The sequence below is a fragment of the Paenibacillus sp. KS-LC4 genome, from assembly GCF_036894955.1.
In the GTDB taxonomy this organism is placed as follows: Bacteria; Bacillota; Bacilli; order Paenibacillales; family Paenibacillaceae; genus Pristimantibacillus.
The window spans coordinates 4,886,071-4,943,741 of the sequence record NZ_CP145905.1; the positions used below are offsets into that span (position 1 = coordinate 4,886,071).

Annotated in this window: 45 protein-coding genes (2 of these 45 only partly in view); 8 read left to right on the forward strand and 37 right to left on the reverse strand. The window is 49.3% G+C overall.

Annotated features, from left to right (window positions below; all coding sequences use genetic code 11):
• The 6 genes from V5J77_RS20700 to V5J77_RS20725 all read right to left on the reverse strand — a co-directional run.
• Positions 1 to 905, reverse strand: the 5' portion of a protein-coding gene (locus V5J77_RS20700) for a Gfo/Idh/MocA family oxidoreductase (protein ID WP_338552727.1). 265 nt of this gene lie to the left of the window's left edge; the window shows 905 of its 1,170 coding nt (coding positions 1-905); it begins with the start codon at positions 903 to 905; its stop codon lies beyond the left edge, outside the window.
• Between the two features lie 21 nt (positions 906 to 926).
• Entirely contained in the window at positions 927 to 1,955 is a 1,029-nt protein-coding gene (locus V5J77_RS20705; protein ID WP_338552728.1) for a LacI family DNA-binding transcriptional regulator, read from the reverse strand.
• A 250-nt stretch (positions 1,956 to 2,205) separates the two neighbouring features.
• On the reverse strand, positions 2,206 to 2,538 hold the full coding sequence (locus tag V5J77_RS20710; RefSeq protein ID WP_338552729.1) for a hypothetical protein: 333 nt from the start codon (positions 2,536 to 2,538) through the stop codon (positions 2,206 to 2,208).
• A gap of 269 nt (positions 2,539 to 2,807) precedes the next feature.
• Positions 2,808 to 4,394 carry a peptide chain release factor 3 gene (locus V5J77_RS20715; protein ID WP_338552730.1) on the reverse strand — a complete coding sequence of 529 codons (1,587 nt, stop codon included), beginning with the start codon at positions 4,392 to 4,394 and terminating at the stop codon, positions 2,808 to 2,810.
• Between the two features lie 103 nt (positions 4,395 to 4,497).
• Complete coding sequence (zwf, locus tag V5J77_RS20720; protein WP_338552731.1) at positions 4,498 to 6,054, reverse strand: glucose-6-phosphate dehydrogenase; 1,557 nt, start codon at positions 6,052 to 6,054, stop codon at positions 4,498 to 4,500.
• 143 nt (positions 6,055 to 6,197) lie between these two features.
• Positions 6,198 to 6,968: a YwmB family TATA-box binding protein gene (locus tag V5J77_RS20725; protein ID WP_338552732.1), complete on the reverse strand. Its 771-nt coding sequence runs from the start codon at positions 6,966 to 6,968 to the stop codon at positions 6,198 to 6,200.
• A gap of 309 nt (positions 6,969 to 7,277) precedes the next feature.
• Between V5J77_RS20725 and V5J77_RS20730 the strand changes: the two genes are divergently transcribed.
• Together V5J77_RS20730 and V5J77_RS20735 are read left to right on the forward strand one after the other, a co-directional pair.
• A complete protein-coding gene (locus V5J77_RS20730; protein ID WP_338552733.1) occupies positions 7,278 to 7,652 on the forward strand; it encodes a hypothetical protein in 375 nt (124 codons plus the stop codon).
• Between the two features lie 90 nt (positions 7,653 to 7,742).
• Positions 7,743 to 8,426, forward strand: a complete 684-nt coding sequence (locus tag V5J77_RS20735) for a hypothetical protein (protein ID WP_338552734.1) — start codon at positions 7,743 to 7,745, stop codon at positions 8,424 to 8,426.
• Positions 8,427 to 8,490: 64 nt separating this feature from the next.
• Here V5J77_RS20735 and V5J77_RS20740 read toward each other — a convergent pair whose 3' ends face one another.
• The 11 genes from V5J77_RS20740 to V5J77_RS20790 form a co-directional block, all read right to left on the reverse strand.
• Positions 8,491 to 9,150, reverse strand: a complete 660-nt coding sequence (locus tag V5J77_RS20740; RefSeq protein WP_338556963.1) for a response regulator transcription factor — start codon at positions 9,148 to 9,150, stop codon at positions 8,491 to 8,493.
• Positions 9,151 to 9,189: 39 nt separating this feature from the next.
• Positions 9,190 to 10,266: a sensor histidine kinase gene (locus tag V5J77_RS20745; RefSeq protein ID WP_338552735.1), complete on the reverse strand. Its 1,077-nt coding sequence runs from the start codon at positions 10,264 to 10,266 to the stop codon at positions 9,190 to 9,192.
• A gap of 80 nt (positions 10,267 to 10,346) precedes the next feature.
• Positions 10,347 to 11,039, reverse strand: coding sequence for a PspA/IM30 family protein (locus V5J77_RS20750; RefSeq protein ID WP_338552736.1), 693 nt, complete (start codon positions 11,037 to 11,039; stop codon positions 10,347 to 10,349).
• 2 nt (positions 11,040 to 11,041) lie between these two features.
• Positions 11,042 to 11,536 (reverse strand): PspC domain-containing protein, encoded by a 495-nt coding sequence (locus V5J77_RS20755; protein WP_338552737.1) that lies wholly within the window; start codon positions 11,534 to 11,536, stop codon positions 11,042 to 11,044.
• A gap of 5 nt (positions 11,537 to 11,541) precedes the next feature.
• Complete coding sequence (locus V5J77_RS20760) at positions 11,542 to 12,216, reverse strand: PspA/IM30 family protein (protein WP_338552738.1); 675 nt, start codon at positions 12,214 to 12,216, stop codon at positions 11,542 to 11,544.
• A gap of 33 nt (positions 12,217 to 12,249) precedes the next feature.
• Positions 12,250 to 12,546 carry a hypothetical protein gene (locus tag V5J77_RS20765; RefSeq protein ID WP_338552739.1) on the reverse strand — a complete coding sequence of 99 codons (297 nt, stop codon included), beginning with the start codon at positions 12,544 to 12,546 and terminating at the stop codon, positions 12,250 to 12,252.
• 402 nt (positions 12,547 to 12,948) lie between these two features.
• On the reverse strand, positions 12,949 to 14,529 hold the full coding sequence (locus V5J77_RS20770) for an ABC transporter substrate-binding protein (protein WP_338552740.1): 1,581 nt from the start codon (positions 14,527 to 14,529) through the stop codon (positions 12,949 to 12,951).
• Positions 14,530 to 14,617: 88 nt separating this feature from the next.
• Positions 14,618 to 15,547 (reverse strand): carbohydrate ABC transporter permease, encoded by a 930-nt coding sequence (locus tag V5J77_RS20775; RefSeq protein ID WP_338552741.1) that lies wholly within the window; start codon positions 15,545 to 15,547, stop codon positions 14,618 to 14,620.
• Between the two features lie 32 nt (positions 15,548 to 15,579).
• Entirely contained in the window at positions 15,580 to 16,494 is a 915-nt protein-coding gene (locus V5J77_RS20780; RefSeq protein ID WP_338552742.1) for an ABC transporter permease subunit, read from the reverse strand.
• 102 nt (positions 16,495 to 16,596) lie between these two features.
• Positions 16,597 to 18,204, reverse strand: a complete 1,608-nt coding sequence (locus tag V5J77_RS20785) for a helix-turn-helix domain-containing protein (RefSeq protein ID WP_338552743.1) — start codon at positions 18,202 to 18,204, stop codon at positions 16,597 to 16,599.
• Complete coding sequence (locus V5J77_RS20790) at positions 18,197 to 19,960, reverse strand: histidine kinase (RefSeq protein WP_338552744.1); 1,764 nt, start codon at positions 19,958 to 19,960, stop codon at positions 18,197 to 18,199. Before V5J77_RS20790 ends, V5J77_RS20785 begins: the two co-directional genes overlap by 8 nt.
• A 278-nt stretch (positions 19,961 to 20,238) precedes the next feature.
• Here V5J77_RS20790 and V5J77_RS20795 point away from each other — a divergent pair, with 278 nt between their 5' ends.
• Positions 20,239 to 21,750, forward strand: a complete 1,512-nt coding sequence (locus V5J77_RS20795; protein WP_338552745.1) for a PAS domain-containing protein — start codon at positions 20,239 to 20,241, stop codon at positions 21,748 to 21,750.
• A gap of 136 nt (positions 21,751 to 21,886) precedes the next feature.
• On the opposite strand, the gene V5J77_RS20800 is transcribed toward V5J77_RS20795, so the two are convergent.
• The gene (locus V5J77_RS20800; RefSeq protein WP_338552746.1) at positions 21,887 to 22,375 is read right to left on the reverse strand and encodes a SitI3 family protein; all 489 of its coding nucleotides are present in this window, start codon (positions 22,373 to 22,375) and stop codon (positions 21,887 to 21,889) included.
• A 198-nt stretch (positions 22,376 to 22,573) separates the two neighbouring features.
• On the opposite strand from V5J77_RS20800, the gene V5J77_RS20805 reads away from it, so the two are divergent.
• Entirely contained in the window at positions 22,574 to 23,611 is a 1,038-nt protein-coding gene (locus V5J77_RS20805) for an NAD(P)/FAD-dependent oxidoreductase (RefSeq protein WP_338552747.1), read from the forward strand.
• A 127-nt stretch (positions 23,612 to 23,738) separates the two neighbouring features.
• On the opposite strand, the gene V5J77_RS20810 is transcribed toward V5J77_RS20805, so the two are convergent.
• The gene (locus V5J77_RS20810) at positions 23,739 to 24,116 is read right to left on the reverse strand and encodes a VOC family protein (RefSeq protein WP_338552748.1); all 378 of its coding nucleotides are present in this window, start codon (positions 24,114 to 24,116) and stop codon (positions 23,739 to 23,741) included.
• Between the two features lie 177 nt (positions 24,117 to 24,293).
• Positions 24,294 to 25,688 carry a cohesin domain-containing protein gene (locus V5J77_RS20815; RefSeq protein WP_338552749.1) on the reverse strand — a complete coding sequence of 465 codons (1,395 nt, stop codon included), beginning with the start codon at positions 25,686 to 25,688 and terminating at the stop codon, positions 24,294 to 24,296.
• A 355-nt stretch (positions 25,689 to 26,043) separates the two neighbouring features.
• Between V5J77_RS20815 and V5J77_RS20820 the strand changes: the two genes are divergently transcribed.
• Both V5J77_RS20820 and V5J77_RS20825 read left to right on the forward strand, forming a co-directional pair.
• Positions 26,044 to 26,529 (forward strand): sigma-70 family RNA polymerase sigma factor, encoded by a 486-nt coding sequence (locus V5J77_RS20820; RefSeq protein ID WP_338552750.1) that lies wholly within the window; start codon positions 26,044 to 26,046, stop codon positions 26,527 to 26,529.
• Entirely contained in the window at positions 26,529 to 27,200 is a 672-nt protein-coding gene (locus tag V5J77_RS20825) for a zf-HC2 domain-containing protein (RefSeq protein WP_338552751.1), read from the forward strand. Before V5J77_RS20820 ends, V5J77_RS20825 begins: the two co-directional genes overlap by 1 nt.
• Positions 27,201 to 27,268: 68 nt before the next feature.
• Here V5J77_RS20825 and V5J77_RS20830 read toward each other — a convergent pair whose 3' ends face one another.
• The 15 genes from V5J77_RS20830 to V5J77_RS20900 all read right to left on the reverse strand — a co-directional run bounded on the left by V5J77_RS20830 (position 27,269) and on the right by V5J77_RS20900 (position 47,911).
• Positions 27,269 to 28,249: a cell wall hydrolase gene (locus V5J77_RS20830; protein ID WP_338552752.1), complete on the reverse strand. Its 981-nt coding sequence runs from the start codon at positions 28,247 to 28,249 to the stop codon at positions 27,269 to 27,271.
• A 194-nt stretch (positions 28,250 to 28,443) separates the two neighbouring features.
• Positions 28,444 to 31,800: an ATP-binding protein gene (locus V5J77_RS20835; RefSeq protein WP_338552753.1), complete on the reverse strand. Its 3,357-nt coding sequence runs from the start codon at positions 31,798 to 31,800 to the stop codon at positions 28,444 to 28,446.
• 98 nt (positions 31,801 to 31,898) lie between these two features.
• Positions 31,899 to 32,891: an ABC transporter substrate-binding protein gene (locus V5J77_RS20840; RefSeq protein ID WP_338552754.1), complete on the reverse strand. Its 993-nt coding sequence runs from the start codon at positions 32,889 to 32,891 to the stop codon at positions 31,899 to 31,901.
• The gene (locus V5J77_RS20845; protein WP_338552755.1) at positions 32,888 to 33,109 is read right to left on the reverse strand and encodes a hypothetical protein; all 222 of its coding nucleotides are present in this window, start codon (positions 33,107 to 33,109) and stop codon (positions 32,888 to 32,890) included. The genes V5J77_RS20840 and V5J77_RS20845 overlap by 4 nt, the downstream gene beginning before the upstream one ends.
• A 56-nt stretch (positions 33,110 to 33,165) precedes the next feature.
• Complete coding sequence (locus V5J77_RS20850; RefSeq protein ID WP_338552756.1) at positions 33,166 to 33,897, reverse strand: SDR family NAD(P)-dependent oxidoreductase; 732 nt, start codon at positions 33,895 to 33,897, stop codon at positions 33,166 to 33,168.
• 31 nt (positions 33,898 to 33,928) lie between these two features.
• The gene (locus V5J77_RS20855) at positions 33,929 to 34,672 is read right to left on the reverse strand and encodes an SDR family oxidoreductase (RefSeq protein WP_338552757.1); all 744 of its coding nucleotides are present in this window, start codon (positions 34,670 to 34,672) and stop codon (positions 33,929 to 33,931) included.
• On the reverse strand, positions 34,669 to 34,974 hold the full coding sequence (locus V5J77_RS20860) for a phosphopantetheine-binding protein (RefSeq protein ID WP_338552758.1): 306 nt from the start codon (positions 34,972 to 34,974) through the stop codon (positions 34,669 to 34,671). Before V5J77_RS20860 ends, V5J77_RS20855 begins: the two co-directional genes overlap by 4 nt.
• Before the next feature lie 66 nt (positions 34,975 to 35,040).
• The gene (locus V5J77_RS20865; protein WP_338552759.1) at positions 35,041 to 37,500 is read right to left on the reverse strand and encodes a beta-ketoacyl-[acyl-carrier-protein] synthase family protein; all 2,460 of its coding nucleotides are present in this window, start codon (positions 37,498 to 37,500) and stop codon (positions 35,041 to 35,043) included.
• Positions 37,501 to 37,518: 18 nt separating this feature from the next.
• A complete protein-coding gene (locus tag V5J77_RS20870; RefSeq protein ID WP_338552760.1) occupies positions 37,519 to 38,409 on the reverse strand; it encodes a GNAT family N-acetyltransferase in 891 nt (296 codons plus the stop codon).
• Positions 38,381 to 39,664 carry a cation:dicarboxylase symporter family transporter gene (locus V5J77_RS20875; RefSeq protein ID WP_338552761.1) on the reverse strand — a complete coding sequence of 428 codons (1,284 nt, stop codon included), beginning with the start codon at positions 39,662 to 39,664 and terminating at the stop codon, positions 38,381 to 38,383. The genes V5J77_RS20870 and V5J77_RS20875 overlap by 29 nt, the downstream gene beginning before the upstream one ends.
• 270 nt (positions 39,665 to 39,934) lie before the next feature.
• Positions 39,935 to 40,318, reverse strand: coding sequence for a hypothetical protein (locus V5J77_RS20880; protein ID WP_338552762.1), 384 nt, complete (start codon positions 40,316 to 40,318; stop codon positions 39,935 to 39,937).
• Between the two features lie 101 nt (positions 40,319 to 40,419).
• Positions 40,420 to 43,338: an NHLP bacteriocin export ABC transporter permease/ATPase subunit gene (locus V5J77_RS20885; protein WP_338552763.1), complete on the reverse strand. Its 2,919-nt coding sequence runs from the start codon at positions 43,336 to 43,338 to the stop codon at positions 40,420 to 40,422.
• A gap of 26 nt (positions 43,339 to 43,364) precedes the next feature.
• Positions 43,365 to 45,521 carry an NHLP family bacteriocin export ABC transporter peptidase/permease/ATPase subunit gene (locus V5J77_RS20890; protein WP_338552764.1) on the reverse strand — a complete coding sequence of 719 codons (2,157 nt, stop codon included), beginning with the start codon at positions 45,519 to 45,521 and terminating at the stop codon, positions 43,365 to 43,367.
• 198 nt (positions 45,522 to 45,719) lie between these two features.
• A complete protein-coding gene (locus tag V5J77_RS20895) occupies positions 45,720 to 46,679 on the reverse strand; it encodes an NHLP bacteriocin system secretion protein (RefSeq protein WP_338552765.1) in 960 nt (319 codons plus the stop codon).
• Positions 46,680 to 46,720: 41 nt separating this feature from the next.
• Complete coding sequence (locus V5J77_RS20900; protein WP_338552766.1) at positions 46,721 to 47,911, reverse strand: ABC transporter substrate-binding protein; 1,191 nt, start codon at positions 47,909 to 47,911, stop codon at positions 46,721 to 46,723.
• Between the two features lie 304 nt (positions 47,912 to 48,215).
• On the opposite strand from V5J77_RS20900, the gene V5J77_RS20905 reads away from it, so the two are divergent.
• Positions 48,216 to 48,935, forward strand: a complete 720-nt coding sequence (locus tag V5J77_RS20905; protein WP_338552767.1) for a response regulator transcription factor — start codon at positions 48,216 to 48,218, stop codon at positions 48,933 to 48,935.
• Between the two features lie 229 nt (positions 48,936 to 49,164).
• Here the strand turns inward: V5J77_RS20905 and V5J77_RS20910 are convergent, their stop codons facing one another.
• Together V5J77_RS20910 and V5J77_RS20915 are read right to left on the reverse strand one after the other, a co-directional pair.
• Complete coding sequence (locus V5J77_RS20910; RefSeq protein WP_338552768.1) at positions 49,165 to 53,661, reverse strand: invasin domain 3-containing protein; 4,497 nt, start codon at positions 53,659 to 53,661, stop codon at positions 49,165 to 49,167.
• A 67-nt stretch (positions 53,662 to 53,728) separates the two neighbouring features.
• Positions 53,729 to 53,902 (reverse strand): hypothetical protein, encoded by a 174-nt coding sequence (locus V5J77_RS20915; protein WP_338552769.1) that lies wholly within the window; start codon positions 53,900 to 53,902, stop codon positions 53,729 to 53,731.
• Positions 53,903 to 54,076: 174 nt separating this feature from the next.
• On the opposite strand from V5J77_RS20915, the gene V5J77_RS20920 reads away from it, so the two are divergent.
• A protein-coding gene (locus V5J77_RS20920; protein WP_338552771.1) for an AAA family ATPase crosses the window boundary here: on the forward strand, positions 54,077 to 57,671 show its 5' portion. It continues 905 nt past the right edge of the window; the window shows 3,595 of its 4,500 coding nt (coding positions 1-3,595); its start codon is at positions 54,077 to 54,079; the stop codon falls past the right edge of the window.

Below are 57,671 nucleotides of genomic sequence, written 5' to 3' on the forward strand. Positions count from 1 at the left end.
TCGGTAAAATAAACCTCCAGCTCATTCAGACGCTCAAAATCGAATTTGACACTGCCCTTGCTGCCGTTAATTTCGAAAGCGTTCGTCGAGCGATGTCCTGCCGCGAAGCGCGTCGCTTCGAAGCTGCCGAGCGCTCCATTTTCAAAACGAGTCATAAACAGCGTCGCATCATCCACCGTTACTTTGCCGCGAGCACCGGAAGCGTCCCCTTTGGCGCTAAGCCCCGTCATTTCCGATGGCAGCGGGCGCTCCTTGATGAACGTCTCGCTCATGCCGATGACCTCGTCAAACTCGCCAACAAGGAAGCGTGCCAGGTCAATCAGATGGGCGCCAAGGTCGCCATGCGAGCCAGAACCCGCAACCTCCTTCTGCAAGCGCCAAACGAGCGGGAACGTTGGGTCAATGATCCAATCCTGAAGAAACACCGCACGGAAATGATAGATTTCGCCCAAGCGGCCATCGCTGACAAGCTTCTTCGCTAGCTGCACCGCTGGTGCGAAGCGATAGTTAAAGCCAACCATATGCTTGATTCCGGTCTTCTCTGCCGCCTCCAGCATTTCCTTTGCATCCGCTACATTGAGCGCCAGCGGCTTTTCGCAGAACAAATGCTTGCCAGCCGCGGCAGCCGCCAGCGCAATCTCCTTATGCGCATCGCTTGGCGCATTAATGTCGATCACATCAATGTCGCTGCGCTCAATCAGCTTGCGCCAATCCGTCTCCGCGCTTTCCCAGCCGAACTGGCTTCTAGCTTGCTCCAGCGCCTCGGCGTTGCGTCCACAGATCGCTTTCATCTCTGGCAGTGCTGGCGTCTTTGGAAAAAACATCGGCAAAGCCCGATAAGCATTGCTATGTGCCTTACCCATAAACTTATAGCCGACCATTCCCACGCGTACTTTCTTCCCCATATTCAATCTCCGCCTCCCGATTTATGAAGATGTTTCCCGCTTAACTAAATGCACAGGCAGCAGCCCTTCGTTCACCTGCTGAGGCCCGTCCTTCTCAGGAGCGAGCAGCCGCTGTGCCGCCCTTCTTCCCATTTCGTAGAAAGGCACTGCTACCGTCGTCAGCTTCGGGCTCACAATAACCGAGCCCTCTGAATCATCGTAGCCGACGAGCTTTACATCCACTCCAGCCTCGATTCCATGTGCGCGCAAGCCATCCATCAAACCAATAGCCATCCGGTCATTTGCGGCAAATACGGCATCCACCTTCCCGCTGCGGATGAGCGCTGCAACAGCTTCCGCTGCTTCAACCCCACTCTTGCGGCTGTAGTTGCCCAGCAGTGTCAAGGACGGATCGTAGGCAAGCCCGGCACTCGTAAGCGCCTGCTTGTAGCCCGCCATCCGGTCCATACTGCTTGAGAACACATCCGGTCCATTTAGAAAAGCAATTTTGCGGCTCCCGCCGTCAATGAGATGCTTAACTGCCTCATAGCTCCCCGCATGATGATCCGCATCGACGGATAAATATCCTTCCTCCGCAAACCGCTGGTTAACGAGGCAAAATGGATAACCCTTCTCTTGAAGCTCCGCAAGCGCTTTCTTCTCTTCCGGCACATTTTGTGCGCCTAACACAATACAGGCATCAATCTTCTGTGCCAGAAACAGTCTGGCATAATCTCGCGAGCCGCTCGGCTCGCGAAATATTAACAGCACATCATACCCATATAGCTTAGCCGCCTCGCCAATGCCGCTCAAAATTTCTGCAAAATAATACGTGGAAAACAAATGAACCTTAGGAACAAATGGCAGGATTACGCCCAAATTCCCGCTCCGGCTTCTCGCGAACTGCTGTGCCAGCGCACTTGGCACATAACCAAGCTGCTGCGCCGCTTCCTCTACCCGAAGCCGAGTTTCTTCCCTAATGGGTCCTACCTTATTAAGCACTCTGGATACTGTGGCTTCGGATACGCCCGCAAGTGACGCAACTTCTTTTCTACTGACCAAAGCAAGCATCCTCCTGATTCACAAGCAAATTCAATTAATGTACACGCGTACATTATTTCATGAAAGTGGAAACCCGTCAATAGCAAAAATCAGACTATCCTTTTTCTCCGCATGCCGCAAAATAAAAAAGAACAGTGCAGTCCTCTAAAGGTCTGCACTGCTCTCTAACGCTTGCTTCTTTAATACTTGCTTCTTTGATACTTGCTTCTTTGATGCTTGCTTCTTTGCCGTTCCCTACCGCTGCTTATAAGCGATTCCTTTAGAAGCTTGACGGCGGTGGCGGCGGCGAATATGACGACTGGTTGCTGTCTGCCTTAGACGCACTCACAAGCAGCAAAACTCCTGTAATTAAATGCATGATCATGCCTACAATCGGAATAATCGCAATGACAGACGTAATGATACCTAGAATACTGCCATGCTTATCTGCATTATGCTGTGAAGCCAGCACCAAAGTGACAATGTGCAGAGCCAGCATGACAACCAGCGGAATATAAGAAAGACCCATTACAATCAGGCCGCCCATAACTGGAACCCCAATAATAATTTCAAAAATTCCTGTAATTAATAACAATGTTTTGACATTGCTCATTTCCCTTCAACCCCCCACTTCGATGTAATTGTCATCACGCAAGGAAAACAAATACAAGCTTCCTCTTCATATACTCTCCTATTGTATTCCAATTGCACTAGGTCTGACAATGCTTATCTTCAAGCAAAAACGACTTCGTCGTCCTTCCATGGCGATGAAGCGCTTTACCTTAGAAATATAAGCCCATTTATAAGTGTGAAACTTATACTTCCTTATATTTTCAAAAAAAACGCCAGAGCAGCTTGCCTGCCCTGACGTTCCCAGCGCGATTAAGGCGCCGTTTCGAGAAATTTCGAGGTCGGATTTTTGTCCATCGCCGTTCTCATTGCATATTCATTCTCAAATAAGACGACATAATTGCCCTTCTTGTCTTGAACGAGCGTCGAGTTAATTCGGAATTTCGCCGGGTCGATCTTATCGTCTACAATCCAGCGTGCAAACTGGAACGTCATGCGGTGCAATTGAATTTCGACGCCATATTCCGCGCGCATCCGATATTCGAACACCTCGAATTGCAGATGTCCAACCACGCCCAAAATCGTCTCATCAAAGCCGCCAACCGAGTGGAACACTTGAATCGTGCCTTCCTCCGTCAACTGGTCAACGCCCTTCTGGTACTGCTTATGCTTGAGCGCGTTCTTAACCGTTACTTTGGCAAAAATCTCTGGCGAGAACGTCGGCAGCTCGTCAAATACGACTTCCGAGTTTTGCGACAGCGAATCGCCAATACGGAAAATACCCGGATCGAACAAGCCGATAATATCGCCCGGATAAGCTGTCTCTACAATGTCGCGATCCTGTGCCAAAAACTGCTGCGGCTGCGCCAGCTTAATATCTTTGCCCGCACGGACATGGCGAACGCTCATTCCACGCTCAAAGCGCCCGGAGCAAATACGCAAAAAAGCAATCCGGTCGCGGTGAGCCGGGTTCATATTCGCTTGAATTTTAAAGACATAGCCCGTGAACTTCTCATTCGTCGGTTCTACAGGGCCGTCGGTGCTCATGCGCTCCGCCGGTTTTGGCGCAAGCTCAAGGAAGTTATCCAAAAACGTTTGCACGCCAAAATTGTTAACCGCACTGCCGAAGAAAATTGGTGTCAGCTCGCCAGCACGTACTTTCTCGATATCGAATGGGTCGCCTGCAACATCAAGCAGCTCAAGATCCTGCACGAGCTGATCATGCAAGTATTCTCCTGCCATCTCGCGAATAATCGGATCGTTGTAATCATCCGTCTTGCGCACTTCAATGGTGCTGTGATCATTGCCTTGGAATAGCTCGACTTGATTTTTCATCCGGTCATAAACCCCGCAAAGCTCGCGGCCCATGCCAATCGGCCAGTTCATAGGAACCGAACGGATGCCAAGCACGCGCTCCAGCTCCTCCATCAGCTCAAACGGACTTTGACCTTCACGGTCCAGCTTGTTGATGAATGTAAAAATCGGAATACCGCGTTTACGGCAAACTTGGAACAGCTTGATCGTCTGTGCCTCGACGCCTTTGGCAACGTCAATCAGCATGACCGCGCTATCGGCTGCTGTCAGCGTCCGATACGTATCCTCACTGAAATCCTGGTGACCAGGCGTATCCAAAATATTTACCCGATGGCCGTCGTAATCGAATTGCATAACGGAGGAAGTAACGGAAATTCCCCGCTGCTTCTCAATTTCCATCCAGTCGGAGGTCGCGTGTCGGCTTGCTTTCCTCGCCTTAACGGAGCCAGCCAGACGAATAGCTCCTCCGAACAGGAGGAGCTTCTCGGTTAGCGTCGTTTTTCCCGCATCCGGGTGAGAGATAATCGCAAACGTGCGGCGCTTATCGACTTCCAGCTGCAATTCATTGCTTAACGTTTTGCTCATTGCTTGCCTTCCCTTCATTCATACAGCGCACGGCCTAAAGGCGGTGCGCTGCTGTGGAATATCTTCATTTGAAATTATGCGAAATTGACGTCCAGCCTGCTGCTTACTTGCTGCTGTTCGTAATCCAAATCACATTGTCCTCGTCCTGTCCATTTACCGGCCACCAGTGGAAGCCATCCTCTGCAAGCAGCTTATCCGCCGCTTCTGGTCCCCATGAGCCAGCAGGATAAGACTGAAGATCCTTCTTGTCCTCGCCCCATGCTTGAGCGATTTTGTCAACAAACTCCCATGCCTGAGCGACTTCATCCCAACGAGTGAAATACGTAGAATCGCCGCGCACCGCATCGTGGATCAGACGCTCATACGCTTCAGGCGTATTCAGGCCGATCTGGCAGCTTTGACAAAACTCCATAGCCACGGGCTGTACCGAATTATCAGCACCCGGCGTCTTGGCATTGACTTTAATGTAGATGCCTTCCATCGGGTTAACCCGAATAACGAGCAAATTCGGCGCAAGATCATGACGCTGCGCGAACAAGACGTTTTGCGGCATCGACTTGAATTCAATAACAACCTCAGTCGTCTTCACCGGCAGGCGTTTGCCTGTACGAATGTAGAACGGTACGCCAGCCCAACGGAAATTGTCTACCGCTACTTTAGCAGCGAAATACGTTTCCGTGGTAGATTCCGGATTAACAGAATCCTCTTGACGATAGCCCGTCAGCTCCTTGCCGCGAGCCGTGCCTTCGCTGTATTGAGCGCGAACGACGTTCTCGCGAACCTCATCGCTTGATTTGTAGTTGCGCAGCGAGCGCAGCACTTTAACCTTCTCATCGCGAATATCTTCGCCATGCAGACGGCTAGGCGGCTCCATTGCAATCATTGTGAGCATTTGCAGCATATGGTTTTGACCCATGTCTCTTAATGCACCGGATTTGTCATAATAACCGCCGCGATCCTCTACGCCAACCGTTTCCGACAGCGTGATTTGCACATTAGCGATATGATTATTATTCCACAATGGCTCGAAAAATGCATTAGCAAAACGAATAACCTGAATATTTTGCACCATTTCTTTACCCAAATAGTGATCAATGCGGAAAATTTCCTCTTCCTTGAACACTTGGCTCAACTGGTCGTTCAGCTTTTGTGCGGATGGAAGATCGTAGCCGAATGGCTTCTCGATTACAACGCGGCTCCAGCCCTTGCAATCCAGCAGACCGCCGTCCCGCAGGTTGAAGGACACCGGCCCGAACAACGCAGGCGCTAGAGCTAAATAGAACAAGCGGTTGCCTGGAATATCAAATTTCGCTTCCAGTTGCTCCGAAAGCTTGTTCAGCTCGCGAAAGCCATCCACCGTATTAATATCGAGCGACATATATTCGAAATGCTCGGCAAAGCGATTCCAAAGCTCCGCATCATCTGCCTTGTAGCGGCAAAATTCTACGATAGAATCATAAACATCCGAACGGAACTGCTCGTTCGTGCGAGGTCTGCGGGCAAGGCCGACGACCGCAAATTTTTCAGACAATTTTCCTTCTTTATATAAGCTGAACAGGGCAGGGAACAATTTGCGCTTAGCTAGATCGCCTGTTGCTCCAAACAAGTAATATACAGCGCCTTGCGGCGGTAGCGTTTCGGGATTCGTATTTTGCTCCATATTCCTCATTCTTTCCTATGAATTTTTATACGTCTTTACATGGTATGTAGTTTAACATATTAATCCTGAAACTGCTACGCAATCCACCATAAAAAAAACTAATACCGATCGTTATTTATCCTGATTTCATCACAATATTTCATCTATTGCGAGGCGCTGTAATCGCCTGAAATCAGCGGGATTCCAATTACGACCGCAAGCTCTCCCGTATCCGTTCCTTTATGCACCGCAACCTGCATATTCGCCTCCTTGCCGCCAGTATTTACAGAAGCTTTAAGTCCTCCAGTGAAAAAGCTTTCGCTTACCGTCCCGGCATCATCGTACCGATCCACCGCTTGAGCAGCCGCAAGCTGCGCAAGCCGCTCCGCTACATTATTATATTCTGTCAAGCCTCTGATGGTTATTCCTCCATCATAAGAAATATTTGTCCTTCTCATAGCGGACTCAATATGATCAATAGCTGAAAGCAGCTTACGCTGATCCGCTTGTTTGCTTGATTCTGGGGAAAAAAGCACGAGCATCTGCTGCTGCCCTTCCCCCGCAGACGCCGTAACGCTCAAGGACAGCTTGCCGCCAAATTCCGGCAGCAGGATGCTAAGCTCCCCTTCCGCATCGCCTTCATAGCGTGGAAATAGCTGCTCCCGCAGCTTAGAAGCCTCTCCGCTCGCGTACCAGCGCAGCGTCCAGCCTGCACCAGATGCCCCGGACTCCAGCAGCCCATCGCTCCAGCTCCAAATTTGCTTCATGTCATGCTGAAGCAGGCTGCCCTCCGCTTGTCCTTCCGTCGTCAGCTTATCCTGATTAACGAGTGCCCATATCGCGCCAAAAATAAGTACCATTGCGGCTGCCAGCACGCCGATCCGGCTGCGCCGTTTTATTTTTTCCTGTTCCGTGTACCTGCTCAGCTTTGTCATCGCTCACATCAGCCTCCTTGGCCTGCATAACCTGCCAAATGATGGGTAACGCTTCCATTTTACATGAAATTCCAGAAAAGAACAGGAACGATATATTTATTTTTGCCTGCCTTTCCTTGAGACTCTAGCCTTACGCCTCCAACTGCCGTTCGTAAAAAATCGCGATTGCTGTTTGATTTAGGCAGAAAAAGGGGAATTTATAGTAGATAGGCTGTTTTCTTCTCAACTGGGTAAACATCCATACACATCCGCCTTTAGGTGAATATACTGCTTGCAAAAGCATAAAGCCTAATAGGAGGGAATTCATACATGGAACAGATTTATCCCCTTGAAGAAAGCGTCATATCACGTTTTTGCGGAATGCCCGTCTGCATAGTAACCCACGATGGCGCAAAGCATTTCGGCATATTAAGCCACTGCCGGGGCGGTAAGCTTACGCTGAATGAAGAGCCTGGCGCGCAGACGCTGGCCGAAGCTGAATCACCTAAAGCCGGTAAGGCCAAAGGCAAGCCCAAGGGCAAAGCAAGCAAAAAATCCCCTGAGGCAAAAGATAAAGTCGCACAAACCCAAGCCTATCCTTATGATCCCTACTATTATAATTATAACCCAGGGTATTATTCGCCGTTTGGCGGTGCGTTCGCCATCGACCTCGCCCTGATCGCCTTTTTGTTCCTGCTCATTTAATAAACCAATATTCGACAGCGATTTTCAGCAGTATTTGCAGCTATCATCCCTTATGCTAGCTAAAGAATCCGATTTAAGGAGGTTATTGAAATGTCCATCCGCCCTATCGAACGCACAAACCGGAGAGCTGTCTTCGAGCCTATACAGCGCATATCGCCTTACGCCAGTTATCCTTACAGGGATATGGAATTTCAACGGCCTCCCGAGCACGATTTTGACTGGAATGATCCTTATCGCGAAGCTGCCGGCCATGCGGCCGTCTGGCTCGAGCAATATAGACAAGCCCACAAAGAGGTGCAGGTCATTGCTCTCAAAATCCTCAATGATTTCAACGAGCGCTGCCTTGTCGAGCAGTTGACGAAGCTGACGGGCGTCATAAATCGCCTGCAACAGGCATTCGTCCAGGTAGCCCGCTACATTAAGCCATCGCTATGGGATCGTGCGCAGCAGGCCATGAACCATCATGCTTCGGCGCTAGTTGGCTTCATCCGCGATGACGTCACAAGCCGCTGGATGCTGCGTCCAGCCATTACTGCCTCCATCTACCGCGAGTACCCGTTGTCGGGCCAGCATTTGTATCGCCAGCTTCTAGGCCCCTATGGGCTAATGACGACGCTGCTGCAAGCCTTGTCGCTCAGCGGCGACGAAATCCGGACAACCGATCTGTTGAAAAATAATACCGAGCGCACACAGCCATACGCCACCTACTATAGCTCGATGAAAATGCATTATCCGCTACCTCGAAGCGGATTGCTATTGAACAATGAAGGCTAATCCATAAATTGCATCCGTTCATTTTCAACCTATAATTCCTCAAAAAATAAGCAAGGAATTGCCGCTAATCGGCAATTCCTTGCTTATGTGCGTATATGGCAGCCTGTGTCCGGTCATCAACGTTAAGCTTATTGAAAATGTTCGTAATATGAAACTTCACGGTTTTCACCCCAATGAACAGCTCATCCGCGATTTCCTGATTTGACATCCCCTGTGCGACACGCTTAAGCACATCCATCTCGCGGTCGGTCAAATCATCATGCAGCGGGGCTGCGACAGGCTGCTTAGGCTGGCGCATACGACTCATCATCTTGGCAGCTACTTGCGATTCCAGCACCGATTGCCCGCGTGCAGCCGCACGGATCGCATCCGCAATTTCATTAGCGCGAGATGTTTTCAGAAGATAGCTGAACGCACCCGCTTCAATGACCGGATACAGCTTGCTGTCATCAAGATAGCTCGTAAGAACGATGACCTTGCAATCCGGGTACAATTCCAGCAGCTTCGCTGTCGTCTCCACGCCATCCATGCCATCCATCACCAAATCCATCAGCACAACGTCCGGCTTATAGGATTGTGCCATCCGTATACCGTCATACCCATTGCTTGCTTCACCGACTACTTCAATACCATCCTCGGTGTCCAATACGGCAGCAAGCCCGATTCTCACCATCTCGTGATCATCTACCAGCAGCACTTTAACAGGTACAGCTAATTGCTCCATCGACTCCACATGTCTCCCCACTTTCATCCTGCTCACTCTTTACCCATTTATGTCCAGCGGCACCGTAATATGAATCAGCGTACCTTCCCCTTGCCTTGATGACATATGCAGCTTGCCGCGAATCTCATTAACCCGCTCCTCCATCGTCAGCAGCCCGTAGGAAGTCTTCTTCTTCTGCTCCAAATCAAAGCCTATGCCGCTATCCTGTAGCAGCATGCAGACAGCTCCCTCTTCCCGATAAAGCCTTATATCCATTGTATCCGCTTTGGCATGTCTCAGTGTATTGGACAATGCCTCCTGAGCAATGCGGAACAAATGATCCTCCGCAGCCGGCTTCAACGCTATGGAATCATCGAGGGACAATTCAATGGTCATCGGCACTTTTTCCTTAAGCTCTCCAACGAGCAGCGTAAGGGCTTGCGCAAGATTTTTCCCATCAAGATGTACAGGCCGCAAATGCAGCAGCAGCGCTCTCATCTCCGACTGCGCCACGGCAGCCATCTCTTCAATCAGCTGCACCTGACGACGCGCCCGTTCCCAATCCCGCTCGATCGTGCGGCTAACAGCCGTTGCTGTCATCGAAATGGCAAACAGCTGCTGGCTAACTGCATCATGCAGCTCACGCGCAAGTCGCTGCCGCTCTTCAATGACCGCAGAAAATTTTACCTTCTCCGTCCATGCGTCGTCCTGATCCTCACGCTTTAAGCTTTCCGAATGCTCATCATGTTCAGCTGAATCAATGGTCACCGGATAGTTTCGCCTAAGCTGCTGCTCGGTAAGTCGCTTAATGACCTCGCGCAGCTTCGAATTTTGCAAATAATTGTTTAAAGCTACAATCGCCATGGCCACCCCCGTAACAGCGAGCCCAATAACCGCCCATTTCGCCTGCAGCGTATATAAGTTCACATAACCGATGCCCTGCAGCATAATAACGGCGAGGCTAAGTATAATCAGCAGCCAGAGGAAGGATTCCGTTAGGTTTTTGCGCCGATTGGCTGCTTCCCTTCCATTATGCTGTCCGCTCTGCTTCTGCTGCTGATTCATCGGCCGAAACCGTTGATCCTGCTGCTGCTGCGTAGTAGGCTGCTGTCCTTGCAAGGGCTTCTCTTCGGCCAACCTGCTCACTCCTTAAACGACAAGCAAGAAGGAGCAGACCGGGTTGCCCGGTCCGCTCTCTTCTCATCCTGCGAATTCTATTATTCCTGCGGTGCTTTATCCAGCTTCAGCTTGTTTTTGAGCGCATCCAGCTGCTCATCCACTTTAAGCTGTTTTTCAGCTTCTACTGCATTAAAAGGTGCAGCCGTGCCGCTGTAGGAATACGGTGAGCGCAATACGTCCGCTTCCGCTTCCATTTGCAAAATTTTCTCTTCCATACGGTTAAAACCTCTGGAAGCTGTACCTTTATCAATGGTATTCGTAGTCGTCATTTGAGCAATATGCTTTTGCGCTTTCGCGACTTGAGCACGGGACGCAAGCTCGTTGCGTTTGTTGCGAAGCTGGTAGAACTCATCTTTCAAAGCATGCAGCTGCTGAGTCAGCTCTTCTGCTTGCGATTTGGATTGAGCATACAGATCCGTGTACTCGATTACTTTTTGATCGAAGAACAATTTCTCTTCCAGCAATTTGCGAGCAAGCTGCTCCTGATCATTGCGAATAGCTGCTTCTGCTTTAGACTCACGGTCAGCTGTGCTGCGAACCGCCTCCTCCAAACGCTGCTTCATACGGCGCTCGTTGGCGATTTGCTTCGCTACTGTTACCTCTGCTGAATGAATTTCCGCTTCCATGTCACGCAGGTACTGATTGAGCATTACAACCGGATCCTCCATTTTGTCCAATACCTCATTCACCGATGCCTTCGTCATGTCTTTCATTCTTTTAAAGATTCCCATAATTATAACTCTCCCTTCTCGTATTTGGCTAGTTTTGTACGTAACTCTTCGATTTCTTTGCGAAGTGCCTTTTTCTCCAAATCCTCAAACATGCTGTCAAATTGTGACGAGGATGGGCTTGGTGCTGTCGGTGCATTTTGACCGTTCCATTGCTGCTGTGGGCCCTTCGTGAACGAGCCTTGGAATTGCGAGCCGAAGCTTTGGTTGCCACCAGCACCGCCGCTTCCATAACCGTAGCCATTGCCTTGTGATCCTGGTCCACCATTTCCATAGCCGTTTCCATAGCCGTTTCCGAAGCCGCCATTATAATAAGGAGGCTCTTTAGGTACGACTAGACCAGCCAATAAGTAGATGAAAATGACGATTCCGCTCGAGAAGATGGTCACTACGATGAGTAAAATTCTGAGCAGTGTTGCATCTATATTGTAGGCTTCGGCAATCCCGCCGCATAAGCCGAATAATTTGCTGTCTCGCGAAGAACGGTATAGTTTCTTCATATCACTCAGGACTCCTTCTGCAGCTTCCTTTTGAGCTGCTCCAACTCTTGCTCGATTGCCGATTGAATCGAATGGCCTGCCTCAACAGCAAACTCTCTGCCCATTCGGCGCAAATCGTGCAGGCTCTTTGCTTCCAGCTCCATGTTGCTGATGCTGTCTTCAAGCCTTCTAAACATACTGCCAGGCTGCGCGCCTTGCTCGCCAATCCCGCTAAACCGTGCATTCATTCGCTGCTGCAATCTCAGCGATTCCATTCTTGCTGCATAATATTCACGTCTATCATAAACCGATTGGTATTCACTGCGCATTTCACGAAGCTGTTCTTCAAGCCCAAGCGTATTCGATCTGCTTTGCTCATACAGCTCGCGATATTGCGCTGCACGCTCCTCGCTGCTTGCCTTCTCGTGAAGCGCCAGTCTTGCCAGATGCTCCTCGCCTGCCTTTAGGGCAGTCATCGCTTGCTGCTCACGCTTTTCCTTCTGCTGCTCAGCTTGCAGCCATTGAATCTTCAGGTGGTTAGTATGACCTGTATATTGCTCATACAAGCGTTCCGCCTGCAATATATCTTCCCTTGTTGACCAGAGGAACTGATCAATCAACTTGACGGGATCCTCTGCTTTCTCCAAACGTTCATTTAGTGTAGCAACCGTAATATCGCGAACTCTACGCATAATGCTCATTGGCTTCCCTCCTCAGTATCCATCTATTTTTAATTAGTAACCGCGGTAGCTGCTTTTTCTCAGAAGCGAAATGCCGTAAACGACGAGTCCAACAGCGAGAACAAGCAAGATCAAGCCTGAAAACTTTGCAAAAACGGCGAGTGAGCCGATCGTTATGAGAATGCCGCCGATCCATTTCTTATTGTTGCTCCAGCCAAGAACACCAAAGCCGATTAGAATGAAAGGGAACAGGAAGCCGATTAATCCACCAAGATGTACGCCGAGAAATTTCAGTACGATGAAGCCTCCGACTAACGCTAGGATAACACCTAGTAGCTTTTGATTTGCCATTTGTTTGTCACCGCCTTTCATATAGGGAGATGTAAAATGCTGCCGTGCCCAATCGTTTGTTTCCTGCATTTATGTGTTTCGTTTGTTGCTGTGCTGCTTATGTACTTATTGTAGGTTGTTTTGCATGTTTCTAAAATGGACTTGCGGCTGTTTTTACACTAGACCTTGGTCGGGGAGCTATGCCGTACCGCAGTCTTAGTGCGGTTTTCATGCAAAAACAAGCGGACAGCCCCCTCGACCTGAGGAGGCTGCCCGCTTGCTTGAATTACGTTGTGTGCCGGCATTTTTTAATAGAAGAATTTATAAGCTTCGTCCTTATATCCGCTTATAATTCTCCGTCAAAGCTTTTCATTCGTCCTAGAAGGACGACGAAATCATTTTTGCTTGAATGCTTGATCCACCTTATTTGCTGGCTAAAAACTTGTCAAACTGGCTTTGCTTCTCAGCAATGATTTTTTCGATGCCTGCGGATTTCAGCTTCGCTGCATATTCCGGCAATACTTTATCGACGTCCACCGAGCCTGTTTCAAGCGCCGTCAAATACTGCTTGTCGACGTTGACAACTGCGCCGATTTCCGCTTTCAGAGACTCACCGTCGAAGACGAAGCCAAGTCCAGGGGAAACCTTGGCATTTTGGTTAAACTCTTTGAATTTCTCCCATTTGTTCGGGTCCTCTGTATCCCATACATAGTTCAGGAACTGGCTACCGAACATCCAAGCTGCGCCTGGGTTGTAGTTTTTCGTATTATCAGTGGACTTAATCACTTCATCGCTTACCTTCGTATAGTGATCATTCTCGATACCAAAGTTAAGCAGATTGTTGACATATTTGTCCGAGTGAAGCAAATTGATGAACATCATAGCGCGGGCAGGATCTTCCGAAGTGGAGGAAATGCCGAGCATGGAACCCGCTGTTTCCGAAGTAGCAATCGTCTTCGTATTCAGCTCCAGCTGTGCAAGCTTGCCTGTCATACCCGTTTGGTTCTCAAGCTCTTTATCCTTGCCTGGCTTCAGCGACGAAGTCATCGAGAACACATTGCCTGCTTTCATAGCATCGTAGTTCATCGTTTGGTTCGTTGCTGCGTCGCTGTTGATGTAGCCTTTTTTGAAAAAGTCACGAGTCAGCTTGAGCGTATCCACATAACGGGCTAAATCATAATTAGCTTTAACCGTCGTGCCCTCTTCGTCTTTCAAAATAATACCCGGGATCGACGTATCGCCCAGTGCGTCATAATTGCCGAAATAATGCGAGTTGAACGTCTCGCCGTCTTTCAAATAAAGCGGTGTCAACTCCGGGTGCTTCTCTTTTACAACCTTGTATACGTTGTCAAGATCAGCGATCGTTTTTACTGCGGTCATATCAATGCCCAGTTCATCGGCAATGTCTTTGCGGTAAATGATGCCGCCTTGCGCCGCAAGCTCTTTATTCGTTGGAACGCCGTAGTTTTTGCCGTTGATTTTCGCGCCTTCAAGGAATACAGGATCAAGCGTTTTCAAAATATCTTGGCCATCTGATTTGAGCAAATCGCCTAGCTCTATGAATGCGCCCTTCGCAACGTTAACAGCATGCTTATTCCATTGGGCTGTGAAAATAATATCAACCTTTTGACGCGAAGCGATCATTAGATTGATTTTGTCATCCCACGGACCCCAATCGATCGGCATTAAATCAATAGAAGCATTGATCTTATCCTTTAAATATTCGTTCAGCTTCGCTTCTACCTTTGCTTCATCCGCCTGTGGCGCTCCTGTATACACGAGTTTAATCGTATATGGCTCCAAGGCCGCAGCTCCATTATCTGCTGGTGTTGATTCTGGGCTCGCTGCTGCTTCGGATGTTGCCGGGCTTGCTGCTTCCCCTGCATTGCTTGGTGAAGCATTTCCATTCGTCGCACCACTGCCGCTGGAGCAAGCATTCAGCAATAAAGCAAAAGTGAGCATCGTGGTGGTAACGCCAAGCACTCCCTTATTTGTTCTACTCATATTCCCATTGACCTCCCCAAAAAAATGATAAATCTATGCTTGCACCGGCATTCGTCCGGTTACAGCCCTTAGCAGGCAGAGCCTGCCGTCAGCCTTTTACAGCACCGACGGTCAAACCCTTTACAAAATACTTCTGGAAAAAAGGATAAGCGAATACGATTGGTCCAATACCCATAATCGCCATAGCCATACGCACCGTTTCATTCGGGAAGGAGACGGTGCCCCCTGCCGCAGCAATCGCTGATGCCGCGTTGCTGTTGCTCGCCAAAAACTGAATGTTGAGCAGCATTTTGTACATGAGATATTGAATACTCAGCGTCTTGTCATCGGTTATGAAGACGAGGCTGAGGAACCAATCATTCCAGTAGTTGACGGTGCTGAAGAGCGCAACAGTTGCCAGCACAGGCAGCGAAAGCGGCGTGACGATACGGAAAAATATGAGCATCTCGCTCGCTCCGTCGATTTTGGCCGCTTCGAGAATCGCTACAGGAATCGTCGACTGAAAAAACGTGCGAATGACGAGCACGAAAAACGCAGAGACGAGCAGCGGCAGCACAAGTGCCCAAATGTTATCCCTCAAATTCAGCATGTTCACGTAAACGAGATACCAAGGTACAAGCCCGCCGTTGAACAGCATCGTGAAGAAAATGAAGAAGGTGAAAAACTTGCGATGCGGAAAGTCCGTCCGCGAAATCGGATACGCATACAGCGCCATAATAATGAGGCTGAGAATGGTACCGGCAATCGTTACGAAGATCGTCACGCCGTAAGAGCGCAAAATTTGCTGCCAATCCGTAAACAGAAACTTATAGGCTGTAAAATCGATTTGATTCGGAATGAAGCTGTAGCCTTTCGTCAGCACATCCTGCTCATTCGATAGTGATACCATAACAATTAGAAGAATAGGCAGCAGACAAGCGATCGTATACAGCATAAACCCAATGTTGATAATCGTGTTCGCTGTAGGCGAAATCGCGTTGAACGGGTTCGAACCCGATTTGCTCATTTCAGTTTGCATAATGTTTGTTTCCTCCCGTTTTTATCCATACTCTAAAACAATGCGCTGTCCTTATCGACTCTTCGAACGAACCAATTCGACAGGAATACGAGTATGAAGCCAACCAACGATTGGTATAGCCCCGCTGCTGACGATAAGCCAATATCGCCCATTGCAATAAAGGTTCGGTAAACGTACGTATCAATAACGTTCGTTACCGGGAACAAAGGACCCGACTCGCGCGGCACTTGGAAGAACAAACCGAAATCCGCATAGAATACCCGGCCAATTTGCAGCAGCGTAAGTACGATAATCGTTGGCATAAGCAGCGGAATCGTCACACTTTTAATTTGCTGCCACTTGCTTGCGCCGTCTATCGTTGCCGCTTCGTAATATTCGTCGTCGATGCCGATAATAGCCGCCAAATAAAGCACGGTGTAATAACCGACATTTTTCCACGTATTAATAATCGGCAGCAGGAACGGCCATATTTTTGTCTCGAAATACCATTGCAGCGGCTCAAGTCCAAGCCATTTCATAATAGAAGTGTTAATGAAGCCATGCGTATCATGCAGGAATCCGTACACCAAGTAGCTGACTACAACCATGGATAAAAAATAAGCGAGGAAAATGACCGCTTGATGAAACTTCGCCATCAGCTTGTTTTTCATCTCATTGAGCATAATCGCAAATGCAACTGGCACAATCATGTTCAAAATAATAAACGAAATGTTGTAAAGCAGCGTATTTCTCGTAATAATCCAGGCGTCTGATGTTTTAAACAAATACTTGAAATTGTCGAACCAGACCCAAGGACTATTAATAATCCCATCAGAGTAATTGACATTTTTGAATGCGATGACGGTTCCTAGCATTGGAATATAGTTGTTGAAAATCAAAAACAATACTCCGGGAGCCATCATGACATAGAAGATCCAATATCTTCTCATGTTAGTAGCGAGCGTCATATTTTCATCCTTTCTCCATCCCTCTCTATGTTTAAATTGTAATGAAAAACGGAGCCTCTCATCTATCGGCTCCGTGACTGTATTAACGCTATAATGACTTATTTAAATATGCTGAACCTTTTTACGATATTCCTGCGGGGTGAGGCCCGTCTCTTTTTTGAACAGCTTGGAAAAATGGGAAAAGTTCGAATAGCCGATCATAACCGCAATATCGCTAATTTTCGTATTCGTCTTCTCCAGCTCTTCCCGGGCGCGGGCGATTCGCATTTTGACGAGATAATCCGTCAGCGAATGCCCCGTCTCCCGGCGGAACAGCCGCGACAAATACGCCGGATTTAAATAGACAGCCTCCGCCGCATGCTCGCGGCTGAACTGCTCGTCCAAGTGCTCCTCCATATAACGCTGCACCTTGGCTACGACCTGCGATACGTCCTTGCCAGCCGTTCCGGCATAATCGGTTAGCTGCATGCATACTTGATGCGTCCAGCTGCGCATGCGCGGCAGCGACTTCATAACCTGCTCGCCGGCTTCCCACTCACGCTTGGCGAACACGTCCGTTATAGCGACCCCCTGCTTGCCGAGCCACTGGAATACCATGTTCATAAAGCCGAAATAAAATGAGGCAAGCTGCGTATAATCACCGTTGCTGTGCTGCAAATGGTCAAAATGCTCGTCGATTCGCAGCAGCAGCTCTGCCCGCTTTCCCGGCGCAAGCAGCATCGCCCAATCGGTGAAGGGCAGCGGCTGCGAGGCTACCGATGTGCTCGCCGTCTGGCCGATCTGGCTGCTTTCGAGAATGACGGCGCAAGCCGCATTCACATTGCTGCGCTCCAGATCAAGCAGCCTTTGTACGCTGCCGCGAAGCTGCTGCGCCACCGTCGCGGTGCCGATATAGCAAGACAGCTGGCAATGCAGCAGACCACGTGCCTGCTGAATAAAATGATTGCAGCGCTCGGCAATCGCCTGCTCGTCTTCCTCATTACTATAGAAGAGAGCATACAAAATTCCGTTTCCGTCATGCACAATATGTCCGGGCTTGCCGCCTAGAACGAGCTCGGCCGCTGCATTTTTCACCCCATAGGTCATAATTTCCTCATCGCGCGCTGACCATTCTTCCCGCCAATGCTCGATGCTAATCAGCACCGCTCGAATTTCGCTATCCGCGCGCAGCGGTATGCCGTACGTTTCCATTGAAGAGTCCAAGTGCACGGGGGCAGCAGAAACCCGGTAATGCAGCATATCCTGCCAAAAACGCTCAATAAGCGCAGGGCGCTGCTTATTCCACTGCTCATAATAATGACTGTAGGTGCTGCGAATTTCTTCAAGCTCCTCCTGCTCCACTACCTTCTCAATCGCGTTATGAATGCAGGTTTTCAGCACCTCGTGATCGACCGGCTTCAGCAAATAATCAAAGCAATCGAGCTGCACCGCCTGCTGCGCGTATTTGAAATCCGCATGGCCTGTCAAAAACACAGTGACGGAGGAAGGAGAATGCTCATTGACCCACTCCAATAGCTGAATGCCGTTCAAATCAGGCATATCAATATCCGATAGCACAATATGCACCTTCTCTTGCAGCAGCACTTCCTTCGCTTCCTCGGCATCGCAGGCGGTAAACAGCTGGCCTATCGGCACATCCGACCAATTAATGCCCTGCACAATGCCGCGAACGGCAATATCCTCATCATCTACAACTAGCAAATTATACATTCGAATTTAGCTCCTCTTCCCCCACCGGGAATCGAATGGTAACGGCAGCGCCGCCTTCTTCTATATTTTTGAACGTAATAGCCGCCCGTTCGCCATAAATTAATCGCAGCCGATGGATGACGTTCATAATGCCGAGCCTGCTTGTCTCCCCTTCAACAAGCGGGATTTTGCGCTGCAGCTGCTCCAAAACCGGTTCCGCGAAGCCCGTTCCGTTATCGGTAATCGTCAAATAAAATCCGCCGTCCTTCTGCGTCTCCACTCCAATATGAATGAGGAATGGCTTCCGGCGATTTTTGAACCCGTGAATAATGGCATTTTCCACAAAAGGCTGCACAATCAGCGCCGCGACCTTGTAGTTTTTCACATAGTCCGGCACGTCATAGGTAAAATGCAGCTTGTCCGGAAAGCGCATTTTTTGAATCGTTATATAGTTGTCGATATGATCCAGCTCTTCACTGAGCAAAATCATGTCGCGGTTCGAACGCATAATAAAGCGAAAATAATCGGCGAGATGCAGAGACATTTTCTTCACCGATTCCGTATCGCCCAGCGCCGCTAAATTATAAACAATGTTTAGACTGTTCATATAAAAATGCGGGTTGATCTGCGCTTGCAGCTGCCGAAGCTCTCCTTGCTTGGCGCGCAGCTGCTCCTCGTAAACGTCAATTTTGAGCGTCGTAATTTGCTCCGCCATTTTGTTGAAGGTGTTGCCGAGAAAAGCAAACTCCAGCGACTGCCCCGACTGCTTGGCCTCAAGACGGACATCGAGCTGGCCGATGGCGATTTTCTTCATTCCGAGCATCAGCTCGCGAAGCGGCTTGAACAGCATATTGCGCATAAACAGCAAATAAATGCCCAGCAGCAGCAGAAAGCCGAACGGCGCAAGCAAGGCTGCATTTTGGAAAAAAATGAGGCTCTTCAGCAGCGTCTGTTCCGGCACAAGCACCCGATACACAATATTAGCCAATTTGCTGTCGCGGTTCAGCATCAAATACGACTCTTTCGTTTTCGGATCGACGACGGACCCCGGCGACTCCGCAGCTCCTGCAGACTTTCCACTGAGAAGCTGCGGCGCCTGTTCCGTTAATGCCTGGGCAGACTGATTGGCATCACGCAAATAAATGCCATTGTTGCCGATGTCGCCATCGCTCCATTGAATCGCCAGCAGCCGCTCCAAATCCATCACTCGAATGATGCCGCCGACGTAGAGCCCATCTCTGACTTCAATAAAGTTAATGAGAAAATAATGCCCGGGCATTCGCTCGTCAAATTTGACCTCCCACGTTTCGGGATCATTGTACCGCGCTTGGCCGCCCTTCGTCATCTGGAGCATGTTTTTTTTAATGATTTGCCGAGCATCCTCATACACCGCATTATCCGTGCCAAATATAATGTCCCGCTCATGATAGACGAAAATGCTGTCCAGCAAGCTGTACACGCCAACGTCCCGGTTCAGCTTGGAATCGATCTGCACCTTCGTGAGCATATACCAATCACTGTCCACCGGAAACGAGGTGAGCAGGCCAACATCGGAATCAAGCACCGACATCTGATACAAATATTCATTGATTTCCTCCAGATTTTGATCCATCTGGCCGCCGAAAATATCCAGCGTATTGCGATACGTCTCCGAAACCTTCTCCCTTACAATTGTTTTCGCATACATATTGTTAATAAGCATATATACGACAATTGGGAGCATCACGCCCATAAAGCCGATGATCAGCTTCGTTTTAATCGATTGCCCAAACCTCATAGGCCGAAATCCCCCCAAACTAATCTACTAATTACTCCTATATTACCATTGAAAGGCTTTTCTTTGAATCATAATCTATACTTTAAAAAGATTCCTCCTCTGCTTGTTGTCGCCACTTGCAGCCAAGTCATCATTCGATTCATTCAATTAGGAAAAAGCAGCTAAATAAACTATCAATTATTTGTCGAATATTGTAGAAAAAAGGCGCTTTAAATGTTATCGTGGTGTTAACATGAAACATTGATTAAAGGTTTCATTAATTTAAGGGGGACAACCTTATGTTTCTCAAGGACACACAGACAAAACCTATGATCGCCTTGCTAGAGGAAGCTAGAAAACGCTCTGCACAATTTTCACAGCAAGATTTTTCGCCATTTCAGGTGCCTGCTGTAAATTCGGACGAGACGAGAGCCATTATAGAGCATTTTAATGCTGCACTCCAGATGCTGAGCCAGCAGGCTTCAGACGCCGAGCTTCGTTTACAGCTTGTAACAGAGGCTATCCAAGTTGGACTATGGGATATGCAGATCATTGCGGGAGATCCAGTCAATCCGAAAAATACGTTCATTTGGAGCGATGCCTTGCGCAAAATGCTAGGCTATCAGAATGAAGAAGATTTCCCGAACATACTGGACAGTTGGTCGTCCAAGCTTCACAAAGAGGATCATGACTGGGTACTCGCTGCCTTTGCGAACCATTTGAACGATCGAACCGGGACCGTCCCTTATGATTTGGAATACCGCTTGCTGCTGAAAAACGGACAATATCGCTGGTTCCGTGCGACAGGCACGACGGTGAGAGACTCGAAGGGAGTTCCGTTCCGCGTTGCTGGCGCTTTATTTGATATCCATGAAAAGAAATTGAAGGAGCAGGAGACTGCCGCTCTCGTTACGCGCTACGATCTGATCAACCGTGCTTTAGTCGAAGCTCCATGGGATATGACGGTTGTCGCCGGCGACGTGGTCAATCCCAATAATGAATTTTGGTGGTCGCCCCAATTCCGCAAAACGCTTGGCTTTCAAGACGAGAGCGACTTCCCTAACGTCTTCAGCAGCTGGAGCAGCCGGCTTCATCCTGATGATGCAGAACGGACTATTAAAGGCTTTGCGGACCATATGAACGATTACAGCGGTAAAACGCCATATGACCTGGACTATCGTCTGATGTTGAAAAATGGCGAGTATCGCTGGTTTCATGCAGGGGGAGAAACAATCCGGGATTCGAAGGGTGTTCCTCTTCGGGTTGCCGGCACGATTCGGGATGTTACCTATGAGAAAAACAAAGATGCTATCGTCAAGCTGATGAATGAGAAAACCCAGCAGCTCTCGCAATCCATTTCGGATATGGTCAAAGGCATTAATAATGTCACAACCCAGGCGCAGGAGCTCGCCGTTGCCCAAGAGCAATCGACCGAGGCCGCCAATCATGCCAAAAATAGTGCCGACGAGACCAAAAATATTTCTAATTTCATTAAAGAAATCGCTAATCAAACGAATCTATTGGGCCTCAATGCCGCGATTGAGGCAGCACGTGCCGGTGAGCTGGGCCAAGGCTTTTCGGTCGTAGCCAATGAAGTGCGCAAGCTGGCCGTCCACAGCGCCGATGCAACCGTCAATATCGAAAACAGCCTGAACACGATGAAGGATTATATCGAGGAAATTCTCCAGCAGATTCATAACATGGCTAGCTTAACGCAGACGCAAGCTGCCCTAACCGAGCAGGTCAACGCCTCCATGGATGAAATTAACGACATGTCGCAGTCGCTGGTCGATATTGCGAAGACGTTGTAGGTACATAATCACTTAAGTACCAGATATTAATCAAGAAAAAGACGATTGCCTCTCTTTTTGTGGGAAGCGATCGACTTTTTTTTACAAACACGGCAGGAGAGTCGCTCCCGCCGTGTTTAAATTGATATGCATTCTTTTATATATGCGCCATAGCTCTAAAAGGCTGGTACTCCATCGCCCCGATTAAAGCCTTCACGCTGTCATGCTCCCAGAAGCCAAAATCATTATTGACATAAAGGGCGTTATTTTTCCGATAAAAAATTTCTGAGTCGCTAAATGTCAAAAGGGCATCCGAGCCCACCGTTTCGAGAAGGCTGAACACCATTTTGAGCATCAGCTCGCAAGCCTCCGGCTCTGTATCATACGAATTGTAAAGCTTGAAGCTCACATGCTGCTGGTATACGAATTCTTCCTCCAAATAGTCAGAGTCCCACCCAAATGACATATCGAGCGTATTGACTATGGTCACCGAAAATCCGATTCTTTCATTAAATTCATCAATTCGAAATCCATTGGTAAGCGGAACCAGCTGCTCAGCTACAAAGCCCAACTGCTTTAAAACCTTTGTTACCATCGACTGTGTCAACAACCGCTCCTCAAACATTAAGGAATATTGCAGTGCCATAAATTCCCCTCCGCTTTTTTGATATCAGCATCCTACATGCATCATATCAAATCGCTCTGAACGAATTCTGACCAAAGCACTTCAATAGGAAAAAGTTTCTTTTGCCGCGCACCTGTTATTGACGCTTTCCTTATTCTCCTTTACTATAGAAGCTAGTATATTGATAATGATTTTCATTATAAATGGAGGCTTGCTCAAATGTCTGAATCCTTGGAATTATTTGATGTAACGATTATTGGTGGAGGCCCTGCGGGCATGTACACTGCTTTTTATAGCGGAATGCGCGATTTGAAAACGAAGCTGATTGAAGCTCAAAATGAGCTTGGCGGCTTTCTGCACACGTACCCGGAGAAAATGATTTGGGACGTTGGCGGCATTCCACCGATGCGCTGTGACAAGCTGATTGCCTGGCTGGAGCAGCAGGCGCGTACCTTTGACCCAACTCTCGTGTTTAACCAAAAAATTGTTGGAGTTGTTAAACAAGAGGACGGGAATTTCCTGCTAACCTCGACAACTGGCGAGCAGCATCTCTCGCGCACCGTTATCGTGACCGTAGGCCGCGGCATTACGCAAATTCAGAAGCTTGATATTCAGGGCGCTGACCGCTACGAGGTAACGAATCTGCATTACACCATTCAAGAGCTCATATCGTTCCGCGGCAAAAGAGTGCTGATCTCCGGCGGCGGCAATTCCGCAGTCGATTGGGCGAATGAGCTTACGGGCATCGGGGCAGAGGTTATCGTCATTCACCGCCGCGACCAGTTTAAAGCAATGGAGAAGCATGTTGCGGATATGATGGCAACCGCTGATGTACGTACCCCTTATTTCGTCAGCCAGCTGAACGGGCAAGGCGAGACGATTCACAGCGTTACGATTACAAATGCCGAGACGGGCGAAACGGAGGTGCTGGATGTGGATGCGGTAGTCGTCAACCACGGCTATACGAGCGACTACGGCCCGATTGCAGAATGGGGCATTGAGCTGGGCGAGTGGGCGATCAACGTCAGCAACCGTCTGGCGACGAATGTACCGGGCATTTTCGCAGCCGGCGACTGCGTGCATTATGACAGCAAGGTAAGGCTGATTGCCGGAACGTTTACCGATGCCGTGCTTGCCTTGAACAGCGCCAAGCTATATATGGAGCCGGAAGCGGATCAGTATGCCTACGTTTCCTCCCATAATGTACGCTTTAAGGAACGTAATAAACAGCTGCATATTGCATCTCTCAAATCGTAAGACAGTCCATTCCATAAACGGAATGCTTATCGTTTGTTAATAAGCCCCTATCCGGGTATAAAGCCGGATAGGGGCTTCTGCGTATAAACTTTTGCATATAAACGTCTGACGCCGGCTTATTAAATGATTAGGAAAGCCACTCTAGAAACTCAAGGCGATTGCCAAATGGATCTTTTAAGTAGAAGCGTATGACGCCTTCATCTGCCCTAGCCTCGTCGTCGATTACTTGAATATGATGCTGAAGCAAATGCTCGCGCAATTTCTCTATGCTCTGTACGTGGAAGGCAGGATGGGCTTTCGTTGCTGGGACAAAATCCTGCTGTACGCCAATGTGCACTTGATGGGTGCCGCATTGAAACCAAACCCCGCCGCGTTTTTTCAGCATTTCCGGCTTGGGAATTTCCGACCATCCCAATAAGCCGTTAAAAAAGCCTCTTGCCTCTGTTTCGCAGCCGTCCGGGGCTGCAAGCTGAATATGGTCAATGCCATAAAAATGATAAGCCATGTATTTCGCCTCCTGTTTCATTTAATGAAACTAAGTTTCGTTTTGTAAAACCATTTTAAAGCTATTCCCCATAAAAATCCAGATCATTTTTTGACTAAAATTATGCTTTCGTTAGATCCAACAGTAAAAATAACAAGAAAGAGCCGCTTCTCAGCGACTCCACTCTTTTTCATTGATTTAATTATTTGGGGAATAATTCGGATTATTCAACATTTGATTTACAACATAGACAAGGTCGTCATTTAAAATAAAACCGTCTCCTGTTTGATCGGCTACATGATTAACCGTATCTGTTTCAGCTAAAGTTTTACCATGATAATAACCTACGATTGCAAGGTCAACCAGTGTGTATGCGCCTGAACGGTTTACGTCAGGATTGCTTACTGTAACACTGTCTTCTGTACAACCAGCTTCATCAAGATCATACTCATTTATAGTATCTGCTATACGGCATTTTACAGCATCCACTTTTCCAGTACCCATTGCCTTAGCTTTAAAATTAAGTTTCAGGAAAGTCGTTGCTTCATTAATTCCGTACGCCTCGCCTTGACTGGCTACAATAAAGCGGATTGTTCCGTCTTTATCTGTCGGTTCGTTAAAAACTTTGTAGCCTGCTATTTCTTCAAATCCTACATATTCAAATAGCGCAGCATCATAGCTGATTGTAAAGTCTTCAGCATAAATATTGCTTACATTTTCCAAAGAGATGTAAGATGTGAATTGATCATTTAATTTGACCGTATTTTCATTTATAGTCACTTTTAAGACAGGTGATTTTTTTTCAAGTTCAGCAGCTACTTCATTCGATTTTTGGCTTTCTCCAGCCGTATTTAATGCAGTTACTACATAATAGTAGCGTTTTCCTGGCTCAGCGCTTGTATCAGAAAAGGAAGTAGCGCTTACGCTTGCAGCAAGACTTGTATAAGGGCCGCCCGCAATTGTTGAACGCTGAACATTATATTTGGTTGCGTTCGATACTGAGTTCCAGTTCAAAGTAATAGAATTATTCACATTATTAACAGCAGCAACTAGATCTTGAGGAGCTGCCGGGACTGTTACTTCTGGAGTCTTGAACAGCGTGCCATTTTCGTCAATATCAACAGCGTCCAGCGTCATAACCAGATTTACATTATTAATTATTCTAACGGTATGAGCAGTATCTTCTAAATCTGTTTTCTCGTACCACAAGGCCTTCCTTACTTTTGCTCCTACTTGACTAAATGAACCTTGATTTTCACCGTCAATAATAACACTTACATCAGTAGACGTAGTATCCCACATACTTAAAATTAACCTTAACTTAGTTCCAGTAAAGCTAAATTCTACATATGCATCTTTTTCAGCAGTATCATGCTGAGTGCCTCCATAGAATGCATTAGAAACTGTTTCGATTGTCCATCTACCCATATAGTTAAAAGCAGCATCTTTCTGATCGTACCTTTTCCAGCCTGCCTCCGGCTGATTTAACTGACTGCCAACAGTTGCTGCAAAGGCGCTTGCCTGGAATGCCAAGAAAAGGATAACCAAACTTGCAGCCATAAAAAATGTTTTAAAACGAACCTGTGTTTTCATATTCTTCCTCCTCAATAAAATAGAACAATATATTGATTTTATAATTAATATAATTACTTGTATATAGCGAATTTTGTCGATAAAACACTTTTAAAGTCGTTTAATTAACATTTAATATATAAATAACAATAAATAATTCAATTTAATTACTTTTAAACTTAAATAGAATTTTGTTTATTTTATGTAAATATAATAAATATACAAACTATTCTAATTAGGGTTTGGACGGTTTTTTCATTTTCCCAAAAGGTTTAAATGTCGTTCTGTACGTTGCTTGTTTAAAAAAACAAAAAAATTGATTGTATTCTGTAACGAAATGTTATTTTCCCGCACTTATAGGATAGGAGGTGTAGAAATGGAAAGCATGGAGCAGCTCTATAGCACGTATGCGCAGACGGTTTATAAATATTTGTACAGCTTGACGCATAATGCCGATTTGTCGGAGGAGCTAACGCAGGAGACCTTCTATCAGGCGATGAAGGGTGTGCATAACTTTCGCGGTGATTGTAAAATGTCTGTCTGGTTATGCCAAATTGCTAAGCGCGCGTGGTATAGGGAGCTTAACAAAAACAAAAAGTTCCAAGCTGTTTCCTTGGATGCAGATGATATTCCTATTTCTATGGGACAGCAGGTCGAAGCAGATATTTTACATAAGGAGGATAAGCTCTCCTTGTTTCGTATGCTGCATCAATTGGATGAGAAGACGAAAGAGGTGATGTACTTGCGGCTTTCAGGCGAATTAACCTTTGGGGAAATCGGAGAAATTTTGGGGAAAAGCGAAGCTTGGGCCAGAGTAACCTTTTACCGAGGCAAGCAAAAAATGATGAAAGGGCGAGAATAATGGGACAACAATTAAATTGCCATATTGTGCAGGATTTGCTGCCCAACTACATTGAAGGACTGACTAGCGAAGGCACCAATGAAGCAATCCAAGCGCATCTTGCTTCTTGCAATGCTTGCAGACAGGTGCTCGACAGCATGCTGACTCAGACAGAGGGCTTTCAGGCGGCCCCACAGAAACAAATCAATTTTCTAAAAAAAATCAAACGAAGACAATGGATCGTAGCCGCAATTAGCGTCTGTATTGCCGTCAGCGTTTTGCTGACAGCCTACTATCTTTTCAGCACAAGGAAGTTCCCTGTAGCGAGCCGTGATATTACAATCAGCGATGTCTATCAAATGCAGGATGGCTCCATTCATTTCCGAATTACGGCCAATGTACAGGGTTATTTAGGCGGCGTTGGCTCGCTGAGTGATACCAATAGAGAAGTACACAAAATCTATGAGCGCAGGCGTTTCTTTTCCGAGCAGAGCAAACAGCCTGAGCTATTGCCTGATTATTGGTCTACACTGGACAGTCCCGACCCGACCCAAGAAAAAACAATCATCTACTATCAGGGCAAGGACAAAAACGATCGTCTCATCATTTGGGAAAAAGGCATGGATATTCCTAAAGCAACTGCCGAGCAAGAAGCCGACTATAAACGAATGAATCCCAAGCCAGCCTCCTAGCTCCATATAGCAAAAAAAGTCCGTTACGGCTGAATACGCCATAACGGACTTCTCTATATGTTTCGTTCCTATTTTGCGAAGCTATGATTGCCGATCGTCGTAATGACCTCCAGGCTGTCCCAGAAGGCGCCTTGGGATACATTTGGATTAAAGAAGTAGATTGCATTTTGCACGTTGTTTTTGCCATTCAGCGCTTCCTTAGCTGCGCGCAGGGAGCCTTCATTTGGCTTACTCTTATCAAGGAGTCCATTGTGAGCTGGCGGGAACTGCCTGCCCGAATAAATTACTTCACGAATTGAGTTTGGAAAACGGGAGTCCTTCACTCTGTTCAAGATGACGTTTGCCAAGGCAAGCTGTCCTTGGTATGACTCATAGCCCGATTCAACCATTGTAATCTTGGCAAGCAGCGTCAAGTCCGCTTCTGTGAACGGTTCAGCCGCATGATCAAAGACCGAAGGAATGATCACTTTAAGCTTCATACCCGCTTTAAGCTTCGCCTTGCTGTCCAGCCCGTTGCGCTTAAGCAGCTCCGACTTGCTGCTCTTCGTTTCCTTGCTAATCTCGTCTATGCCATATTTGTCCGTTATGACTGCGGGCTTCACTGTAGCGAGCTCAATATCGCCTGATTCCGCATTTACCTGCAAATCGGCATGCAGCATTTCGGCTAATTGGCGCAAGGACGCATACAGTCTGCCTTCCTTAAATACCGGTGCCGCATCCATTACATAGCGCTCATCGTTGAAATAGACAACAGGCACTCCGTTTCCGAGGACGATTTTATCATTCACAGCCGTATGTATTGTTACTTCCTCATTATCACTATCCCAGCTCGATCTGGCATTGAACAGCTCCGCGATGCGAGCTACAGGCACATATAATCTTCCATCCAGTATAAACGTAGAATCATTCAGCACTACTTGCTTGCCGTCGAGTTTAATCTTCGCGTCATCCGCTGCCGAAGCGCTTGCCAAGGGCCCGATGCATAGCAGAAGCATTCCCAAAACCATAGCGAATATTAGCCGTTTAACCGGCCTGCTTTCTCTAATCATACGTACCTCCCAGAATATTGTGGTCATATTTCACATGAAGCGATAACAGTAAATCCCTGCACCGCCTCACCATAAAACATGCCCTAGCTGGAGCAATCTCCCAGCATTCTTTCTCTGGGCAAAATTATAACACAAGTAAATAGGTCTATAGGATTAACATTTTCACAGAATTAATAAGAAGCTTGCCGCACCTGCTACTCCAAAACATACAGCGGGAGCGTGAAATAGAAGGTGCTTCCTACTCCCAGCGTGCTCTCCACATGAATTTCACCCTCATGATAATGAATGATCTCTTTGGCAATCGCAAGGCCGATTCCACTCCCCTGAACCGCCTGCCGAGCATGTTTTTCTCTAAAGAAGCGGTCAAATACAAAGGGCAGCGACTCCTTCTGCATGCCTGCTCCATCATCCTGAACACGTATCGTGAGCTGACCGACGGAATCGCCCTCTCCTCCCCACTCTTCAATCGCACAATGAATGCGAATGTGCCCTTCGGGATCCGTGTGCTGAATCGCATTAAACACAAGGTTGGTCAGCACCTGCGTAATTCGGTCCATATCCACAACGACATGGTATTCGGCCAGCTTAGCTGAATCAAAGGCCAGCTGAAAATCATAATGCAGTCCGGCGCGCACAACATCGAGCATGAATTTGTCCTCGATTTTGGCAACTAGCTCCTGAAGCGTCATCATGAGAAAAATCATTTCGGATTTTCCCGATTCCAGCCGCGACAGCTCAAATAAATCATGAATTAAACGGCTTAGGCCAAGCGCTTTGACGAGTACCATTTGCAGGTACCTTTTTTTATCCGCCTCCTGCTCCACAAGGCCGGATACAATCGCTTCTACATAGCCTTGAATCGCCGTCATCGGCGTGCGCAGCTCATGGGAAATATCGCTGAGCAGACGCCTGCGGGACAGCTCAAGCCGGCTTAAATCTTTGTTTTTTCGCTCCAATTCTACCGTGCGCTCATGAATGCGATGCTCCAGATTCGTATTCAGCTCGGAAAGCTGCTCGTTTAACTCGGCAAGCTGCTGCGCATTGAGGCTTACTTCCTGAACAGACCTTTTTAACAGCAGCAGCGTTCGGACACGGCTTACAAGCTCATTGCGGCCAATCGGCTTCGAGATATAATCATTCGCTCCAGCGCTAAAGCAGGCCATAATCGTATGATCTCTGCTGCTTGCGGTCATAATCAATATGGGCAGCTCGATTAAGTTGTATTTTTCTCTAATCAGGCTGCATAGCTCATAGCCGGACATGCCGACCATCATCAAATCGGCAATAACCAAATCCATTTCATGCAGCTCATCCATACGCTCCAGCACCTCAGCACCGCTGGTAGCAGACTCGAATACACAGCCGAGCGGCGCCAGCTGTTGAATAACGACCTGCAAATTCACGGGTTCATCGTCCACAATGAGCACGCGATAAGGCCGCTGTGAAGATGCGGACAGCTCAGAACCGCCTCTACTTCCTGTACCTGCGTGGGCGGCTGCTGTCTGTTCTTTTTCAACAGCGATGAGCTCATGCCCGTTCAAACGTCCCTGTTCCTGCTCCTTTTCAAGTAGCGATACTGGCAGCCCCTTACCCCCGAGATGTTGGATGGTAAAGCTAAACAAGGAGCCTTGACCGACCTTCGACCATACCGTAATTTCTCCACCGTGCAATTCAACTAGCTGCTTCGTAATTTTGAGGCCCAGCCCCGTGCCCGTATCATCTATGGATTCAAGCTTCTCAAACGGGTTGAAAATGACTTCAAACTTGTCCTCCGCTATGCCAATTCCCGTATCCTCCACATGTATTTCCACATAGTTGCGGAAATGCTGCGCGGTTATCGTTACATGCCCGGAAGGTGTGTATTTGATTGCATTACCTATTAAATTAAACAAAATTTGCTGCAAGCGATTTTCATCAGCCAAAATAGCTGGAAAATCGGAGCGAATATGATTGCGCAGCTCCAAATTTCTGCCGGTTACGAGCGGCTTGACGACCGTTAGCACCACCTGTGCCAGCTGGTACAAATCAATGTTCGTTAGATGAAGGCGCATATCATTATTTTTTAGTAGCGCATAGTCCAATATGTCATTAATTAAATAGGACATGCGCTGACCGCTCGACACAATCATGCTCAAATGCACACGCTGGCTGTCTTCTATCCGATCATGCATGCTGTGAAGCAGCGACTGCGCCAGTCCAATAATGCCGTTCAGCGGCGTACGAAGCTCGTGAGAGGTGTTCGCCAAAAATTCATCCTTTACCTTATCCAAATCAAGCAGGCGCGCAGATAAGCGCTCATTCGTTTTAATGGCATTGGAAAATTTGATCGACACAATGATGGATAAGCAAATAATTAAAAATAGCAGCCCATATGGAAAATAAATGCCCGTTCGAATCGTGTCATTGCTCATCAAAATATCATTAACGACCGTTATGAAAAAAACGACGGTGCCCATCAGCATTAAATTCGCACCTGACAGCCGTCTAACAGCCGCTTTAAATACATATTGAATGAGCACAAAACCGATTACAATGGCATACGCCTGCATAACCATTGCCAGCTTCGTAAACACTTGAACCGGCGTCACAGCAATGAAGAGGGTCAGCAGCCCTCCTGGAATCCACAGTATATTTCGCATCCGTTTTGTCACTTGGCCCGGAAAGCTGTAATAGAAAAACAACACAAATAGCGGGGCGCTCCCGAGAAAGCCCAAATATTCGATTTTCACTAAGGCATTATCGTTTAGGCTTTGAATTAAGACCGATAGCGTGTATTGGGATTGGGAGCTGTTTTTCATAGCCAGCAGCACACAAATAAGGCCAAAAAATAAAGATTCCCAATTTTTGCGCAAGAGGATAAATAAAACGCTATGGTAAAGCCCCATAATGAGCATGCAGCCAATCAGCATACTCTCGAATACGAGCTTCTTTTTCATAAAGTGATCCAGGCTGGCGTATTCCCCCAAAGTTAATGAAGCAAACAAGCCTGCTTTGCGCTGGGTGTAGTTGGACACTTGGATGACGATGTCTGCCTGCGTCTGGCCTGCTTCCAAGCGAATAAGGGAAGGCACCATATACGGCACTGCCTCCTTCTCGCTGCGGCCTACAACTCCGCTTTCAGAGACGAGCTTCCCATTGATCCATATCCGGTGGGCCGTTGTTATCCCTTTTGCCACAAGACCCAGCTCGGTGTCCGACTCTGGCAGCTGAACGACAAGACGATAGGTGGCGTAGCCCTTGCTTGAGTGCTTTTGTCCATCAGCCTCAGTCTTGCTCCATGAGCTGGGAACTGTCATATACCCCGCCTGCCCTGCGCTCCCCGCTGCAAAATCATCAGGCTCCAGCAGCTGATTCCAGTAAAACTCCCATTCGCCGTCCAGAGAGCTGCCCGTACCAATAATTTGATCCTCAGTTGTAAACGACAGCTTCCCCCTGCTCGCTTCAGGTTTATCCTTATCTAGTGCGGAATTAAACGTCATCAGTATGATGAATATAAATGAAGCTAGCGCTAGCGGAACGAAATAGTAGAGGAAAGGCACACGTTTCTTCATGGTAGCATCACCGCTGATTACCCCTTTTTTCACAGTAAAATTGTCGGAGCAATAGCACCCGCCTCTGCATCATAACATAGCATTTTGCTTAAAATATTTTATATATCATAGTTTTCTAGTCTTTTTTGAATTTCCTTCTTTTCCATATGGAGATAAGTATTCACCCACTGGTGGAGATGATAGCGCTGCGGATCGACGGCAATGGCGATATCATCATCGTGATCGTCCAATTGCACGAATTGCAGCTGAAGCGAATAGGACGGATACTTTTTCAAATAACGTGAAATTTCAAAGGCATCATAGACGGCGGCCAGCACATCCCCCTGCCGCACGCCATCAAACAGTTGGGCCGAGGTTGAATAGCCCGCCTGATTTTGATTCGGGAACAGCTCACGCGCAAAGCCCGCATAGGAGGTGCCCGCTACAATGCCAATCCGCTCTCCTCTTTCTTGGATGAGCGCCAGCGGATCGCTGTCATCGCCTTTTTCGCCAATGGCGGCCAACTGCAATCGGTTAATCAACAGCGCTTGTTTCAAATTCAAATAAGCATCGGAAAATAAAACCCGCTTCGCCCTCTCCAAGGTCATGCTCAGCTTGGAAACCCCGATGTCCGCCTCTCCATTAGATACTTGAGTAATCACTTCATTAAAAGAAGCTGCTGTACGGATAAATTCGGCCTGTACGCCAAGCTTAAGAGCGATGTCATTTGCAAGCTCAACATCGCTTCCGCGAAGCACTCCCTGATCATCTGCATAGAAAAACGGATAACGATCCTCCTGATAGAGGGCTACCCGCAGCTTGCCTCTGCTCAATATGTCCCGAATATCCTCCGGATAAGTCTTTAATTGCTCCTCTGTATAGACGGGAAGCTCCACTTTACTTGCAGCATTCTTGTCCACTTCCGCTTTATCAGCCGGAGCGGCTGAGCTTGCGGGAATTGGAGTCGTAAAGGCTGGGCTTGCTGCATGAGCTTGCTTTTCTATTCCCCTTTGCTGTGCGCGATGTGTCATGCTTGCACATGCTGTCGTAAAAATGACTACTACCAACACCAAAAGCAAGCAGAAGGCCGAGCGATCGTATTTGCCGATCATTGCTGGCCGTCCTCCCCTCCATGCGAAACTTGAGTTTTGCGAAAGCATACTGCGCATACGGTCATGTCATACACAGCGATACGAACATAGCATAGCTTGCAGCGCGGAATAGAGACGGTTGCCAGCCCTCCAACAACCTCTTCCAGCTCTTCTTCCAACAGCTCGCCGGCCTGCTCATTTTCCTTTTTATGAACGTTATCAGCCCGCTGGTATCCCATATGCACCGCCTCTTTCAAAGGTTACCTTGAGCCTTAAGCCTCGTCCTCATGCTCAGCTAGAGAACAGACTGAATACCGTAACCCCATGTCGTATTTTGACCGCTCATGCCATGACCGTAATCAAGAAGCAGACCGAGCCCGTGGGCGAGCTCCTCCAATTCCGGCACTGGCGGTTTTAATGCATAAATATCAAACGGCTTGCGGTTATTTCGGCCAGCGACCGCTTTTTTCTCCAATCGAAAATACCCAAATGTCAGCGCATTTACACTGACGCGGAACGGGGACAGCTCCTTAGCCAAGCTTTTGACAAAGGCCAGCGCTCCTTGGTTATATACGGGAGATGATGGGAAGCCATCAGCATGCAGCGAATCGGCCAGCATCGGCACGATAATCTGCCCTCGCTGCTTGCGCGCCATCACGCTCCCTGCCGCCCGGCTGTACAGAAACAGCTCGCTTAGAAGGCTGTAGCTTTTCAGAGCGAACTCGGCAGGGTTATGCTGAAACGCCTCCAGCTCGTCCACCCAATCATGGCCATGAATATATAGGTCTAGCCCTCCCATCTGCTCGGCAATGCCTGCTATCACAAACTCCACTGCGTTCATTTGAACGTCTGGTGCAACGATCGTTTGAATTTGTTGCTGCCGCTGCGGCGGCACAGTTGCCCTAAACTGCTCCGCCTGCTCAGGCATCTGGAAGCTAGCCGTGACCCGAATGCCCCGTTGCAGCATATACAGCGCCATCGCTGTGCCCGAAGCACTTTCAGCATGATGCAAAAAAGCCGTTTTCATCCTCCCGCTTCCTCTCCGATTCCACTCAAGCTTATCGCAAAAATCCACCATCTAATTTAAGCGTTTGACCCGCATGATAGCTAGCCAGAGGCCCCGCCAAATACATAACCGCATCCGCTACCTCCTCGGCTGATCCGAGTCTGCCGGCTGCTGTATGCTTCAAAAAATCCGCCAGCTTCTCTGGGGGAACGCCTTGGGCCATTTCGGTTTCAATCATGCCGGGCGCAATGGCGCTCACTTGAATGTTTTGCGACGCATATAACCGAGCATACAGCTTCGTCAAGCCCATAATCGCGCCTTTGGAAGCCGCATAATTCGTCTGGGCCTCGCGCCCGTAGATGCCGCTGACGGACACCATATTAATAATGGCTCCCTTCCCAAGGCGCAGCATATAGCTGACCGCCTCCTGAGAGCAGCAGCAGGTGCCGATAAAATTCGTATCCAGCACCTCATTCCACTGCTGCTCCTCCATAAACAGCGCCATTTTATCATTCGTGCGTCCTGCATTGTTGATCAGCACATCGAGACGTCCGTACGTATCGAATACTTGCTTCATTACATCGGCTACAAAGCCTTGATCGCTGACGGAGCCTTTGTATAGGCTAATCCGTCCGCCAGCGCTGTCAGCCTCGCCCCGCAGCTTCTCCGCTGCTTCATCATCCCGCACATAAATGCCGGCAACGACAGCCCCCTCTGCAAGGAATCGCAGGGCGATGGCCCGGCCAATGCCTCGTGTTACGCCCGTAATCAGTATGACGTGATCACGAAAGGTCATGACCCCTCTGTTCCTTTCTGCCGGCTTGCCATGATCAAATCAGCAATGGATTGGACATTTTTCAAATGAATATTCAACTCATCCGCTGGAATTTGCTCTACCATAACGCCATACAATTCCTCCATGCCAACCATTACCTCGAACGCTTCAACCGAATCCAGGCCCAGCCCTTCACCGAATAAAATCATTTCGTCCGTAATTTCCTCCGCTGTTATATCCTCAAGCTTAAGCCTGTCAATTAGCAGCCTTTGCTTAATCGTCTGCTTAATGGTGTCCATGTCTAAAATCTGCTCTACGCTCATACGTGTGCGCCTCCTTGGAAATTAACCTTTTTTAATTTTGAAAATAGTGCCATACACAAGCGCCTCTCAATCGTTCCATGCGCTTACAACTGCCGCCGAATAACTACCGTTTACCGTCGAGCTTACCGTTAAAACATGCTGAAGCTGGCCTGCTTGCTGCGGCACACGAAGTCGGGCATATGCGCCGCTGGCTATTCCACCTGCGGCAGCTGTTAGGCTCACCAGCTCAGCAGCAGCCGCCAAATGCAGCATCGAGCTGTAGGATTCGCCGAAGCCGGCGTATTCATTGAGGCTAATGATTGGCGGCGACGGATCAGCTGCGCTTAACGAGGATAGCGCTTGACGCTCGCTCTCCATCTCGCCAGGCCTGCCGACCGTATTCAGCAAAATCAGGTCCAGCTGCGCTATACCTATTCCTGCTTCATTTAATGCTTCCGCTGCCGCTCGGCAAAGCGTCGCCTCAAGCTCGGCACCAGCTGCTGCTGCTCCAAAGGCAGTGCCAAAGCCGCTTAGCTCGGCATAAATGCCGGACTGTCCTTGCACGGCTTGCTCCGCCTCACAAAGCACCATGCATACGCTGCCCTCCACCATGCGGAAGCGGCTCGCCTGCAAGCCTTTCGCACGGTCAATATGGCTGGACAGCTCCGAGCATTCATCTCCCGCTCCAATAAGGCAGGAGGTTAGCGTACCCTCACGAATCTTTCCTGCCGCATACAGCGCAGCGGTCAGACCCTCATTGCCTCCCGTGCTGAAGGAGCTGTTGAAGCCTAGAAGCTTCAGCTTCTCCGCTGTCTGCCCGGCAATTGAATTAATGACGGTATGGGGGAAATAAATGCTGCTCGCATATTCCGGCCCTTTCACAAATACGGACTCCAAATATTGGGAAATGCTATCCGTGCTGCCCCGGGCTGTGCCAAAAATAAAGCCGAGCTCTTCCTTCTCCACCTCGGTTACTTGTGCGTCCTCCAGTGCAGCAAGGGCTGCGCCAATCGTATTTTGCGACAGCTGATTCATTCTGCGTTCATATTTGCTTTTGTCATATTCCTTCAAGGAAAAGGAGGCTGTGTCAGATGCTTCACAAGAAGCAGGTAGAGTAGATGCCCTCTCCGCAAGCCAATTCACGATCCCGCCTTGATGAATCTGGCCACCCCCAACTGCACCAAGCCCGGTAATGACAACCCGTCGTTTGGCTTGCTGCGCCGGATTTTCCGCATGCGTCACCTCGGCTTCACGCAAATCCGTCCGCAGTACTAATGAAACGTTATGCCCACCAAAAGCAGCATTATTGCTGACGATATACTTTGGACGCATCGGGCGCATGCTGTGCTGAATGATATCCGCCTCTTCGCAGCCCTCGCGCGCCGTGTCAAAATGCAGCGTTGCCGGCACATAGCCTTGCTTGATCGCATAAAGCGAGGTCACAAGCTCTAGCGCAGCGGCAGTACCTAGGCTATGCCCGAAATAAGCTTTGCTTGAGCTGACCGGAATGGTCAGCCGCTCGCCAAAGCTGCGCTTCAAACCGCTCATTTCAGCGCGGTCATTCGCTTGCGTTCCGGTGCCATGCGCGTTTACGTATTCAATATCCTGTTTGGCAACCTGCGCCAGGCTCAGAGCCATATCTACCGCCCGCTGCATCCCGGCGCCCTCTGGATGCGGCGCTGTCATATGATGGGCATCATTGCTCAGCCCATATGCGCACAGCTCCGCATAAATCGTTGCCCCGCGCGCAGTGGCGGCGTCCAGCCGCTCCAGCACGACAAATGCTGCGCCTTCGCCCAAATTCAGGCCAAAGCGGCTGCCGAACGGCGAGGATGGCAGCGGATTAAGCGCCCGGAGTACATTAAATCCGGCATATACACTATGCGACAGCGGATCTGAACCGCCTGCGAGCATGACATCGGCATAGCCCCAGCGAATCATATCGCTGGCATAGCCGATTGCATTGCCACTAGCGGCACATGCCGTATTTAACGTCGCCACCGGTCCCTGCACGCCAAGCTGCCGTGCAGTATCATCCCCTTGCTGATAAAAAGGATAGTTAGCTGTATTCTCCTCATCCAGCGCCGACAAATCCCATTGCTTCTCCAGCGATAATATGCCGCCGTTGCACGTACCAAGCGACAGCCCAATTTTTGAGGCTGGAATTTGATGCGCATCGGTTGTTGCTGTTGTTGCTGTTGCAGCAATACCTGCTGAATCCGCTGCAATTGCCTGCACATCGGCATTTCCTTGCGCTATTGCAAGGCCGCTGCTATGCAGCGCCTGCTTGGCAGCCGCAATCGCATAGCGCGCACACCAGTCCATCGACTGCTGCGCGGTATCCGCGAAGGCTGCTTCACGCCACGCTTCGTCCAATTGTCCGGCAAGCGAGCTTAATAACGCATCCGTATTAAAGCGAGTGACCTTCCCAATCCCTGTCTCTGATGCAAACATCCGTTCAAAAACGGCCTGCGGCTCATCGCCAAGCGCACACAATACACCTATGCCCGTTACTGCTATACGATGGGCCCGTTCATTTTCCTTCATGCTCATCCCCGCCAATCTCTAATTTAATGGCAAATAACAAATCCGCTTCTCGCTTGTCTTCCATGAGTAAGGCGCAAGCCATTGCCGCGCGAGCTTCATCATGACAGGCGTCCCTCGGTTCACCGTAAAAATGCCGTAAGGAATGCCCGCCTCCAATTGAAGCCGAATCGACCTCGCCAGCATGTGGAAGGCTACGCCGACCTGCTGATATTCAGGTGCAACGTAGAGTGCATCGTACAATATCGTATCCTCGGTCAGCCGATACGTTATCGACCAGCCTTTAATCCCCTGCTCCGACATGAGTCCGAGACTGCCGCTCGGCTCCAAGGGCGCAAAGGTTTTGAACGGCGACAGAAAGCTCGGGAAAACAGCGGCGGCGGCTTCAATCGCTTGTTTAAGCTCGTGCTCCTGCTTTTCCGCCCATAGAAACAGCTCCAAGCCGCTTGGCAAAGGACGCTCCCGCAGCCAGCTTGCGCGGGCAATATCGCGATTGATATGGAAAACGACCGCATCGCATAACGGCTGTGTCCAGCCTTCTTTTTGCAGCCATGCTTCTATCGTCTCCGTAGAGGACTTGCCGGAATAATAATAAACTTCAACGCTTTTGACCTTCTTCTCCAGGCATAAGCTCCGTACTTCTTCCATAATGGAGGAGGCGATTCCCTTCCTGCGCCAAGCCTTGTCAACGAACAAGCATTGCAGCATCGCGCACTGCGCTCCTGTCCCTGCCCGCAGCTCCAGCACAGCCAAGCCTACCGGAGCATCTCCTACCTCCGCCCCTATTAGCATAAAGCGGCTTTGCCCTTGGCCGCTCCTGATACTCTGCTCCAATTGCAAATAAAGCCACTGAAACATGAGCGGCTTGTATTTCACACGGTCCTTAGGCGCTAATCTCTTGATCTTGTACATGTGTTTCCTTTCTGGCTGATAGAAGTGAAGCCGTAGCACAGTTAATGGATACATTAGCTGCCGTAATAATGGGGTCGATAATCGGGTTGATCGCCAGCAATAAAATGATTGTCACTTCAGCTGGAAGCTTAAGCATTCCTGCTATAATCGCAATCATGCCAATCGACACGACACCCGGCGAGCCTGCCCCTGCGATGGAGGTTAATACAGCCCCTATCAGCACCAGCGTCCATTGCATGAGCGTAAAATCGTAATCATACAATTGAGCGGTGAAGGCAATGCCCAGCGTATACATAAGCACCATGCTGTAACGGCACATAATCATGCCAATCGGTACTACAAGCTGAATTGCGTGCGACTGCAAATGGAGCTCTTTGCTTAAAGCATGCATACAGGATGGAACGGTAGCAATGCTGTTTCTCGTGCCAAATGCTAAAATGAGCGACTCCTTTAAAGCACCGATGACCACTCTGACAGGCTGACGCAATTGCAGAGACAATACGGCGACAGAAACGATAATGAGTACGATGCTTACGAGATAAAACATCATAATCAGCTTCAGCATGGCAGGCAAAATGTCCAAATTCAAAGCAGCAAACTGTCCAGCCATCATGCAGAATAAAGCAAATGGCAGCGCGTACATCGACCAGGAAATCGCCTTTTGAAAAGCACGGAACAGTACATCCGCCAGTTGCAGCACATCTTCCCCTTGTCTCGTTCGCATCATGCCGACGGCTACGCCGACGATGACGGAGAAAAATAAAATTTGCAGCGTATTGTTTTCCATCAGGGCTGTAAAAATATTGGACGGAATCATGTCGAGCAAAAACAACAAAATGCCTTGCGATTTCTCCTCTTCCACTGCTGCTCCATTGGAGCTGGAATCGTTGACTATCGCGCCTAGCACCTGCTTCGATTGCTCAGGCAAGCCTGCCCCCGGATGGCCGATTTCTCCGGCAACAAGTCCAAACAAGCCGGATATGACGAGTGCCGCAGCATAGACCAAGCACATGCGTGCAATTGTTTTCATAGCGCCGCTATTAATGAATAAGCTGCCAATGCTGGAAATAATGGCGGTCATCATAATCGGAATGACACACATTTTCAGAAAGGATAAATAAAGATCACCGAAATCCGCTACCGAATGAGCGATACCTGGCGCATATAGACCAATAGCTATGCCTGACAACATACACAGCATAATCATCCAGAAAGACTTGATCCATTTGAATGACAAAACAGACACAACCGACACACAAGCACCCTCTTGTTAGGCATTGGGATGAAGCAGCTTCCGCTGAAAAACGCGGGCAATCGCGGATAGACAGCTGTCCCTCTCATCGCTTCTCTATAAATTTGGAGCGATATCGCGCCTCAGCGGCGGATATCACTCCAATGCAAGCACTATTTTAAGTATCAAGGTGAAACGGCTATCGCCTGCCGTTGGCGGCGCGGCTCGTTTCAGTCCGAGAAATATAAGCCCATTTATAAGTGCAAAGCTTATATCGTCTTATATTTAAGGAAATTATGCGTTTCTGATTTGGTCAGCTGTTGCATTACCGATATTTTCGCCAACGCGGATAGCCGTGTTAGCTGCATTTTCAGCAATTGAGCCTACGCCATTGAAAAAGTCAGTAGCGCCCTGTTTGCTGCCGCCAGCAACGGATTCCAGTTCTGTTTCTGTCAGCTCATCAGCCGCGCCGCGTACTTCAGGCAGTACGATTGTCGCGTGGTAGCCCGTTCCATCAACGATATTGATTTTAAATTCTTGTGGAACCTCATGTCCTGTTGCTTCTTTAATCGCTGCATAAATATCGCTTACTGCAAGTGCGCGGAATTGTGCATCCGATTGTGCTTTCGCGATTACTGCATTTACCGTATCCGTAACTTGCTGTTCATTCCAACTCATGATTTAATTCCTCCAATAATGTAGTTTTGTTTCTTACAGGTATTAGAATAGCAGTACAGCTTCAATCTGCTCTCAACTCTCGTTCAATTTTAGTTCAAATATTACGCCAATTGACGGCTGGCAAGCTCCGCGAACAAACCCTGCTGCTGCAACAGCTCCTCATAGGTGCCGGATTGAATAATTCGTCCTTTATCGAACACATAAATGTGATCCGCCTCCGTAATCGTACTTAAACGATGGGCAATGACGATTCTCGTTACCTGCAATTTGGTCAAGCTTTGGCTGACAATGCTTTGCGTCCTGTTATCCAGAGCGCTTGTAGCCTCGTCAAAAAAGAGAATTTTCGGCCGCTTGGCGATCGCTCTCGCAATCATTAGACGCTGGCGCTGTCCGCCAGACAGCGTGCCGCCGCCTTCGGATATCACCGTATGCATCGCCATCGGCATGCTGCGAATATCCTCATCAAAGCCCGCCATTGCTGCCGCCTCCCACGCATCCTGAAGCGTCAAATCGGAGGTACCAATAATATTGGTGAAAATATCGCCGGACATCAGCTTGCTGTTTTGCAAAACGACACCAAACTGGCTCCTCAGCAGCCCCACATCAAGCGAGCGCAAATCCTGCCCGTCAAAATAAACTGAACCGCTTTGAGGCTGCTCAAAGCCGAGCAATAGCCGCATAAGCGTTGATTTGCCGCAGCCAGATGCGCCAACGAAGGCGACATACTGCCCTGCTTTAATATTCATCGACAGATCCTTCAGGACGAGCGGCTGATCCTCCGCATAGCGGAATTGAATATGCCGAATTTCAATCGCCCCGCTTACTTCACCCGGATCCTCAAGCTGGTCATGCAATTCCGGCAGCGTCTTTAAAATCGGTTTGGCTCGCTCATACAGCGGCACGATATGTACGACCGACAGCAGCGCGGAAGCCATCGCCAGCATCGCCATGAGAAAGCTGGAGAAGGCGGAGAAGAAAGCGATAAATTGTCCTGCCGACAGCGCGGAATGACTGGAAGCAACCATGTAGAACAGCACGATAGAACAAACCAAAGGGAAAAAGGATTGAAAGACGCTTGAGTAGTTATCCAGCATTCTGACCTTGAAGGACAGCTTCTTCTGCTCGGCAAACGCTCTTGCCCATAAGAAGAAAGCGCGGTTTTCCGCCGCCGCCATGCGAAACTTGCTAATGCCGTTCAGCAGTTGGAGCACGGTACCAGAAATACGTCCTTGAATATCAAGCAGCCTGCGCTGGTAACGAATTTGCAGCAGGCCAATGCCGACCGTGAAGGACATGGAGATGAGCACAAGACCTCCGGCGACTAAAGCGAGACTTGGACTGTAGCGAAACAGCAAAGCATACTGAAAAATAGAAAATACGCCCGTCAGCAGCGAGCCTAGAGCCGCTCCTGATAAAAGCTGCCTAATCGTATTAATGCTGCTCGCCCTCGAAGCCAAATCTCCCGCCGTATAGCTGCGGAAAAAGGACACTGGCAAATTCAGCAGCCGATCCCAAATCGCCGCTTGAACCGAGCTTTCTACCCGCCCCTCCATTCGCATGGAAGCGAGTGAGCCCGCCAGCCGGAACAAGGCAATGGACAGGACGGCGGAGACGAGAATCAGCGCCATCTGGACAAGCGGTCCCCGATACGATTCTGGAATAATCGTATCTACCAAAATGCCGGTAGCAACGGGCAGCATAATGCCGAGCAAGCCTGCTGCAGCACCCATCGCTAGAACCATAATGAGATCCCGCCGAATCGAATGATGCATGCCAAACTGCAAAATATCTTTTACGCCGAGCGCACGAGCTGGAAAGGTCCGATAAAACATATAAGCCATCGGCTCTAGGCCTGCTGCCATTTCAGCATGAACGCTGCCTTTTTCGCCGCTAAGCGGATTTTCCCACGTGTAGGAGCCCGTAGAAGCAGGAATCAGGGCAACAGGCTCGCGGGATAGCTCCATGAACGCGACCAGCGGCCCATTATCTTCCTTCCACCATTCCCCTTTGAGCACCACCTTGCGGGAGCGGACGCCAGAAGCTTCGGCGATTTCCTGAATAGGCGAACGCTGCGAATGCTTCTTAAGCTTTCTGCCTACAGGCTTAATGACGATGCTTGCATATTCGCCGACGACGCGGCAGGCCATAAATAGTGGGTCAGCTGAATGGAAAACAGCCCCCTGCTGATCCTTCGGCCCTGTAACGGCAAGCAATCGCTTGAGCGCATGATCCATGAGCGAATCATCATGCTCCGTTCGCCGGAGCAGGCGTTCATGCTCCTGCACCCGTTCCTTCTTCAATAAACCAGCTAAGCGGCTGGCGATTAATTGATGGAACGAATATAAACCTTGCAGCTGCTGATCCTTGTGAAGCCAATTACTCGTGCTAAGCAATTCGAGCTCAGCGGCCTGCTTCGTTTCCAGCCAACTGGAGGAGGTAACAGGAATGTAATGAGGCTCCTGCGCCGTAATGGCATGCTCGGACAACCAATAGACAGCCCCTTCACGAATTTTAACCCAAACCGTTTGCAGGGATCGCCAGGTTTGATCCGGCGCCAGCTCTCGCTGCTCGCTTGGCTCCAGCAGCTCAAACTCAGGCGGGGAATTACGCACACTTAGTGCCGCAGACCAGCAGCCTACCCATTGATCAATTAATGGGGCAAGCTGCTCATCGCTTAATTTATACTCCGACCTGCGGCTTACAAATTGCTTGCGGCTCATTTGATATACCTTCGTGCCCACCGCTGCTGTCACCAGCAAGCCCGTTCGCTCTTCTCCTGCAAAATCCTCAAAACCGAATAAGAGAGCCCCTTCCTCCAAACTGAATAAATAGCGCCGCTTGTTTCTCGTCCCGCCCTTTTCAAGCTCAAGAGTCACAGCGAAAACATCCGCATAACCCGAATCGACATACCATACATCGTTTTGATCGGTTATTAGAATCGGCCTGTTGCCTTCCACTTCATGACAATTACCGCAACCCTCAAAAAAAGAATGCAGGCCCCCTTGTACCGCTTCAGCCATTTTTCCACCTCCTTTTCGTTCTATGTCTACTGATTTTGAATGAGACGGGTATAATAGCCATTTCGTTCCATGAGAGCCTGATGCGTGCCTCGTTCAATGATCTTTCCACGCTCCAGCACCACAATCTCATCTGCATCCCTAATGGTGCTGAGTCGATGAGCTACCGTAATACACGTCAAGCCTCTGCGCCTTAGACTATCATCTACCTTTTTCTCCGTTGCCGGGTCCAGCGCGCTTGTCGCCTCATCCAAAATAACAATGGATGGATTGCCAGCCAGCGCCCGGGCAATTTCCAGCCGTTGCCGCTGCCCTCCGCTGAAATTGCCGCCATTTTCCGCAATCATATGCTCATAGCCGCCGCTGCGCTCCGTAATATGATCATGGATCACCGCATCCTTTGCAGCACGGATGACATCGGTCTCCGGTATCGTAGAATCCCAAAATGTAATATTTTCTTTAATCGTTCCTTCCAGCAGCACAATGTCCTGATCAACAACGGCAAGCGAATTGCCCATCCGATTGCGGGAAATTTCATCGCGCTTCAAGCCGTCGAAGCGGATATCACCGTCCCATGGCTCGTAAATGCCGGCAATCAGCTTCGCAATTGTCGATTTCCCACTGCCTGAGCCTCCAACCAGCGCTACCTTCATTCCCGGCTGAATAGATAAATGAAATCGGTCAATCAGCGGGCCCTCCAGCTTGCTGTAGCCGTACGTCAAATTGTTAATTTCAATTTTCCCCGAGAGCTTAGCTGTGCCCTCTGTCTCAGAAGCCTGCTCCCCATTTTGCTCCATCTGCCTGTCAATTGGATATTGCAGCACATCGTCCAGCCGCTTCATGCTTCCTCCCGCCTCCTGAACAGAGCCTGCCAATGCGACCATCTCGTTAACCGGCTGGCTGAAGCTTGCGGCAAGACTTTGAAAGGCGACCAGCGAGCCAATCGTCAGCGCTCCATCCATAACCTGAAAGCCGCCGAGAAACAAAATCGCAACAGCGCTCAGACTCGTCAGCAAAGCAGGAACGGCCATGAGAAACTGGTTCGATACGCCGAATTGCTGCGTGGAATTGAGCAGCTTCGCCTGATAGCCCGACCATTTAACGAAAAAATCCGCCTCAGAGCTGTTCGATTTCAATGTCTCAATCACTTGAAGGCCATTCATGGACACGCCTTGCATCTTCCCAGCCTCTTGCAGCAGGCGCAAATTTTGATCGTTGCGTTTGCGCGTAATAAATCGCATGAATACAAGATTTAGCAGCGAGGCCCCAACCGCGATGCCCGTCAATACGACGCTGTATTGCAGCATCAGCAGCAAATAAAACACAATCATGACGCAGTTAAGCGCCGCTACAGCAAGCTGCCCGGACAGCAGTTGGGCGACACGGTCGTTAATGGCGACCCTTGCGGCAATATCTCCGCTAAACCGCTGGGAGAAAAACTCAATCGGCAGCCGCAGCACATGCCAGAAAAAACGGCTGGAGGAGCTTAGTGCAAGCTTCATTTCCAGCCTAAGCAAGTAATAGCGCTGCAGCCACGTCAGAAGCGCCCGCAGCAATGCGGTCAGCCCCATTCCGATCAGCAGCGGAAACAGCCAGCTTTTCAAGTTGCCGAGCAGTACCTGGTCGATAAATACTTTACTGAATACCGGAATTACTAGGCCCGGCAGCACGAGAAACAATCCAGCAAGAATAGCGAAGATGAGCGCCTTTTCCGACCCTTTAATGCGACTGGACAGCGAGCTAAGCACACTTGGCGCTTTCCCTTGACGGACATAGGCAGGGGATGGCTTAATCGCAATGGCAACCCCCGTAAAGGATTGATCAAACTCCTCAAATTTAATTTCCCTTGGACCTGTAACCGGATCATTCAAGAACACACGATCATTATGAATACCCTCTAATACAAGAAAATGATTGAAATTCCAATGGATGATCAGCGGCCATTCCATCGTTTTTAGATCTTCCGGATTTTTGCGATAACCCTTCGCTTCCATACCGTATTGGCGCGCTGCCTTGAGCACATTGCTCGCTTTGCTTCCATCCCGGGAGACACCGCAGGCAATTCGCAGCTCCTCAAGCGGAATGAAGCTCTTATAATAACCGAGCACGATAGCAAGTGAGGCTGCTCCGCACTCTACAGCCTCCATTTGCAATACGGTTGGCGTTTTTACTCTTTTTGAGGCCACGAATCCGCTCTCCTCTATTGGGCTTGGAGAAAAATAAGGCTGCGCTGCATGAAAAGATTGAGCTTCCGATCGCCATTAGCCTTGAATTTCTATGAATATACCCGTGTCCGGGGAAATTCAAGGCTAAAAGCGAACACTTCGTTTCTCCAGCCCAAACTTTTCATTCCGCTACGCCTTTTTTCACCGCGCCCTTCTTGATTATTTAAAATATGGAATGACGGTCGCAATCGGGCGTTGCGAGCTGACCGTGATGGAACCATCAACCATCATGCCGCTGTTAAGTCGAACGGGCGGACCCTGCTCCGTCGTCCAACTGTAGCCGCTTGCCATCTCCGAGTTAGGGGAAAGATTGACGCGAATTTCCAGCGATACGCCCTGCGACGCCATCTGCTGTACTAGACCTTCATTGCCCAGCGTAGACATCATCCCCTGCACCGTTACTGGAAATTCGGATACCGATACGACTTGGCCAATGAGCGAGCCAAACTCTTCGCGGTTAATCGAGCCTGGCGAGACGCGCACCTCCATACCTGGCAGCAGCTGTCTGCCTTGACTGACCGGCACATACAGCACGGCAATCAATTCATCCGTCTGTACGCCATACGTTTCCAGCCGAATAATATCGGAGCCATCGCCAATGTAATTTCCAGTCTTGACCAAAACCTCCTTCACTTTGCCCGTGTATGGGCTTATCACTCTTGTGCTGTATTCATAGCTAAGCTGCTGCTGCTCAAGCTGCTGCTTCAGGCTTTTGAGCTCCGCTACTCGTCCCACCCTATCTTCAGCCGTCGCCCCTTCAAGGTTCATGATAGCAAGCTTAGTCTGCTTGATCTGCTCCAGCAGCTCCGGCTGCTCCATTCGGCCAATGACCTCGCCCTGCGTTACCGTGTCGTTCTCGACAACGCGAATATCGGATATCGCTCCGGCCGCGGAGGCATGAACGGTCTTCAGTCCGCCTGGGCGAATGAGCACACCAGGTCCATCCGCCTTAATACTCATCGTGCCGAAAATCCCCCAATACAGGGCGGCGACAATGAGCAAGCCTACACCCGTGAGCATAAGCCAGCCGCGAGGCGAGGTTACCCGAACCAAATTGTCGAGCTGCTCCGGGGAAGACAGCCGCTCAAGTGCCACTTTACGAAAAACATGATTATTCATCGCTACCTCCCTATGTTTAAGCCCATCCTTGCCGCGTCGCCTTACAACGGATTCGGAATGAGCACCTCCTCCAGACGCTTGAAGGCTCCTCCCTCCAGCTTTTTCATGACAATGCTCATTCCCTGAACGTCGCCCTGAGCATCGAAGGAATGCTGACCTGTGACCCCTTCCCAGCCCTTCAGCTCGGACAAAGCGGCAGAAATCGCTTTCGGGCTGCGGGAGCCCGCTTTCTCGATGCCGTCCGCGAGCAGCCTCAGCGAATCGTAAGCCTGCGCCGCCCATTTGCCCGGCTCTTTGCCGTATTTTTCGATATACTGCTGCCGGAAGCTTTGATTAACCTCGGAAGCCCCTAGCTCATGGTAAACCGAAGCTACAATTGTCCCTTGCACCGCTTCGCCCGCTTGGGCAAATTCCGCTGAATCCAAAGCATCTCCGCCGATAACGGGGATGGTCATGCCAGCGGCGCGAATGGCTTTAACGAAGGCGATTCCTTCGTTTGCCCTCGTGGCCAACATAATAAGATCGCTATCCAGTGTTTTCCATTTATCGACAATACGCATAATATCAGCCGTATCCTTATAGCCAGATAGACGGTCAACGACGTGAAGTCCCGACTGGGATGCCTGATCTTCAAACGCATTTGCCAGTCCTCTTCCATACTCGTCATCCGTATAATAAATCGCTATATTGCGGTGCTTCGTGCCTCCCGCATACATGGCAAGTGCCTGTCCAAGCTGATTATCATTAGGAATATTGCGGAAAATATAAGAGCTGTTCACATCAGTCAGCTTCGGTGATGTCGATGCCGGCGTCAGCAGCACAATGCCCGCATGCGCATAAATGCGAGATGCTGGCACCGTGACGGAAGAACCACGATGGCCGATGACTGCACTGACAGCAGGATTATCAGCAAATTGCTGCGCAATCGCCATGCCTTTTGTCGTAGAGGCTTCGTCATCCATTTCCATTAGCTGTATTTTCCTCCCGCCCAGAATGCCTTTCTGATTGATTTGCTCAAGCGCCAATTGAAGACCTTCATGAAATTGATCATTCTGCTGCGCAAATGGCCATACCGCTCCAATGACCACCTCGGCTCGCGAGCTGCTAAGCGCCCGCTCGCGAGCCTGCTCCGGTCCCGACGCCGAGGCGCATCCGCTTATCGTCAGCGTGATTCCGAGCAATGCGATTTTCCACAGCAGCCCCTTCCGGCGTATTCCCCCAATAACATTCACTAGGCTATCTCCCTTCAGAACTAAACCTTGCTGTACCTTTATACCTGTCAAGTCCTACTGCCCCTACATTATAAAATAGCCCAAAATGTTAAACCATCAATTCCAATTCAAGATAACCTCAATTTCATTTAAAATCTGATTTATCCAATCGACTTATTTTGGCGAACATGCGATACTTAAGGCAGAGCGTTTTTGAGACTTTCGGCACGGTAAATATTTCATCGTGAAACGATTGCTTTGCCGCAGAAGGACGACTTCATCCGTTTACGCTTGGCAAGCTATACAAGAGGAGAATGACGATCATATGTCTTCTAAAAATACGATTTTAATTGTGGATGATGACCAAGAAATCAATGAATTGCTGACCATGTCTCTGAAAAGGGAAGGGTTTCATACGCTGTCTGCCTACAATGGCGTCGATGCGCTTAAAGCGGCGCAGGAGCACGCTCCTGATCTGGTGCTGCTGGATGTGCTGCTGCCGGGTATGGACGGCTTTCAAATTTGCAGCGAAATTCGCAAAACGAGCACGGTGCCGATTTTGTTCGTTAGCTGCAAGGACGAGGATATTGATAAGGTGCTGGGGCTTGGCCTTGGAGGGGATGACTTTATCTCGAAGCCTTTTAGTCCGATTGAGCTGATCGCCAGAGTAAAGGCGCATATCCGAAGAAGCAATTTGCTGCAAAAGCATGAAGAGGTAACCGACAAAACATTAAAGTTTGATCAATTGCTCATTGATCCCGCCACCCACCTTGTGCTTGTGGACAACAAACCCGTTGCCCTATCAGCCAAGGAATTCAAGCTGCTGTTCCATCTCGCTAAAAATCCAAACCGAGTATACAAAAACGAGCAGCTTTTTTCGCTGCTCTGGGATGATGTCCATATGGGAGATACCCATACGGTCATGGTACATATTTATAATTTGCGAAAAAAATTGGAGAAGAATCCGGCAAAGCCGCATTATATCCGCACGATTCGCGGCGTTGGCTATAAATTTAATGACAAGCCTGCCGAATTCATAGACTAATCGGGGAAATCGCAGCATCTATGCAGACGCTGCGAAGCATTTTTTACGTAGAATTAATGGAAGAGTTTTTGTAAAAAGGCGGTCTTGGCGCGAAGAGAATCGGGGGAGCGTTAGCCTATTCATCTCCATTTAGGAGTAACTATCCTAACGCTCCTCCTTGTACATCCTATCGTTTTAATCACTCCTTTCCAGTTGGTCTCATGGTCGATCTCACCTTTTCACCGCCTCTCTACTGGATGAACCCCGCTTGCATTAGCATGCGATAAATGAGTACGGTCGTTTCAGCGCGAGTCAGTGATTTTTGCGGCTGCAGCTCATTCCCGTAGCCCTTCAGCAAGCCTTTTAATATCGCTGTCTGCATAGCTTCCTTCGCCCATTTTCCAATTTTTGAATAATCGTCATATACGGATAAATCCACTTTTGCCGCTTCTGTTGAATCGCCCTCCACACCAACCAGCTTTAGCGCCCGAACAACCATTACGATGGCTTCCTGTCTGGAAACCTCCGCATTTGGTCGAAACGTTCCATCTGTATAGCCGTCCATCAGGCCATAGGTTTGTACGGCTGCTACGGCATTACTGTACCAGCTCAAATCACTAACGTCGCGGAAGTCGGTGCGGCCTCCAATGTTCGGCAAGCCTAGCGCCCTAGCAAGCAAAGCTGCCATTTCAGCACGGGTAATAGCTGCGTCTGGTTTAAATAAATTGCCGTCCTGACCGTTTACGATCATTCTGCTGTACATATTTTTGATTTCAGGAGCCGCCCAATGCTTTTCAATATCTGTTAAGTTGGACGTTTTGGAGATGAGTACAAAGGTGCCCCCCGCTAAGCTGCGAATAGCGGCCAATTTCCGTCCATTTTTCACTATAAATGAAGTCGGAACAGGACGCAGACCCAGCTTCTCATCCCACAGGGCAGCCGTTGTAGCTGTGAAGGCTGCATTTGCAGGTAGATAAATGACGCTTTCCACATAACGATTGAAGCTGGAAGCCTCGTTTACACCGCTAGCCCCAATCGCCTCCACTTTAAAATAAATCGGGCTGCCGATTAGTTGAAAGCCGCCTGTTTCAGCTTCTTGTTGCAGGCTCGCTATAGCATTCCCCTTCTCCATCCCTATCGTAATGCGCAGTTTCGTCGCAGCACTCCCTACCTGCCGCTGTTTAAACAGCTCAGCCATAGGCAGACGCTGCTCCCCGTATAACGTCTTAAGCGTCACAATTGAAGCGGATTCGATAAAAGCCTGCACGGCGTCAGCCGATAGCTGTATGTCAACTAAATCTGCTTCCGCAGCAATGGAGATGGAGACGTTCTGTTTTTCCGTAGCAGTAGCGGAGCCCAGTGCGTTGCTGAATGCAGCGGCGTCCAAATTGGCAGAGATAGTTTTATTTTTATCCGTACCAAGCTTAAGGAGGGCAACGCCTATAACGTCTTTTTCATTAATTTGAATGGCAACGGGTGTATCTGCTGAAGCGACAGGCGTGGTCGAGGCTCCTCCCGTATTGGGAACAGTAACAGCAGGTACGGCACGAATGACGTTCAACTCATACTTTTTAATCGTGCCATCCTGTGCCTCAACCTGAACCTCAAACGTATTGTTTCCCGTTGCAAGCGAATATTCCCCGGTTTGAGCTCCGCTCGCAATCTGAGCACCGTTTACGTAAGCTTTGGAATAGGCGTCCAATAAGGTCAGCTTCATTTTCAAAGCAGCTGTCGACTGGTCTACATGGACCGTATAATTCGTAGTGGCTGGATCAAATGGGAAGCTTATTTCCCTTCCTGCTCCCTCTAGCTCCCACTCAGACAAATCCGCATTGCTGCTTAAAGGTACGATATTTTGAATATGAATCGTAGTCACTGCGGCATTTCCCGCAGCATCTAGCGCATAGACGGTATACACACCGTTCGTCCGTACAGTAAACTCACTCGAAATGACCTCACCAGCCGCTGCAAAATAAGAGATGGACTGGCTTCCTTCTGCCCACTTAATGGAGGAGATCTGATTAAATTCACCGATAGCCGCTACCGTCGCATGAACGGTTACCGTTTCAAAGGTTGCTGCTGACGGATCAGCTAGCAGGGTAATCGTTGGAACCTGATCGTAGACGAACGACACCTCAGCTGTTTGATCAAGTTCAACCCCGCTTTCCTCCTCCTGGGCAAAATAAATGACGTCCTCTGCGGTCGTATTGCTCACGGCGAAGGCGGCAATTCCAGCTGCATCAGTCACAGCAGTGGGCTGAGTAATGACGGAATGTCCGCCCCTTGCTTGAAGTCGCACCGTCTGTCCCTCAATCGGATGGTTAAAGTTATCCATCAGCTTTACAGAAATCACAACGCTTCCGCCATCCGCACGAACGACTGCCGCGCTCGCGGTGACGGTCGATTGAGCCGGGTTCATCTCCCCGGCAATGAATTCGATTTCCTCTGTCATTCGGATCGTCTGCCCATTAACGGTTGCACTCACAATTGCGTTACCTAAAGTTGTCGGAGCAGTCAACGTTGCTGTATACGTGCCGTCACCGTTGTCCGTTACTGCGCTAACCGTTCCCAGCGTAGCAGTTATGGTTACCGTCGCTCCGCCCGTCCTAATGCTGTTTTCCCGTGCGTCGCTCAGCCCTACACGAATCGTTGTTTGGCTTGCTCCGTCAGCGGTTAGTTCACCCTTCATGGCTTGAATTCTGCTCGTTAAAACGGATGGGGCTCCTGGTACAAAGGAGACGCTTGCCGTTGCCGCTATTGCCTGCCCGCCGACTCTGGCGCTGACTATAGCTGTGCCCGCCATTGTTGACGCAGTCAGCGTAGCCGTATACGTGCCATCGCCATTGTCCGTCACGCTGCTCACTGTGCCCGCTGTTGCGGATACCGTGACAGCCGCTCCACCGCTTGTAAGCGTATTGCCCTGCGCATCCTTTAGCTTGATGCTGACGGTCGATTGACTGGTTCCGTCAGCCGTCAGCGTTGCTGGGCTCGCCTCTACTGTACTCGTCGCCGTCGATGCCGCTCCTGCTGCATACTGCACATCTGCCGTCGATGTGATCGGCTGTCCTCCTACCGTCGCACTGACGGTCGCGGTTCCCACCGTTGTCGGGGCTGTCAGCATCGCCGTATACGTGCCATCGCCATTGTCCGTCACGCTGCCCACTGTGCCCGCTGTTGCGGATACCGTAACGGCCGCCCCCCCGCTTGTAAGCGTATTGCCCTGCGCATCCTTTAGCTTGATGCTGACGGTCGATTGGCTTACTCCGTCAGCCGTCAGTATAAGCGGGCTCGCCTCTACCGTACTTGCTGAGGCTGACGCTGCTCCAGCTATAAATTGTACGCTCGCCGTTGACGCGATCGCTTGGCCTCCTACTGACGCGCTGACGGTCGCCGCTCCCACTGTCGTCGAAGCGGTCAGCGTCGCCGTATACGTGCCATCGCCATTGTCCGTCACGCTGCCCACTGTGCCCGCTGTTGCGGATACCGTAACGGCCGCCCCCCCGCTTGTATGCGTATTGCCCTGCGCATCCTTTAGCTTAATGCTGACGGTCGATTGGCTAGTTCCGTCAGCCGTCAGCGTTGCTGGGCTCGCCTCTACTGTACTCGTCGCCGTCGATGCCGCTCCCACAACATACTGCACGCTCGCTGTCGATACCAGCGCCTGGCCTCCTACAGTTGCGCTGACCGTTCCCGCTCCCACAGTCGTCGGTGCCGTCAGCGTCCCCGTATAGGTGCCGTTGCCGTTATCCGTAACGGCGCTGACTGTGCCAGCCGTCGCCAATGCCGTGACGATCTCTCCTCCGCTCGTCAATGCATTGCCATACATGTCCTTCAGCCTGATGCTCACTGTTGTCTGACTTACGCCATCGGCCGTCAGAGAGGCGTCCGATACTTCCACTAAACTCGTAGTCGTCGACGCCGCTCCCGCTACAAACTGCACGCTCGCCGTTGAGGCAACCGGCTGGCCTGCTACTGTCGCGCTCACCGTCGCCGCACCTGCTGTCGTCGAAGCCGTAAGCGTCGCCGTATATGTGCCATCGCCATTGTCTGTAACCCCGCTGACCGTTCCCCGCGTAGACGAAATAGTCACGTTTTCTCCAGCCGTCGTCAGATTCGTGCCCTGCGCATCCTTCAACTGTACCGTCACCGTTGTTCCGCTTGCACCATCTGCAATCAAGCTGGATTGACCAGCCGAAACAGCGCTCAAGGCTGGAGCGAGCGAATAGTCTCCGACCATATACGTTCTAAAAGCAAAATCACGGCCGATAGCAGTTGAATAGCCTCCTGCATAGGTATCACTAGTACTTAAATTCCACCCAAATCCGGATACTCCAGCATTTTCTGTAGAAACAACCATTCGATACATAGTGTCTTTCAACAAATAAACCGATGTACCGGAAAAATCCACCGTTACCCAGCCTGCTCCGAAAGACGCTAATTGAACGGAGGCGAGGGGCGCCCCAAGGTCTGTCTGATTATAAAGCTTAATGTTGAGGTAACCGGGGCCTGCATAGATATCAGAAATACTAAGCTCAATGGCATCTAAATATCCAGTTATAGCTGGCGTAAAGGTTTGAAAACGCGGATAATCTGCATTTACCCACACATTTCCAGAGTAACTTGCACTCTCCTGATCCATAACAGCCGCTCCTGCGGCCTGCGCCGGCCTTACTGCTGAAAGCTCAATTAATAATACCGCTGTCAGAAAAAGCGCAATCCAGCGCTTGTTCCAATTCCATTTCTTCATTGAAATCCCCCATAAACGAATAGATGCTATCCTTATATGAACTTGATCGCTAGCTCAAAGACAGGCTCTAGCTCATAAAAAAAGCCACGGCGCTGCCCACTAGTGCCAGAACTAGAAAAATACCGAAATACCACTTGGTAAATTTCCAGCTCATACCATTTCCATCCCACCACACCTTAATAAAAATAGCAATCGCGATAATTGGGATAATAACCAGAACAATCAATGCATTCTCCATCATTCACACCCTCCCAAGCCTATCTCCTGTTCAATTCTCTATTTAAATTACTGCAAAACCATGCTCTAACCCTATACCTACAAAGAAGTATTTTTCATTTAAAACGAGCGTAAACAGGCCTCCATTTATTATAATAGTAGGTATGAAAGAGCAATTTGACGCTAGAGGTGTATGGTCATGTCCGCAATGAACTTTGAAAATACTTTCGGCCCTGCGCGGCCGGATTCGCCCGTCCTCGATCTGTCCTTAAGAAATTATTTAACAACATGGGACGGGATGCCTGCAGCGCAATTTCTGCCTTTAGCAAGCTCTCTTGCTGCAAGTGTAGCTGAGCTTCACCAGCAGCATACGCTTCATCTCGATTTGCGCCCGGAGCGCATTCGTGTTTTTCCCGAGCACAATCAAGCTTCCGTGCTGGATGCCGGATTGCGTGTAAGGCGAACAGACAGCCGCTATGCACGACCTGACGGGCAGGTCGCAAACGAGCTGACGCTTCCCTATTGCTCGCCGGAAAATACCGGCCGGATGCAGCGAGCAATCGACGAGCGGAGCGATCTTTATTCGCTAGGCGTTATTTTTTATGAGATGCTCACTGGACGTCTTCCTTTTGAAGCAGACAATCCGCTTGAATGGGTATACCTGCATTTGGTGAAAAGCGTCCCGCCAATGACTAATCCGCATACGAATTACCCAGAAGGGCTAGAGGCTATTATAATGAAGCTGCTGGAAAAAAATCCGGATAAACGCTACTCCAGCGCGCTGCTGCTTCAGGCAGATTTAAATAAAATAGGCGACTCTCCGTCTGCTTTTATAACAGAGCCCGGCTTTCACGGCAGAGAATATGAGCTTTCCGAGCTCACCCAAGCTCTCTATTCGGTCTGCTTCGGCTCTACCGAAATCGTGTATATATCCGGAGAGGCCGGCATCGGAAAAACGAGCCTAATGGATGAAATGTTCCGCAAGCAGCCGCAAGCAGGCGACTTTTTTTACATAACCGGAAAATTTGAGCAGCTCGCCAATGAAAGCCCCTATTATCCCATCATCCACGCCTTTCGCGGTCTTATTCGCCACCTGATTGGTGAACACAAGGACAAAGCCGAGCTTTGGAGCATGCGGCTGAAAGAAGCTTTGGGGACGAGCGTAGGCATTATAACTGCGATTATTCCCGAAGCAACCATACTGCTTGGAGAAGCACCCGCTGTGGAGGAGCTTCCGCCTCACGAATCGCATAAACGGTTTATTTATACTTTTCGCAAATTCGTTCAAGCGCTCGCTTCCAAGGAGCATCCCATCGTGCTGTTTATTGATGATTTACAATGGGCACACGCTTCTTCTCTTCAGCTCATACATGCGCTGGTATGCGATCCAGAATGCCAGTATTTACTGTTTATCTGCGCCTACCGCCATTTGGAAACCGATGTCCGCATGCTTCCCGGCTACGAAGAGGACGGTAGTGTTTCCAAGCAGGCGTTCGTCCGCCATCTCCATTTGGAGCCGCTCGACATGGCGCATATGAACCGCTTGGTCATGGAGACGCTTAACAGCCCCGCCGGCACCACGATTGAATTGGCGGAGCTGCTGTACCACAAATCCGGCGGCAATCCGTTTCATTTCAAGCAAATTCTGCTCCGTTTGCAGGATGACGGAAGCCTCAGCTACAGTCCTGACAAGCATCGCTGGCAGTGGGATTGGGAGCAATTGCTTGAACGCGAGCCGGGCTTTTCCATTCAAGAGCTGATGACCTACCGGATGAGCCGAATTACGCCAGAAGCACAGCAGCTACTAAAGACAGCGGCCTGCATAGGCAGCACCTTTTCCCCACCGTTCATTGCCAAGGTTATGAATCGGGAAAATGAGACGCTGACCCTGCAATGGACAGCCATTGAAGGTGAGGGCATCATTTTGCCCGTTCACAATGGGCTTTACCGCTTTGCCCATGACAGCATCCAGAAGCTGATTTACGGTCAACTGGACGATTCAGCCAGACAGGCGCTGCATCTCCATATCGGGCGTTTTATGAACCAGCAGCATCAAGCGGAAACCGCTCGCAGAGACGATAGCGGCACGGAAGATGGCGAGCCTGCTTTCGAAGCCGTCAACCACATGAACCAAGGAGCTTGCTTAATTACGGATCTGGAGGAGCGGCTCCAGCTTGCGCAGCTCAATCTGGAGGCAGGCACACGCGCTAAAGCCTCCTCTGCCTTTGATGTAGCTGCTGGGTACTTTCACAAGGGAGCAGCGCTGCTTGGCATGGAGGGCTGGGCTTCCTCCTTTGAGCTTTGCTTTGATTTGTACGCCAAGAAGGCGGAATGTGAATATATGTGTGGGAATTATGTGCAATCAGAAAGCGATCTTGAGCTGCTGCTCAGCCATGCTCGCGGCTCAGCCGAACGAAGCCGCGTGTTTATGATTCGAATTATGCAGCACATCAATCAGGGCAAGTATGCGGAAGGCACTGCGCTTGGCCTGCAAAGCTTGAGGGAGCTGCACATTATTATTGATCCTAATCCCGGCAGCTTTATGCTGATGCTCGAAGGCATACGTATCGAGCAACTGCTGCGCAACCGCTACGACAAGCTGCCGCAGCTTAAGGAAATGACAGACCCGGACTACATTGCAGCTATGAATTTGATTTTTGCTATAGTACCCTCCACCTTTTTTACAGATAAAAAAATATATTTCCAGCTCATTTGCCGGGCCATTCAGCTGTCGCTTAAATATGGAAATACACCGATATCAGCAGCCGTCTATACGGCCTACGGGATGATTTTGGGCAATACCAAGGGGCAATTCGACAAGGCGTATGCGATTGGCAAAATCGGAGTTGAGCTGTCCGAGCGTTATAATAGTCCTTCCATTAGAAGTAATACCTACACGATTTACGGTGGCGTGCTGTGTCAATTTGCCGGAAAAGCTGGTGAGGGCGAGGCCTACATGTCTCAAGCGATGCGCTATGGCATGTCCTCCGGAGATTATGTCTTTGCCAGCTATGCGATTGGTGCCCATATCAACGCCTTGTATGCGAGAGCGCCATTAAGCGAGGTGAACCGCAAAATAGCCGACTATATGGTCGTGCTGGACACAACGAAGGATGAATTCGTGCGTCAAAACTTTTTCCTCTATCAGCAGTTTTTCCTCGCCCTGCAAGGGCGTACGGCTGCACCGGACTCCTTCAGCGGAGCTGAATTTGATGAAGAGCATTTTTTAAGGCAAATTAGGCAAGAGGAAACCGCGGCTACAACCTTATTTCAATTCAGTACCTATAAGACGCAGCTTTGCTTTCTTCTAGGACGCTATGAGGATGCGATGGGGTGGGCTCGCCAAGCGAAGAAGCATGAAGCCTACGCCACTCATTTGCCTCATTTGCCAGAATGCCTGTTTTATGAATCGTTAGCTATCCTTGCAGCCTATCCTGAGCTTCGCAAGCATCGAGCTATAAGAAAAAGCTTGCTGCACAATCTTAGGCGTTATCAAAAATGGGCAACATGGTGTCCTGATTATTATCAGGGCCGATCCGATATTCTTCATGCCGAATATGCCCGCGCCTGCAACGAGCAAAGCTTGGCTGAGGAGCTTTATGATAAGGCGCTGCGCCAAGCCAGAGAGCTGGGCGATATTCAGGTAATAAGCCTGGCAGCCGAGCTGGCAGCAAACTTCTACTTGGCTAAATCCATGAACAAAAGCGCTTTATTTTATTTGCAGACTGCACTCGACGGATATACACAATGGGAAATATACGTAAAAGCAGAGCAAATAGAGCAGCAATTGCTGA

Bases quoted from the DNA above. Each gene is read 5' to 3' on its own strand.
- V5J77_RS20835 (WP_338552753.1), bottom strand. From the start codon at position 31,800: ATGAAGAAACGTGTGCCTTTCCTCTACTATTTCGTTCCGCTAGCGCTA.
- V5J77_RS20795 (WP_338552745.1), top strand. From the start codon at position 20,239: ATGTTTCTCAAGGACACACAGACAAAACCTATGATCGCCTTGCTAGAG.
- V5J77_RS20780 (WP_338552742.1), bottom strand. From the start codon at position 16,494: ATGACGCTCGCTACTAACATGAGAAGATATTGGATCTTCTATGTCATG.
- V5J77_RS20870 (WP_338552760.1), bottom strand. From the start codon at position 38,409: ATGTACAAGATCAAGAGATTAGCGCCTAAGGACCGTGTGAAATACAAG.
- V5J77_RS20915 (WP_338552769.1), bottom strand. From the start codon at position 53,902: ATGATGGAGAATGCATTGATTGTTCTGGTTATTATCCCAATTATCGCG.
- V5J77_RS20830 (WP_338552752.1), bottom strand. From the start codon at position 28,249: ATGATTAGAGAAAGCAGGCCGGTTAAACGGCTAATATTCGCTATGGTT.
- V5J77_RS20825 (WP_338552751.1), top strand. From the start codon at position 26,529: ATGGGACAACAATTAAATTGCCATATTGTGCAGGATTTGCTGCCCAAC.
- V5J77_RS20815 (WP_338552749.1), bottom strand. From the start codon at position 25,688: ATGAAAACACAGGTTCGTTTTAAAACATTTTTTATGGCTGCAAGTTTG.
- V5J77_RS20755 (WP_338552737.1), bottom strand. From the start codon at position 11,536: ATGAAGAAACTATACCGTTCTTCGCGAGACAGCAAATTATTCGGCTTA.
- V5J77_RS20715 (WP_338552730.1), bottom strand. From the start codon at position 4,394: ATGAGCAAAACGTTAAGCAATGAATTGCAGCTGGAAGTCGATAAGCGC.
- V5J77_RS20865 (WP_338552759.1), bottom strand. From the start codon at position 37,500: ATGAAGGAAAATGAACGGGCCCATCGTATAGCAGTAACGGGCATAGGT.
- V5J77_RS20770 (WP_338552740.1), bottom strand. From the start codon at position 14,529: ATGAGTAGAACAAATAAGGGAGTGCTTGGCGTTACCACCACGATGCTC.
- V5J77_RS20760 (WP_338552738.1), bottom strand. From the start codon at position 12,216: ATGAGCATTATGCGTAGAGTTCGCGATATTACGGTTGCTACACTAAAT.
- V5J77_RS20855 (WP_338552757.1), bottom strand. From the start codon at position 34,672: ATGACCTTTCGTGATCACGTCATACTGATTACGGGCGTAACACGAGGC.
- zwf (WP_338552731.1), bottom strand. From the start codon at position 6,054: ATGGAGCAAAATACGAATCCCGAAACGCTACCGCCGCAAGGCGCTGTA.
- V5J77_RS20805 (WP_338552747.1), top strand. From the start codon at position 22,574: ATGTCTGAATCCTTGGAATTATTTGATGTAACGATTATTGGTGGAGGC.
- V5J77_RS20730 (WP_338552733.1), top strand. From the start codon at position 7,278: ATGGAACAGATTTATCCCCTTGAAGAAAGCGTCATATCACGTTTTTGC.
- V5J77_RS20765 (WP_338552739.1), bottom strand. From the start codon at position 12,546: ATGGCAAATCAAAAGCTACTAGGTGTTATCCTAGCGTTAGTCGGAGGC.
- V5J77_RS20850 (WP_338552756.1), bottom strand. From the start codon at position 33,897: ATGAAAACGGCTTTTTTGCATCATGCTGAAAGTGCTTCGGGCACAGCG.
- V5J77_RS20800 (WP_338552746.1), bottom strand. From the start codon at position 22,375: ATGGCACTGCAATATTCCTTAATGTTTGAGGAGCGGTTGTTGACACAG.
- V5J77_RS20705 (WP_338552728.1), bottom strand. From the start codon at position 1,955: ATGCTTGCTTTGGTCAGTAGAAAAGAAGTTGCGTCACTTGCGGGCGTA.
- V5J77_RS20860 (WP_338552758.1), bottom strand. From the start codon at position 34,974: ATGAGCGTAGAGCAGATTTTAGACATGGACACCATTAAGCAGACGATT.
- V5J77_RS20710 (WP_338552729.1), bottom strand. From the start codon at position 2,538: ATGAGCAATGTCAAAACATTGTTATTAATTACAGGAATTTTTGAAATT.
- V5J77_RS20880 (WP_338552762.1), bottom strand. From the start codon at position 40,318: ATGAGTTGGAATGAACAGCAAGTTACGGATACGGTAAATGCAGTAATC.
- V5J77_RS20725 (WP_338552732.1), bottom strand. From the start codon at position 6,968: ATGACAAAGCTGAGCAGGTACACGGAACAGGAAAAAATAAAACGGCGC.
- V5J77_RS20735 (WP_338552734.1), top strand. From the start codon at position 7,743: ATGTCCATCCGCCCTATCGAACGCACAAACCGGAGAGCTGTCTTCGAG.
- V5J77_RS20895 (WP_338552765.1), bottom strand. From the start codon at position 46,679: ATGAATAATCATGTTTTTCGTAAAGTGGCACTTGAGCGGCTGTCTTCC.
- V5J77_RS20820 (WP_338552750.1), top strand. From the start codon at position 26,044: ATGGAAAGCATGGAGCAGCTCTATAGCACGTATGCGCAGACGGTTTAT.
- V5J77_RS20885 (WP_338552763.1), bottom strand. From the start codon at position 43,338: ATGGCTGAAGCGGTACAAGGGGGCCTGCATTCTTTTTTTGAGGGTTGC.
- V5J77_RS20790 (WP_338552744.1), bottom strand. From the start codon at position 19,960: ATGAGGTTTGGGCAATCGATTAAAACGAAGCTGATCATCGGCTTTATG.
- V5J77_RS20910 (WP_338552768.1), bottom strand. From the start codon at position 53,661: ATGAAGAAATGGAATTGGAACAAGCGCTGGATTGCGCTTTTTCTGACA.
- V5J77_RS20740 (WP_338556963.1), bottom strand. From the start codon at position 9,150: ATGGAGCAATTAGCTGTACCTGTTAAAGTGCTGCTGGTAGATGATCAC.
- V5J77_RS20750 (WP_338552736.1), bottom strand. From the start codon at position 11,039: ATGGGAATCTTTAAAAGAATGAAAGACATGACGAAGGCATCGGTGAAT.
- V5J77_RS20785 (WP_338552743.1), bottom strand. From the start codon at position 18,204: ATGTATAATTTGCTAGTTGTAGATGATGAGGATATTGCCGTTCGCGGC.
- V5J77_RS20810 (WP_338552748.1), bottom strand. From the start codon at position 24,116: ATGGCTTATCATTTTTATGGCATTGACCATATTCAGCTTGCAGCCCCG.
- V5J77_RS20905 (WP_338552767.1), top strand. From the start codon at position 48,216: ATGTCTTCTAAAAATACGATTTTAATTGTGGATGATGACCAAGAAATC.
- V5J77_RS20840 (WP_338552754.1), bottom strand. From the start codon at position 32,891: ATGATCGGCAAATACGATCGCTCGGCCTTCTGCTTGCTTTTGGTGTTG.
- V5J77_RS20845 (WP_338552755.1), bottom strand. From the start codon at position 33,109: ATGGGATACCAGCGGGCTGATAACGTTCATAAAAAGGAAAATGAGCAG.
- V5J77_RS20775 (WP_338552741.1), bottom strand. From the start codon at position 15,547: ATGCAAACTGAAATGAGCAAATCGGGTTCGAACCCGTTCAACGCGATT.